A 57,671-nucleotide genomic window follows, 5' to 3' on the forward strand; every position below is an offset into this window, starting at 1 on the left:
AGGAATCGAAATTCCGAGATAAAAGACCTCTTCAATTATGATAAAATTTATCCGATCACTATATCTCAACAGTCTGTTTTACTATTGTATTACAGGGTTAGTCGTATTGTATATAGTGGCGTTTTTCTTTCCTCCTTTACTCTATTTTGTTCATCTACTTTTAGGGATTTTAGGGATGCTTATTCTCATCGATGGTAGTTTGCTTTATTTCAAAAAAGGTATCAAAACCCAGCGAATTTTACCCGAAAAATTATCCAACGGTGATGAAAACAATATTCAAATTTTCATTAAAAATGACTATCCGTTTCTCATCAAAGCCCAACTGATTGATGAAATTCCTTTTCAGTTTCAATTAAGAGATTTTGAAATCAATCAAACATTGAAAAAAGGGGAAGATAAGTCCTTTTCCTACCCGCTCATCCCTAAAGAACGAGGAGAATACACCTTTGGCAGTTTAAATATATTCGTCTCCTCTCCTATCGGTTTGGTTGCCCGTAGATACAAGAATCATACAGACAAGATGTTGCCAACCTATCCCTCTTTTTTGAGATTGCCTGAGTACGAATTGGCGGCTCTTAAAAACGAATTTCTATTAGGTGGTGTCAAGAAAATACGACGACTGGGGCAAACGATGGAATTCGAACAAATCAAAGAATATGTAATGGGCGATGATATCCGAAATATCAACTGGAAAGCCACGAGTAAGAGAAATCAACTCATGGTCAATCAGTATGAGGAAGAACGCTCGCAGCGTATTTATATGCTCATAGACAAAGGGCGTACCATGCAAATGCCTTTCAACGGATTGTCTTTATTGGATTATGCCATCAATGCTACCATGGCATTATCACATATTGTACTGAAGAAAAAAGATCACCCTGGCATACTCACTTTTAGTAGAAAAGTAGAAAATATGGTAAAGGCAGACGCCAAGGGACATCAATTGAGAAGAATTGCCGAAACCCTCTATAATATAGAAACCGATTTTGCTGAAACCGATTTCGGAAGATTGTACGCAGATTTGAGAAAACAAATCACCAGACGCAGCCTTTTACTTTTGTTTTCTAATTTCGAAACTTTAGATGCACTCAAAAGACAACTTTCCTATCTAAGAGCCATTGCTAAAAATCATGTGTTGATTATCGTTTTTTTCAAAAATTCAGAAGTGCATCAACTTATCACTGATAGTAAAAAAACAACGACTCAACAGGTGTATGACCAAATTATTGCCGAGAAATTTGAATACGAGAAAAAACTCATTCGCTACGAACTCATGAAATACGGTATCCAATCCATGTATAGCGAACCCGAAAACCTCAGCATCAATGTCATTAACAAATACATTGAAGTAAAAGTAAGAGGGTTGATATAGGTTTTATTTTTAATTATTTAGAGGTTATTTATGTTTCCTGATACAACAAAAATTACTCTTTCTCATTTTTAAGGGTGCTGAGCAAAAACTGTATACCAATTTGTATTTTTTGATTAAAAATATTTAAATTTATAAGTAGGTTTTTCCCAATTATTCTTTTTTGCTAAAAAATAGAATTTTTTAAATTCACTCATAAGGCTATCTTCATTTTCATCAATTTTATCTAAAATTTGTTTTTCAAAGCTTTCTGTACTATCAAATAAATCTTCAATAATTTCATATTTAAGCAGTGTTAGATTTTTATTGGATGTACAATTTTTTTTCATTAAAGCCTCAATATTTTCATTATCTTTAAGCATATTATTAATTATTTTAATTTATTATAAAATTTAAATGGTTCAAAGTCATAATGACTATTGCTGACTCTTTCATAGATATAAAAAATTAAAATCAATATTGAAGCATAAGCAACTTTTTTACTAAATGACTTCAAACTAAAATAATATATCCCACCTGAAACCAATAAGGTTAAAATTACTACTAATATATCTAAGTAGTAAGAACTTTTTAAAGATTCAAAAATAGTTAAACTAACAAATTCATCTATAAACCTTTCGATTAGCGGAATAAATAAAAATAATAGTATAGTGCCTAAAAAATAATAAAATATCTCCTTAATAGTCTTGCTTTTATACATTATGTTTGATAAATTATTAATAATTCCAACTACTTCCCAATACAAAAATTCGCAAAGATATTCCCAAGCAATTCATCATTGGTGATTTCTCCCGTGATTTCTCCGAAATGATAAAGGGCTTCTCGGATATCGATAGCGAGTAAATCGCCCGTAATACCTAAATTGAGTCCTTCTTGGACTTGTTGCATCGCTCGTTGGGCTTTGATAAGGGCATCGTAATGCCGAGCGTTGGTAACAATGGCATCGCTGCTTTTGAGAGCTCCCGTGTTTACGAATTGCAAAAAGTGATTCTGCAAAGCCTCCACACCTTGTTTTTCTTTGGCGGAAAGCAATACCAAATCAGGGATTTGCTGCTGCAATTGGGTTCGTTCTTCTTCAGATAACAAATCCATTTTATTGGCAATAACCACCAGAGGTTTATGCGGGAATTGCTGTTTAATTTTCTCAATTTCCGATTGAATTTCGGCGATGGATAATTGCTGATTTTGCACCTTTTTTACATCAAAAAGATAGATAACAATTTGTGCCTGTTGCATCTTTTCAAAGGTTTTTTTGATGCCCAATTCTTCAATCGTATCAGTGGTTTCACGAATCCCTGCGGTATCGATAAATCGGAAGCCAACCCCCCCGATGGCAATTTCATCTTCGATGGTGTCGCGGGTGGTTCCCGCAATATCGCTGACAATGGCGCGTTCTTCGTTGAGCAAGGCATTGAGCAAAGTCGATTTTCCTACATTGGGTTCACCTACAATGGCAACGGGAATTCCGTTTTTCAACACATTCCCAACGGCAAAAGAATCTATCAAACGATTGAGGGCTTTTTGAATACGCGTAACAAGCGTTTGAAACTGCGAACGGTCGGCAAATTCTACATCTTCCTCTGCAAAGTCTAATTCCAATTCGATAAGTGAGGCAAAGTTCAGCAATTCGGTGCGTAGTTCTTGAATTTCATTGGTAAAACCACCTCGCATTTGTTGCATCGCCAACTGATGACTGGCTTCATTATCACTCGCAATCAAATCGGCTACGGCTTCGGCTTGACTCAAATCCATTTTGCCATTGATAAACGCTCGCAAGGTAAATTCGCCCGCTTGTGCCATTCGGCAACCTTGTCGCAACAACAAATTGATGATTTCTTGCTGAATATACGGACTTCCGTGGCACGAAATTTCTACCGTTGGCTCGCCCGTGTAGGAACGATTGCCGTGAAAAACACTCACCAACGCCTCATCTATGATACGATTTTGGTCTTTAATATACCCCAACTGCAAGGAGTGTGTGGGCTGTTGGCTGAGTTTCACTTTGTTTTTAGCCTCAAAAATAGGTTCGGTAAGGGCAATGGCATCCTTCCCCGAAACGCGAATAACGGCAATGGCACCCGCTCCTGGGGCTGTGGCAAGGGCAACAATGGTATCGTGGTTCATCAATGGTAATCAATTTAAAAATAATAAATAAAAATATACTTTAAAATCAGCAACTTAACTCTACGGCTTATTTTGCTACATCTCTCAAAATAATCTTATCATTTTTTTTTGTATATGAGCCATACATGATAACTGAGAAAATACCTAAGACGAAAAGAATGACTAAAAGAAAACTATTCATAATCTATAATTTTATTTAATTGTTGATAAAATAACTTGTTTGTAAAAATACAACTAATTATTTGTTTGTCTTTATTTATTAAAATAATTCAAAATATGACTTTATAAAAAGTTATACATCAATTATCTCCTAAACCAATGATATAGAACAATCATATTAAAGTCATCAATAGTAAATTTTGAATGCAAAAATACAAATTATTAAGATTGACACTTAAAAATTAGAAACTATGAATATGAAATTAAATTATTATTTAATTTAAAAGCTAAAATACAACTACAAACACATTAATATACAATAAATTATATCAATTAAACAAATAAAAAACAAAATAACAAACATAACAAAAGAACTACATGTTTAAATATTAAATAATAAAAATAAATTTAAAACAAAAAAAAAATAACTAAAAAACCATTATATATATTTTTTTTTATTACTTTAGCGGAAATAAAATTTAATGATATGAAAAACAAAGTATTATTACCGTCAGCTGTATTATTTACAGCAGCGTTGTTTTTTGCACAGGAACAACAAAACAACAACATCAAAGAAAGTATGATTAGCAAAACTATCAGTTTTGATAATCTAGCAAATGCACCAGCATTCGTTTTAGGAAAAATGATTTTTGACAAAGATCAAAATCTAACTTCTAAAAATCCAGAACTTAAGTTATTGAGTTCTGAAAAAGATGAAACAGGCATGAGCCATTATCGCTACCAACAAACGCTAAACAGCTATCCTATTGAAGGCGCAACACTGGTTCAGCATGTGAAACAAAATAAAGTTTTATACCAGAATGGTGAAATTGTTACAAAGTTTGGAGAAAAAATATCTTCGAACCAAGCTCCTAAAATCACCGAAAAAGAAGCTCTATCTGCAGCAAAAGAGTTTATTGGTGCAAAAGTTTACAAATGGGAAGATCCTTTGGAAGAAGAGTTTATCAAGAAAGAAACTAATAATCCAAATGCAACATTCAAACCAACTGGTACACTAGTCTATTATTCACCTGGAGCAGAGTTTAATCCCAACAACTTAAGATTAACTTATAAGTTTGACATTTATGCCGCACAACCCCTTTCAAGGAAAATAGTTTATGTTGATGCACTAACGGGTGAAATATTAGGTTCAGAAGATAAAATAAAACATTTTTGCAACAGTCCATTACATAAGGACATACACAGCTCAGAACACAATACACCAAATCATTATGTAAAACCACAATTATCTTCAGCACAGGGTACAGCCGTAACTGCTTATAGTGGATCCAAACAAATTGCTACTGATTACTATAATGGAACCTATAGACTAAGAGACACAACAAGAGGACAAGGCATTGAAACTTATAATTTAAAGAGAGGAACCTCATATTATAGTGCAGTAGATTTTACCGACTCTGATAATTATTGGAATAATACTAATTACAATTTAGACCAATATGCTACAGATGCTCATTGGGGCTCTGAGATGGTATATGATTTCTATAAAAACACTCTTAATAGAAATGGAATTGACAATCAAAATATGAAAATGCTTAGTTATGTACATTATAGTAAAAACTATGTTAATGCGTTTTGGGATGGTAGCAGAATGACTTACGGCGATGGAAATAGTAGCTACAACCCACTAGTATCATTAGATATTGTCGGACACGAAATGACCCATGGAGTAACTGAACGCTCATCTAGTTTAGCCTATAGAGGCGAATCAGGTGCACTAAATGAAGCCTACAGTGATATAATGGGGGCCGCTGTAGATTTCTGGGCGAGACCTAATCAGGCCAACTGGACTATGGGAGAAGAAATAGGAGCGGCATTTAGAAGTATGAGCAATCCTAATGCTTATTATCAACCAGATACCTATAAAGGTTCAAAATGGGTAAATACAGAAAATTGCTATCCTAGCAGGAGCAATGACAATTGTGGCGTTCACACCAATTCAGGTGTACTTAATTATTGGTTTTACCTTCTAGTAAATGGAGGATCAGGAACCAATGATATTGGAAATTATTTTACAGTAAACGGAATTGGAATCTCTAAAGCTACAGCTATTGCTTATAGAACCAATGTGTATTATCTAACTTCATCCTCTAATTATGCCGATGCACGAAACTACTCTATTAGAGCAGCAAAAGACCTTTACGGAGATAATAGCAACGAGGTAAAGCAAGTGAAAAATGCCTTCTATGCAGTAGGAATAGGCAGTGCTGCTGAAGAAGACAGCAACCCTACCCCACAAGAATGCTCAGTACCATCAGAGCTTACTGCAACTAATATTACATCATCCAAAGCTAGTTTGTCTTGGAATCCTATTTCAAATGCTGATAAATATATCTTGGAATATAAACCTTCATCAGACTATTATTATACTTCAAGAAATGTTTACAGCAATACAGTAGATTTAACTGGACTTGAATCTAATACGACATATAAATGGAGGGTAAAAACAAAATGTACTAATAATGAAAGTGATTATGCAAACTCTCAGTTTAAAACACTTTCAAGCTCTAACAATGGATGTAATGGTGCTTTTGAACCAAATAACTCTATATCGTATGCTACTTCAATTACAAACTTAAATACAGACTATAGTGCTTCCATAGAAAACAACTACGATCTTGATTATTATAAGGTGAAATTTTCTTCTAGCGGGTCTTTAACTATTAAGCTTTCAGGATTAACTCACGATGTAGACTTAGCACTTTATAATGATTCAGGATATAGAGTTGCTAGCTCACAAAAATCTGGTACATCTGATGAAAAAATACATTATTACGCATCATCAGGAACTTATTACATCAAAGTATATCCATATTCTGGTTCAAATCCTAATGCTTGTTATCAATTAAGACTTGAAGCTGGTTATACCATTGCAGGTAATAATCTAAATGAAAATAACGATGTAAATTCAGATTATAAAATCTATCCAAACCCTGCTACAGATTTTATTAATATATCAGTTCCTGAGAAGCTAGTAAATAATACTAATGTTCAAATTTATGATATGAATGGAAAAATAGTATCTAGTTTGAAGTTAAGCACAAATGATCAAAAAGTCAGTATTACACATCTACCTCAAGGTCTTTACACGGCAAAAATTGATACCGGTGATGGAGAAACTAGCGTCATTAAGTTTATAAAAAAGTAACCTTTTTGTAATACTACTTTTACAAAAAAGCCGTCTTGATACCCTCAAGGCGGTTTTTTAATATTTATATTACCCAGACACTATTGTTAAACAAACACCAAGCCCAATAATGGCTATTGCCAGTAAAAAAACTATATATATCAATCCCCATTTTAGGAATTGTTTACTTTTTTTCGAGTCCCCTTTAATCAAATAAACAATGGCTAATCCAAAAAGTATAACGACAGGAGAGAAAATATTAAAAACAGGATCGTCTAGCATTTTATCTTTATTTTTTTATCATCTATTACGGCATCGACATTAATGTTATATATCAACTTCCATTTAGAATGTATTTTACTCTATAAAGTGAAATAGTTTGATATTTATTTAACATCTAAAGTCCAGGTCATACAATAGCCATAACCAATAATAGCTAAAACAAATAAAATTAAAAGATTTGCTATCCCTAATCTTAAAAATGTTTTACATTTTTTAGGTTTTTTATTTCTATAATATATTGATAGTCCGAAAAAGATAATTGGCAAAAAGATTAATAGAACCAATATTATAAGTAAGAAGATTAATAACATATTTTTGCTCTAAAAATTAAATAAATTGTATCAAAAATTATTTTTTTTACGATTTTTTATTCCGTAAAAGTAAATCCTAAATTATCATACCGTAGTTTCTTTTAAGCGTTGTAAAATCTCTTTTTTATCATCTCTGTAAAGTAAATTCATTGTTTCAAACGGAATGATTTTATTATCCTTATCCACGATATGGACACAGGATTTCTTAATGGCTCTTACATCAAAATTATAAGCATCTACAAACTGCATAATGATAATTCTAAACAAATTATTATAGGTTAAATGCGGCGCTTCTACAAATGGTAAGCAACACAGCAAACTATGCAATTTATCCGTCGCCTTGTCCGTAGAGGTACCCGTGCTGAAAATCTCAAACATCCGCTGATGCAGTTGCTCATCTTGCTCATACACAATCGTATTTTTACTATTGTCTAGCAAATCACTTGGATTAACATAACGCGTTAATGGAAAGGCTTCACCATTTAATTTTAATACATAGCCCATTGCCAAAGCATCGGGGTTGCAAGGTACAGGAATAATATCGTCTGCGGTAAAAATATCCGTTTGCTCCAAAATACTTCCGCGAACTTCCGTTAGCGTCATTCGGTCGGTTTCGGGATTAAAATGTTCTAATCGTCCTGCTATTTGAGTCGGTTGAAAAGTAACTCCACGCACACATTGCTGTTTTAAAGCGTAGTGAATCACCTTTCCTATTTCGTGGTCGTTCAATCCTTTTTGTAAAGTCACCACTAAGGTTGTAGATAGATTCAGTTGATTTAAATGTTCTAAAGCCTTTTCTCTGATTTTTCTCAAGTGAGCACCTCGCAAAGTATACAACGCCTCATCCTCAAAAGAATCAAATTGTAGATAAATTTCAAAATCTGGGGTGTAAGATTTTAAACGCTGCGCAAACTCAAAGTCTTTTGCAATTTTAATCCCATTGGTATTTAGCATCAAATGTTTTATGGGTAATGATTTGGCATAATCCAAAATCTCAAAAAATTGCGGGTGGATAGTTGGCTCTCCTCCACTGATTTGAACTACATCGGGCTCTTTTTCATTTACGACTACTGCATTTAGCATCGCTTTTACTTCCTCCAAAGTTCTATGCCTTCCATAATTGGGTGAAGAACCCGCATAGCAAGTAGGACAGCTTAAATTGCAACGGTCGGTAATCTCTACAATCGTAAGACAAGAATGCTGCTCATGGTCTGGACACAAACCACAATCGTACGGACAGCCATAATGCGTTTTGGTATTAAACTTATAGGGCATTTCCGAAGGTTTATTATAGTTTCTGATGTTTTTATAATAAGGCACATCATCGGCGATTAGTACTTTGGAATTTCCGTGTTCTGGACAGCGCTTTAGCATATAAACCTTATCATTTTCAAAAACGATCTTTGCATCAATCCGCCTTAAGCACTCCGGACAAAGGCTGAGCGTATAATCATAATAAGTGTATTTTCTTACTGGCATAATTCATTAATTTTTTAAGTGTTTTTGCGTAATATAACCAACATACAATACATGACCACTGGATACTGCTTAACCCTAAAACAAAAAATATATTGGGTTTTAAAAACTCCATAGAAAATCGCCATCCAAAATAGGACAGCATAAAGATTTTAAACTGAAGTCCATTTTCTTTTATCGTAAAAGAGCGGATACTTTTCATCACCACCATCAGCAAAACTAAGAATATAATTTCATATAACGCAGTAGGGTGCCTCAAAATACCATCGCCTAAGTCCATACCGAAAATAGAATCGGTAGGTTTTCCATAAGTAAATTCATTAACGCCCATTAAAAAACAACCCACTCGCCCAATGATAATTCCAACTATTATAGGAAAGGTAAAAAGGTCGCCAGACGACTGTTTTTCACCAATAATTTTTTTTGCTAATTCTACGCCAATCAATCCCCCAAACAAACCACCCATAATAGTTTTGGTATTGAGCAATAAAATGAGCGCTTTCGTATCATGAGGCATAATAGGATTTTCTAAAAACCCCACCAAGCGAGAACCTACCAATGCACCAACTGCTGCACCCAGTACTATAAACAAACGATGGTCACCCGATATAGGGTCGGCACTACGTTTCCTAAGCCATAGATAATACCTAAAGCCTACAAAAAATGCCAAATACTCCATTATCAAATGGATATTGATTTTCGTCCCAAACCAAACGAGCTCAAATGGAATTGTCAAGGTGCTTGAAGTTTAAAAGTTATTATTTTCTATGTCCAAAAGCCCTTTGTAGCAAGCTTTCTACCTTAGGTTCGGCTCCTCTAAATTCTTTATAGAGTACCATTGGGTCTTTAGTTCCGCCACTCGCCAGTAAAGTTTTATACTTCTCTGCCGTTTCTTTATCAAAAATTCCTTTTTCTTTAAAGAACTGAAATGCATCAGCATCTAAGACTTCTGCCCATTTATAGGAATAATAGCCTGCGGCATAGCCCCCTTGGAATATATGAGAAAAACTAGGACTCATGGCTGTTTTTTCATTAGAAGGGTATAATTGTGTTGGTGCTAAAATACGGTCTTCAAAGGCTTTAATATCTAAACTATCGTCATTAAAATCTTCCGTATGGTAGTGCATATCCAACAATCCAAACCCGAGTTGCCTAAGCGTTTGGTAACCTTCCATAAAACTTTTAGACTCAGCGATTTTTTCTATTTTTTCATCAGGTAATAACTCGCCTGTTTTGTAGTGTTTAGCAAAACTTTTTAGAAACTCAGGCTCAAAACAATAGTTTTCCAAAAACTGTGATGGCAATTCTACAAAGTCCCATTTTACCGATGTTCCAGAAAGATTAGGATATTGCGTGTCAGCTAACACACCATGCATAGCATGACCAAATTCATGGAACAATGTGGTTACCTCATTGAAAGTTAATAGACTTGGGGTATCTACCGTAGGCTTTGTGAAATTACAAACTACGGAAATATGGGGACGATAATTTTTATCCTCTTTTTTATATTGATTTTTATAGCTCGTCATCCACGCCCCTGCTCGTTTACCTTTTCTCGGGTGATAATCTACATATAACAATGCTTTATACGCTCCATTTTCAGTAATTTTATAAACCTTTACCTCTGGATGATAAGTGGGCACATCATGTACTTCTTCAAAGTCTAAACCAAAAAGTCGGTTGACTAAGCCAAATACGGCGCCTTGTACTTGCTCTAATGGAAAGTAAGGTTTTAGCTCTTCATCGCTTAAATCAAAGCGTTGTTTTCTTAATTTTTCTGCATAGTAAGCGTGGTCATAGCCTTGCATTGTCTCAATACCATCTTTTTGGGCTAAGGCTTGTAATTCTGCTACATCTTCTTTTGCGTAGTCTGTTGATTTTTCTAATAGTTCATTAAGGAAATCCATCACTTGGCTCGGGTGCTTTGCCATTCGTTCTTCCAATACATAATCGGCATAAGTTTTATAGCCTAACAATTGGGCTTTCTTTTGTCTTAATTTTACAATAACGTCAATGAGTTGTCGGTTATCGTTCTCCGAGCCATCAAAAGCTTTTGTTCCATTAGCTAGCGCCACTTCTTTTCTTAATTCGCGATTGTCTGCATAAGTCATTAATGGTAAATAACTTGGATATTGTAGCGTAATCACATAGCCTTCCAAATCTCGTTCTTTGGCCTCTTCCGCATATTGTGATAGAATGGCATCTGGTACACCTTTTAAATCTTCTTTATCAGTGATATGTTTATAATAAGCATTAGTTGCCGCTAGAGCATTCTGCCCGAATTGCAACGATTTAAGCGCTAACTCACGATTGAGTTCCTCTAAAGTCTTTTTATCTTCCTCATTTAATAAAGCGCCACTTCTTACAAAGCCTTTATAAGTATCCTCAAGCAATGTTTTTTGTTCTTCGTTTAGAGATAAGTTTTCTTTATCATCATAAACGGATTTAATTCTTTTGAACAAAGTTTCGTTTTGAGAAATTTTAGATGAAAATACGGTTAATAAAGGGGATACTTCTTGAGCAATCTGTTGAATTTCGTCGTTGGTTTCTGCAGAGTTTAAATTAAAGAAAATATGGCTTACCACATCCAACTGCTTCCCCGAGTACGCCATGGCTTCTATCGTATTTTCAAATGTTGGGGCTTTTGGATTACTTGCTATCGATTCTATTTCTTTTTCTGATTCTTGGATTAATGCTTTAAATGCAGGCAAAAAATGTTTTTCTTTAATTTGGTCGAACGGTGCCGCTTCATCAAAGTTTTTAAAAGTATGAATTAATGGGTTATTTGTCATTTTAAATTGATTTTATTTTTAACAAAGATACAACATTAGACCTAACGAAAAAAGCCACCTAATCGGTGGCTCAGCTATTTTAAATATTGCTTTAAAAAAGAACTTTATAAGGTGTGTACATCATCGTTCCTTTATAATGTTTAAGTTTTTCTACGGTTTCAAACATTTTATATTGCTCTTCGCTCAACCTTTGTTTCATAAAGTAGGTCGAGATATTGTCCTCATTAATACTTTTAAAGAATTCCTCCAAAGGACTAATCTCTCCAGGATAGCCTACTGCTTGGTAATCTTTTAGTTTGGCTTTTTTAGCCGCATAGCGAACAGCATCGTCTAGACTTCCTAATTCATCTACCAAGCCAATTTCCTTAGCACGCTTACCAGACCATACTCTTCCCCCTCCAATAGCATCGATTTCCTCAAAAGTTTTATGTCTATTTTGGGTCACAAAATATACAAATCGCTTATAAGTTTGCTCTACACTTTTTTGAAGCATGGCTAAAGTGCCATCAGAAACACCATTAATAGGAGAAAACATTTGAGAATTAGCATTGGTTTCTACGATATCGGAATTAATTCCATTTTTATGAGCTAATTTTTTGAAATCCGTTACCATACCAAATACTCCAATAGAACCCGTAATAGTAGTAGGTTCAGCAAAAATTTTCTCACCTGCCATAGAAATATAGTAACCGCCAGACGCCGCATAGTCCCCAAAAGATACCACTAAAGGTTTTTTAAGTTTTAACTGTTGAAGTTCATATAAAATTTGGTCAGATGCATTGGCACTTCCTCCTGGGGAATTCACTCTAAGAACAACCGCTTTTACATTTTCATCATCCTTTAAATCTTGAATATATTCTATGTATTTTTTGCTAGAAATCCCTGTGACATCATCGCCATCCATAATGCTTCCCGAAGCATATAATATCGCCACTTCATCTTTTCCGCTAGTATTTTCCTCTAGTGTAGCAATATATTTGCCGATAGATACTTTATTTAAATCTTCATCTTTTGCTAACCCAAGTTCCGATTTTATCATATTATCATACTCAGGCTTTTGTAGCAACTGGTCTGCCAATTTATTTTTAAGGCTCAATTCTGGAATCATTCCATAAAGACTATCAGTAACAGTCTTAAATTGAGCCACATTTATCTTTCTCGATGCTGAAATTTTTGGTGCAACTTCTGACCATAAATCATTTAGAAGCACGCTCAATTGCTCTTCATTTTCGGGTGAAATGTCATTTCTTAAAAAAGGCTCTACGGCGGCTTTAAACTTACCGTGTCTAATTACATTGAACCCAATCCCGTATTGCTCTGCAAAATCTTTAAAAAACACTACTTCTGAAGCCATACCTTTTAAATCAATTCCGCCCGCTGGACTTAGAATATATTTATTGGCTACCGTTCCCAAAAAGTAAGAAGATTGAGATACAGTATTCCCATAAGCATAAACTTTTTTACCACTAGTTTTAAAATCTTCTAATGCCGCTCTAATGTTTTCTACTTGAGAAAGACCAGCACTCAGCCTATCATTTTCTATACTAATGGCTTGAATATTAAGATCGTTTTTAGCTTTTTTAATGGCTTTTACAAGGTCATAAATTTGAATATCTTTTTTATCCTTAGTTAGTTGAAAGGGATTCAAATCTTTTTCTGTGTCTGTTTCTATCACTCTAAATTTATCATCTAGTGTTAGAACAGATTTTTTTTCTATTTTTACGCTTTCATTCCCTCTCATTGAACCTAAGGCTATGATAAAAATCATAAATCCAAAAAAGCCAATAATTAATAGCATAAATGCTACAAAGTTGGCTAACACATTTTTAATAAAATCTCGCATAAATAATTTTTTTACAATAATACAACATATGTCGCAAAAAGAGGTCATTTTGTTACTAGGAAGTAACCTTGGAGATACCAAAAAAAACATAGAAACGGCCATACAATTGATAAATAACAAGATAGGCATAATAAAAAAAAGAAGTTTTTTTTTAAAAACAGAGCCTGTAGAATTTGTCAGTAATAATATTTTTAGTAATATTGCACTTTCAATTAATACAGATTTGTCACCCATTCAAATCTTAAAACAAATAAAAGATATTGAAATAGTAATGGGAAGGACTCAAGATTCGAGTATTCTTGGAGAATACAAGGATCGAATCATTGATATAGATATTGTGATGATTGGTAAGATTAGATTTAAATCTATTTTATTAACTATACCACATCAAAAACATTTATTCACTAGAGAGTTCTCAAAAATATTAATTGATCAGATAATTTAATTAAAATTATAATATATGAAAAAAAGTTTATTAACACTTTTAGCTTTACCAACAGTAATGTATGCACAAGATTCGTTGTCTATAAAAAACAACAACAATTTACCTAATACATTTTCCTCTGGATCTAGCAAAATTGAAAAATTTGATAATAAAGCTCGTAGATTCAACGATTGGAGTATCTCTACTGGTGGTGGTACAGCATTGATGCAATCTGCTGATTTAACATCATTCTATGACAATAAAGTAAACTGGGGATGGAATGCCTATGTGAGTTTGGATAAACAGATTTCGCATACATTTGGATTAAGTTTACAATATCAACAAGGGCAAACTAATCAAAAAGCAATGCTTAACCCAAGTTATGGTGTGGCAGAAGCTAATACAAAGTATAAACAAATCTCATTACTCGGAGACATCAACTTCTCTAATCTATTTAGAAGATTAGACAATCACTCTCCTTATAGATGGGCTCTACATGGTTATGCAGGTATTGGGTTACAAGGGTATAATACATTTCTAGAAGACAAATCAAAAAGATGGAATAATCCTGAGGCTATTGAACAAAAGTTAGATATAGCATCATTTTTTTACCAAGCAGGTGCTGGTTTAAAATATAAAATTTCTAGACGTGTTGATATAGAAGCTAGACTGATGTATATTATATCTGGGGATGATGAATTTGATGGAGGTGGATGGAATAATACCTCACCAGATTATCCTTATAACAACATCAAAAAATCTAATTCTGATAATTTTTTTACAGCTAATTTAGGGTTATCATTTAAACTTGGAAAACATATTTCTCATCTGACTTGGCATGATCCACTAGAAGAAAGTTTTTACAGAATATATAATTTGGAACATATTGAACCCAATATGCTTATTTGTAAAAAAGGTGATCAAGATAATGATGGTGTTTGTGACGATTGGGACAGACAATTAGATACGCCTAATGGAGCCAGAGTAGATGGTGCTGGAGTTGCTCTAGACATTGATTTAGATGGAACTATTGATTTATATGATAAATGTGTAACGGTTCCAGGTCCTGTTGAAAATAATGGTTGTCCAATTAAAGAAAATGTTAGAAGTACTCCTGAGGTTACCTCGTCTATTACCGAAATCAACCAAAATTTTGAAGGCATAGAATTTGCATTAAATAGTGATGTCATTAGACCAAAATCTTTTGATAAATTAGATAAAGCCGCTGATCTTATCAAGACTCTAGATAACACAAAGCAATATTTAGTTATTGGAGCAACTGATACTAGAGGATCTGATGTTTATAATTTAAGATTATCACAAAAAAGAGCGAACGCTGTGGTTAAGTATCTAAATGATAAGGGAGTTTCTCTAAATTTATTAATCCCTGAAGGGAGAGGAGAAAAAGATTTAAAGTATCCTGAATGTGAACCAGCAACGGCTTGTCCTGAATGGAAAAACGAGGCTAATAGAAGAGTATATTTCTCAGAAAAATAAATAAATTATTGATATAAAATTAAATTATTATGAAATTAAATTTCGCAAGTGTTGCTTTAGCTTTAGCGTTGCCAGCGGGCTTAATGGCGCAAGATGTAAAGACATCTGAAACTTATCCTAACACTTTTTCATCAGGTTCTGCTAATGTAGCACCTTTTACTCAAGATGCAAAAAGGTTCAACGATTGGTCTATCTCTGTAGGTGCTGGTGTTCCACTAGTTCAATCTTCAGATTTAACTTCTATTAAGAATGGTAACGGAAAAAATCTTTTTGGTTATTCTGCTTACTTTAGTATTGACAAAGCTATTACTCACGCATTTGGTTTAAATCTTCAATATGATAGAGGTGAAACCAGACAAGGATGGTATAATACTAAAGATAAAGGTGGTAAAGGCTATGGTGCTAGAACACAATACGATGCTATCTCTTTATTAGGTGACATCAACTTCTCAAACTTGTTAAGAAGAGTTGACAACAAATCTAATTATAGATGGGCGTTACATGGGTATGCTGGTATTGGTACTTTAGCATATAGAGCTTATTTAGAAAAAGATGGTAAAAATCAAAGGTTAATGACTGAAGTTAAGCCTTTCTCATATACCTCTCTTTTTGGACAAGCTGGTGCAGGTCTTAAGTACAAAGTATCTAAAAGATTAGATCTTGAAGGTAGATTAATGTATGTGGTAACTGGTGACGATCAATTTGATGGTGGAGGTGATCAGTACAGTGCAATTAACAGCCGTGAAGACCAAACGTCTGACAACTTCTTCAATGCTACATTGGGTATGACTTTCAAACTTGGAAAACATGATTCACATGTAATGTGGCACGACCCGATGCAAGAACTATATTACAGAATTGATGCTTTAGCAGCGAAAAATCAAGATGTAGAAGTTTGTAAGAGTGGTGATGCTGATAATGATGGGGTTTGTGATGATTGGGATAGACAATTGGATACTCCTGCTGGTGCAAGAGTTGATGGTGCTGGTGTAGCTTTAGATACAGATTTAGATACGGTAATTGACCTATACGATCAGTGTGTAACTGTTCCTGGTCCTGTAGAAAACAATGGTTGTCCTTACAACAATAATGTTACTAGCAATACAACTGAAGTTAAAGAACAAACTCAAACTTTAGAAGGTATTGAATTTGATTTTAATTCATCTAAAATTCTTTCTTCTAACACAAGCATCTTGAATAATGCAGTTAATTATATTAACTCTTCAAATAACTCTTATAGAGTAGTGGGGGGAACTGACACAAAAGGTTCTGATGCTTATAACCAAAAATTATCAGAAAGAAGAGCTAATAGTGTTAAATCTTATTTAATTCAAAACGGTGTTAGTTCTTCTAAATTAGAAGCAGTAGGTAGAGGTGAAAAAGATCTTAAATACCCTGAATGTAATCCAGCTTCTAAATGTCCAGAATGGAAAAATAGAGCAAACAGAAGAGTATATTTCGAAGCTAAATAAATTTAACTCCTTATCTATAAAGCCATCTCTTAACTGAGATGGCTTTTTTATTTACAATATTTAATTTCTATCTACAGTGCAAAATAAGATTAATAGACTAAAAAATATATATTCTAAAACATAATTTAGTAAATAATAAAGTTTGTCTCAATGTTTTCCTAAATAATTAAGATAGAAGGAAACAACTGATTATACTTTAATTTGTGTCTTTTTTAAAAATCAATTCTCCTTTTTTAGACTTATATGCTGTCCTAAATAAAAATAAAATACATCAATGCTAATTTTATTTGTTTTAAGGTATATCTTTAAGAGTTTAAAACTTTTATACATTTTTGTTGCCCTAAATAGTTTTCATTTTTTATATTTAGGATGCTATTTAGTTTATAAAAAAAGCTTTTCAAAATAAATTGAAAAGCCTTTATTTAAAAATTTAATTCTTAATTATTTTCTGGGTAATGACAATACCTGCTGAAGTTGTAATTTGTACTATATATACTCCTGGACTATAGCCCTGCATCGGTATAGGTTGATTCAAACCTTCTTTAATAGTAGATAATAACTTACCAGAAACATCGTATATAAATAAGCCTGTAACATCCTTATTATTCTGAACTCTAAAATTGTCTTTAACTAATGTAGGATAAATAGTTATCAAACTTTTATTGGATTCTGCCACAGACATATTTTTTGAGGTTCCAGAAATAATAATGCTATAATCTTGGCTAGATGTATTGCCTACATTATTTAGTAAATTTTCTTTATGGGAAACTTCAACTTTATAATTTCCTTTAGGTAATGAATTCACTTCTATTTGCTCTACATTATCCACTAAATTATCCCCTTGAGTAGCAGGATTCATAGGATGGTTAGCATCTAATTTCCATGGTTGATATACATGTTTGGTTTCTACATTAACCAGCCTAATGTCTAGGTCGTTAATCAACTTTGAAGTTCTATTGTTGTGCGCATCTTGATATGTAGTTGGAATATTTTTATACGATGGATCTGTCCAAACCATAGTCACTTTAAGTGGTTGACTGCCATCTGTATAAATATCAAACGATTGGCGCTCTCTATTTTTAAGAGTTTTATTCTCAAAAATTACTTTTTTATTAGCTGCATCCACTAGAAGTTCTGCGCCTTTTTTAGCATCAGCAAACCCCCAGCCATACCAAACATCTGGACCTACATTACCCGCATCTTGAGCCGAATGGATAAGCAATGCTTTCGCAGAAGCTGCATTTAATTCTGAACCTTGAAACAAATCTTTATAAATTTGAGACCAAAGCCCTATAATACCCGTAACTTGTGGTGCTGAAAAAGAAGTTCCATCACCCATTCCCCAATCGCTGCTTCCCGTACTCGTTGTAGAAGCATAGAAAATATCACTACCCACACCTGCAATATCTGGTTTTATAGCACCATCATCTCTAGGTCCGGCACTACTATAACTTGCTTTTTCTACATCCGTAGATTTCTGATAGCGATTATCGGAGTTTTTCAATTTTTGTGTCGCCCCAACAACGATAATATTTTTAGCTAAAGAACCTGCTCCAATACAATCATAACCTTGAGAACAATTATCAGATGGTAAAACATCCTCAGAGATGAATTTTTTGTAATCGCCATTTTCATCCTCATAGTAACTATCTAATTTATAGCCCGCTGGTCCATCTCCATAAGAATTACCTGCTGATTTTACTATAATCATATTTGGGTTGTCATACACTATATCATCGTAGTTTTTATCGTTATTAAGATAACTTCCCGCTAAGTCGTACGAAACTTTATTTTTAGCATCATAATACCCATTCCAATACCACCCAGCAGTATTTTCGTCATCATATTCCCATTGAGCATTGATTCCGTAAGAATGGTTAGAAAGTGGAGCTTTAGAGCCTAATATTTTTTGAAATACGGACTTATCCTTTTGCTCCCCTTCAAGGGTCGTTGTTCTAAAACTATAACTCTTAAAAGTCGCTTTGGGCATAAATCCTTTGGTATTACCTGAAACCTTACCATTACTTATATCATGACCTATACCGCCAATAATGTCTGTCACTGATGTGGCATGGCTACTATAATCCACAGTAGACTTCTCTTTATTACTGATTCTATTATGCCCCGAAGTTCCAAAATCAATATGTTCACCATACACTCTACCACCATCGAATACAGATACTTCTATACCTTTACCATTATAAGCCTTAGATAGCCCATTGATGATGTTTCCTTTTTGTATAGCATCAGCATTAGAGTTTAGAATTTGGTCTTTATCGTTTATGGTTAGAAAATAAGGCTTTCCTTGAAACATAAAAGATAATTTATCTCTTTTTTCATTAAGCCTATGGACGAGGGTTTCAGTTATTCTCTTAGAGTCCTTACTTAAAGTTTGATTTTTAGATTTACTATGTAAATAAAATTCAAATGCAGATTGATTATTAAGTTTTTGCCGTTCTAAACTTTCATACAATTGATTGTGCTTTTGCTGTGCCACTATGCTCCCACTAAGAGCAATGATAGCCAAAATTAATGTTTTTTTCATGTTTTTATTTTTAACTTATATTTTAATTCAAATAAATTTCATATTTATGATGGGCGTGTATCGTCTTGATCAAATCCCCATCAATCTTAACTTTAGCTCGCATAGAATCAAGTTCTAATTCTGTATTATTCATAGGGTCTTTAAGGTAAAAACTCAATTGATGTTCGCCTTCATGAGAGATTAAATCATCTTTAAAAAATACCAAATCCTCTTTTCTTAAGTCAGTAATATCCGCCACAATGGACAAAGACTTCGCGTATTTCTCAAAGGCATCTTTTAAATCAATCACCTCATTTACATTCACAAACATTCTACCGTCTTTAACCAAAGCAAATTTCACTTTAAAAATCACAAAACGATGCAACGCAATTTTTTCTCTCAACCTCATATAATCTCGGTCCCCCAATCTAAAACTATAAGACCCGCTATAATCTTCTAGCGTAATAAAGGCTATTTTTTCGCCACTATTATAGCCATCTCGAATGGTATATTCCGTAATCAGTCCCGCAACGGTATATTCTTTGGAATTGGTATTGAATTTTTTCAACTCTTTATAGCCTTCTTTACCACTAAATAAATTCAAGTTAATTGAACTGGTAATTTGATCTTTGTAAGCATCTAAATCCTCTAAACAAAGAAAACTAAAGCCTCCTTTCGGCTCTACCACTTTGTTTTCTTCTTCTACTATTTCGCCATCTTCATCGGTTAATAATTCTACATCCAAATCCAAAGTATCCTCTACATCATCATCTAAAAGTTCTGGTTGCTGTAAATCTTTGGTTTCTAAGACTTCCAAAAGACCATCATTAGAATTTAGCACTTCCTTTTTGCTCAATTGACCTTGGATAAAATCAAACTGAAATTTATATTCATCTAAAGGATGTGCCGAAAGGTAGAAGCCGATAATATCTTTTTCTTTATTGAGTTTATGCATATTCTGCCATTCCATAGCAGGTGCAATTTTAGGTTGTTCTATTTGAACTTCTTCTGCAAAATCGGCGAACAAAGAATTTTCCACCTCGCTTTTACTTTCTTGGAAACTCTGACCGTATTTTAGCAAAATTTCAAGATTCGTTTTACCCGAATGATCAACGCTAAAATATTGAGCCCTGTGGTAACTATCAATCTCATCAAACGCCCCAGCCACAACTAAACTCTCGACTACCCTTTTATTAATTTGAGACGCAGGAACGCGCTCGAAAAAATCATAAATACTTTTAAATTTACCTTCTTCTCGCACTTGGTTAATCGCCTCACTTGGCCCTTCGCCTATTCCCTTTATCGCACCTAAACCAAACCTGATTTGACCTTTATCATTTACAGAAAATTTATACTGACTTTCGTTCACATTTGGACCCAGAACATCTACCCCCATCGCACGGCAGTCCTCCATAAACATTGTGATTTGAGCTGTGTTGTTAATGTTATTACTCATCACACTTGCCATATATTCGGCAGGATAATTGGCTTTAAGATAAGCCGTTTGATAAGCAATCAACGCATAACAAGTCGAGTGGGATTTATTAAATGCATATTCTGCAAATGCCTTCCAGTCGTTCCAAATTTTATTGAGTTTTTCCTCGTCTAGATTGTTCTTTTTACCCCCTTCTATAAATTTCGGGTACATCTTATCTAGTACTGCGATTTGCTTTTTACCCATTGCCTTTCTTAGCGTATCCGCCTCACCTTTGGTAAAGTTGGCCAACTTTTGAGATAATAACATTACCTGCTCCTGGTAAACGGTAATGCCGTAAGTTTCTTTTAGATATTCCTCTGTTTCTGGCAGGTCGTAAACAATTTCTTCAATTCCATGCTTACGATTAATAAAGTTAGGAATATACTTAATCGGTCCAGGACGATACAGGGCGTTCATCGCGATAAGGTCAGCAAAAACAGTAGGTTTTAGTTCTCGCATATATTTCTGCATCCCTGGACTTTCATATTGGAAAATACCAATGGTGCGCCCCTCTTTAAATAATTGATAAGTTTTAGCGTCGTCCAGCGGTATTTCATCTGGATTAATTTCTACACCATGTCTTTGTTTTACGAGTTTAATGGCATCTTTAATGATGGTTAAAGTTCTTAACCCAAGAAAGTCCATCTTGAGTAATCCCGCACTTTCCGCCACCGAGTTGTCAAACTGAGAGACTAAAATATCCGCATCTTTAGCGGCAATGGAAATTGGGACAAGGTTGGAAATATCCTCTGGGGTAATAATCACACCACACGCATGGATTCCTGTGTTACGGATACAGCCTTCCATTTTCTTTGCGGAATCCAGCACCGCATATCGTTCATCTTGTGGATTGTTGAGTACAGCTTTCATTTCATCTACCAGCGCCTTATCTTCATCTTTAAGTTTATCGTATTTTGATAGGGCTTTAGCGATGTTCATTCCCGGAACTGAGGGTACCAATTTAGCAATATTATTCGTTTCTGGAATCGGTACTTCTAGCACACGCCCCGCATCTTTTATCGCCGATTTTCCACCAAGAATAGAATAAGTGATAATTTGGGCCACATTGGACTTTCCATATTTTTCAATTACCCATTTGATGATTCTATCCCGACCTTCATCATCAAAGTCAATATCAATATCGGGCATGGAAATCCTTTCAGGATTAAGGAAACGCTCAAATAGCAAATCGTAAGCAATAGGGTCTACATTGGTAATCCCAATACAATAAGCCACCGCAGAACCTGCCGCAGAACCACGCCCAGGTCCTACCCAAACGCCCATATTTCTTGCCTCATTACAAAAATCTTGTACAATTAAGAAATACCCTGGATACCCCGTGTTGGCAATAATTTCCAACTCAAAATCTAAACGCTCCCGAATTTCATCGGTAATGGTTTCATAGCGTACCTTGGCCCCTTCGTAGGTAAGGTGTCTTAGATAGGCGTTCTCTCCTCGTTTGCCACCATCTTTTAAATCTTCCTCGGATTGAAATTCTTCTGGAATATCAAATTTTGGAAGTAATACATCTCGTTTTAGAGGGTAGTTTTCAAATTTATTCAGTAGTTCGGTGTAGGCGTCAAAGGCATCAGGATATTGCCTAAAGGCTTGTTTAAGTTCTTCTTTATCCTTAATGTAAAACTCTTTAGACCCTAATGATTTACGCTTTCCAAAACCTTTCCCAACTGGTGTAGACAGTTTTTCACCATCTTTAATGCAACTTACAATTTCTTGAATGTTAGCATCGGATTTTTCGGTGTAGAAGGTTTCATTTTGAGCCAAAATTTTAACATTGTATTTATCTGCTAGTGAAAGTAACACATCGTTTAAGTGCTGTTCTTCTTGCAGTTGATGGTTTTGTAGTTGTACATAGAAATCCTCTCCAAAAGTTTGATGCCACCATTGGAAACGCTCCTCCCCTTTTTGCTCTCCAAAATTTAATATAGCATCTGGAATATCCCCATGAATCCCTGAAGTTACAGCAATTAAACCTTCTTTGTACTCGGCAACCATTTGTCTGGAAATCCTTGGTACTCCAAAATAGAATCCATTAACATATCCTAAACTAGAAAGTTTGGCTAAATTTTTATAGCCTGCAAAATTCTTTGCCAAAAGCACCATATGGGTTCTACGGTCGGGGTCGTCTTTGGTAAATTGTTTTTGCTCAGGTCGGTCAGAAATATAAAACTCGCAACCGAGTATGGCAGTCAATTCTTTATTTTCAGGTTCTGGCTCAGAAAAGGCTTCACCTTTTTCTTCCGCCTCTTGTTTTTTGTTAAGGTAATCTTGTTGTGATTTTTTAGCTTCGGCATTATGTTTTTCAACTTCAGACACAAACTTGAAAGCACCCATCATATTGCCTAAATCTACCATCCCCACCGCTGGAAAGCCATTGGTTTTTGCCTTTTTAACCAAATCCGAAATAGAAGTGGTAGATTGCAAAGACGAGAAAATACTATGGTTATGAAAATTAAAATAATCCCCAAGCTCTATCTCGCTGATATCCCCAAAATCGGTTGTTTTTTTACCTTTATTAAAGCCTTCTACCTGTCTTCTAATGACAATGGCAAAAGGTTTTATCGGCTCTGGATGGTTTTGTTGGTAGACTTTAAGATGTTCTTCAGAAATTTTTAGTGTGTCAGCAGGGATAATACCAATACGCATCATTTCAAAAAAGACTTGCGCTGTGGCATTAACATCGGCTGCGGCATTGTGAGCTTCGTCGAACTTTTTACCATAAAGTTTTTCGTAGAGCTCCTCCAATTTAGGCGATTTATACTTTCCGTTTTTACCTCCACCTAACTGACAATAGTCCGTTCCTAAAATCATGGTATCCGCCGAAGGCACTTCTTCCAAAGCATTTGCCATGGATTTTCGTAAAAATTCTGCCCCTACAATATTATAATCAAACTCAATATTGTGTCCTGCCGCAACGGTTGTTTTTTTCAGCACTTCGGCAAATTCTTCCAATACTTCCTTTAAATCACGCCCTTGCTCGTGCGCCATCTTCGTCGTAATCCCGTGAATCCTCGCTGCATTAAATGGAATATCGTAACCTTCAGGCTTAATGATATAATCTTGATTTTCAACCAAATTACCTTCATTATCATGCAATTGCCAAGCAATCTGAACCATTCTCGGCCAGTTGTCCGAATCGGTAAGTGGTGCATTAAAATTCTTAGGTAAACCCGTAGTTTCGGTGTCAAAAATAAGATACATATCGTAGAATTTGGAACCCCAAAATTAGGGATTTTTTGTCAATAATGGATGAGGGTTGAGTTAAAAGTTTTGAGTGATGAGGGGTGAATGAATTATAAATGCTAAATTATAAATGAGGGTTGAGTTAAAAGTTTTGAGTTGAATGGTGCACACGGCAAGTGATAAGTTTTGAGTGATGAGTAGCATATAGCCTCTTGCTTACTGCCTAAAGAAAATCTTATGCACGTGTCACCCTGAACTTGATTCAGGGTCTTTTGAGCATGTTAATAGAACATCCAATAGCAAGATGCTGAACTAAGTTACCATTGACATAAATCAGTAAATTACTGATAAATATAAACTTAATTTTTGTCGTCCTGAGCGTAGTTGAAGGGCGTTCCTCATAAACTTGCAAATATAAGACCTCGACTACGCTCGGTCTGACAGCCTTTATTGTCATCTTCAATTTTTTGGAGTTGAAAAATTTCCAAAGGCTCAGCATGACAACGATTAAAGCCTTTCTAGATTTTGAAAGTACGCTTGTAATGCCCTTTTGTTTAAGGCTTGCTAAAGCACAATGGCGATACTATATTAATATTTTTTCCTTATCTCTTGCACAATAAAAAAAATATTGTACCTTTGTTGCCATTATGTTACAAGAAACCAGCATATTAAAAATTTCTCAAAAAAACTACCCCAATAATTTGGTGGTTTCAGAAAATTGTGTAAACACACACACACACACACACACACACACACACACACACACACACACACACACACACACACACACACACACACACACACACACACAGTTAATTCCCGCGTAGCGCGCGTATTATACAACCTTTTTTCTAAAAAAACAAACAGAAGNCAAGGTTTACCTTTAGCCATTTCTAATCCTGTAGCGGGCAATCATAACGACCTTTATGAGATTGAGGTTCAATTTGAAACGATTACGGACATCCTTGAACAAACTAATATTGCGGTTGATGGACTTTTTCTCAATGCTGACGCAGGTTTTGACTCTAAAGAGTTTCGTTGTTCTTGTAACAAGAAAGATATACAAGGTAATATTTGCTTTAATAAAAGAAACAACGATACTTCTGATAGGGATGAATATTTTGACCCTCTTCTCTACGAAGAAAGGTACAAAATATAATCGTGCAAATAAAAAGTAAATAAAAAAAGCAAATATTTTTGATTTTCAGACACTTTTATAATTCCAATCATCGGACAAGTTTTTGGAGAGATAAAACTATTTTTTTTATTTTTGGAGTATGATTACAGAAAGAGCCAGAGGTAAAAAAATAAATCAATTATTAAGGTATAAAAGCATAATGGAAGAATTTGACAAACATTATAGTCAAAATATCCCTATCACTGTTATACATAGGAAGTATATTTATCCTAAGTTCTTCATCAGCCGAGATACTTTATATAGAATATTTAACACTCCAATAAATGAGCAACTCGCAGAATTAGGTTATTTAAATTAGATAAGTGATAATTTCAATTTTATTATAAAGCCCCATTAAAGAATATTTAATGGGGCTTTAATCTTGTTTTAAATCATTTTAAACCTTTGCAGATACTATTGCTCCGATACCTTTATTTCGGATTGGTAAGGCAATAAATCGTTTATCAAATCCTATTACTGTGCCTCGTAGTTCTGGGTCGTTCATTCTTTCATACATTTTAAAACTTCCGTCCGCTTTCATTACTTCATCACCAGAAAAAGCAAAGGAGCAGAAAGTATCTGTATTTGCTTTTGCCTTACCGAATTTCTCTTTTTGTAAAGTAGTGGCGTTATAGGTTGGGTTTTTAGTAAATTCTAAAATATTGAACCCTGCAAATCGTCTCGGTTCTCCATTCACAAAGTCGGTAATATCTTTGAAACTTCGTAAGTCTGCTAAAATTAAATCTTCCGTGTGGCGTGGGTCTAATACTAAAAATCGCTTATCTACTGGAATATCCAATATATCAAATCTTCGTTTAAGTTTCAATATATCTTCTACTTTTAGTCTTTTATGCCCCTCTCCGTTGTCTTCGCCTGTGGTTGCAATAACTGGGGTAAAATCGGAGTTTCCATCAGGAGCAAAGGCGTGGGCGGCTTTGGTTGCAGTTCTTGTCTGTAATGCCATTTTATGTCCATAAATCACACTTTCCATTTTATCGTAAGAAAGTTCTATTGCTTCGGGGTTTCTTACGAGTGTGTTCTCCGTCTCAAATAAATCCAGTTCAAAAGATAGTGGCGTGTCTTCTCTTTCGTTTATCGCAATAGGATAAGTTTTGTTATTTATCAATACTTTGGGGTCAAAGCCTGTTTCTGCCATATTGATAATATCATACTCCACGAATTGCGAAAAATCCCTTGCATAGCTCAAAAAAGAAACTGCTGGATAAAAATTCTTTTGAATTTGGTCTGTCCAAATTTGCTTGTTTAATGTACTCATTTTCTTGAAATTATTTATATTAAAAATTAAATTATTGTGTGTTTTTCCTTATAGGCTTCATCTACAAGTCTTTGATATAATTCTTTGTCTTTTTCTAATTCATCAGGGGCAAATTTTCGGTATTCCTCTAATCCCCAGTCTATTTTACTTTTTCCGCTCTTATTGGCTAATGCCCTGCGTGTTTTTTCTATTTCTTGAATAGGGCTAAAAGTCTTTAACGGATAAGTTCCAAAAATAGCGGTAATAAGGTTCTTTTTGGCTTGATAAAAATCTTTTTCAAAATCCTTTTTTTGGAGTTCTTTCAAATGTTCTGGTATAACTTTTCGCCCTACTGCTATATCTAATAAAGCCTCTATTTCTATTGCTCTATCTTCATCTACTTCTTTTTTAAAGTCCAAAAGATACTTAAATTCACTTCTTAAAAGTCCTATTTGCTCCGCTATGCCCGTAAAACTTCTATCTTCTGAAACTAATGCGTGGGCTACGATATTTTGAGCCGTCATATTTTCAAAATAAAGAGATATGATTTCTGTATTATCATAGAGTTTTAGGGCGTTGGGGTTGCTTCCTATATCCACGATGGAAATTTCATAAAGTTGGCATTTTTCTAAAACGCTATTTTTTAAATCTTCTTTTTGGTAGGTAATCCCAAGACTTGCTCCCCTTAAAAACTCCTGTTCTACTTGCCTTGCTACTTCTTTACCTTTTTCGCTTTCCGTGTCAAAAATAGCATCTGCATAAAGTTTATTATCTTCTTTTCTGAGGTTCTCCCAACGCCCTATAATCGTGGGGCGTTCGTGCATATAAAGCATTATAGGATTTTTCTCAAACTGTGTGGTATCTATGCCCTCTGTAAGGACTTTGAACCCGTGAGAGTTCTCGCTCTCATCACTGACTAAAAATGTTTGTTTTTTACTCATTTTATTTCTTTTAAATATTGTCCCAATAGTCTTAATGTTCTTTTAGCTTCTTTAATTTCAAATGCTTCATTACACGATATTAAAATATCACGTTCTTTATGTAAGCATTCTTGGATATAGTAATAAAATAGATTATCAATAGCGTCTATTTGTTCCTGAAAATAATTACCAGCAAATTCTTCTATTTCAATGATTTCTTTCAATGTATCACTTTTTATGGTGGATTTCATTTTCTTTTATTTTATGATAGTTCCAATGTTAATAATTCTCTTTGTATAATTCTTTTTAGTCTGCGTAAATCATCTATAAATTCCGCTGTTCCTCCTGCTGTGATTTCCTCTTTGGGTTTGAGTTCTTTAAAAATACTCTTAATCAAACCCTTGTCGGTTATTCCGTTGGCTTGGCAAATCATCTCTACATCTACCAGTCTTGCACCGACAATATCATTTATAAACTTCCTCCCAAAACGGCTGTCTATCTCATCAAAGCCCAAAAGGTTATATTTTACGCCTCTTTTTATGGTTTTTTCGAGGTTCTCCGTTCCTGCTATGATTACCCCTATCTCGTCCTCCAATTCGTTGTATAAGGTAATAAACCAGCGGAGAGCGGAGGGTTTGAGCTTATCGGCTTCGTCTATGATTAAAAGCGGATTTTTGCCCTTTCTATTGGAAAGAAAATCAATTGCTTTCATTCCTAATTTATCTACGCTTGTATATCCTTTGCCTGTATCTACACCTAAAATCCTGCATAATTCCATTAAAAAATCCCTCTTGCTCCATTCTCTGGCTTGGATAAAAAACACGCTTTGTCCTTTGTTCTGCTCTGCAAAAGTTTTTAAAGTGGCTGTTTTTCCACTTCCTGCCTTGCAACTAATCGCCATAAACAAACTCCTTTCTTTGGAAACCCTTATATACTTGCTTATCTGCTGAAAGGCTAATGTTTCTGCAATGTTCCAACGCTGAACATTCATACCTAATTGATTGGCTACCTTTTGCCACATCGTTTCCGCTATACTTTCCCAGTTATTATTTACCATTTGGGAAATAGTTGCTTCCGACACGCCTACTTTGGTTGCTACTCTCATATAGCTTCCCAATCGTTTTTTTTCTTCTTGGATTGCTTGTACAATCTCTTTTTTTTGTAATTTTGCCATCGTAAGTATTTATTTTAATTATTCTTTAAAAAAGATTTAAAGAGTGGTTAAATATTCAAAGAGTTTAAAAGCTCTTCTGCATTAAATTCATCGGGGGAATATTCGCCAAAATCGTCCCCTGATGCTTTTCTTAAAGGAATAATTTTTCCCAATCCATTGTACTCATCTTCATACTGGTTAGCTTCAATTTTATTGGTATGTATGCCCATCAATAAAGCTTCTTCCCCAACTCCTGAAACAATTTTATTATATTGTTCTTCTTTCAGCTCTTTAATACGCCTTTGTCGTGCTTTTTCTTGGGATATTCTTCCCAGTTCTGCATTAGGTCCGTATTTTACAATCTTTTTAAATTCCTGTACTCTACAAAGAGAGATTAAAAAATGCTCGTGCTTTCTCCATACATATACCTCACTCAAATCCTCCATATCATACGAAACTACCACTCTTTGATTTTGATAATTTGAAATAACATCATAGTGTTTTTCGCTTATCATATAATGGAATTTTACCCCCATTACTTCTATATGAAACTGACCATTATTCCGTATTGTAGTCTCTATTTTCCTATCAAATAACATAGACTTTTGTAGTCTGTTTATTTCTATGATATGAGGTTTTTCGCTTTCTTGGTGCAGTTCTTTTGGTGTTTTATGAAACCCCTTATGCTTACGGCTATACTCTGAATATTTTAACCCTCTCCATTGCTCTATAAGGCTCTCACATTCTTCTACGGCTTGGATAAGGTCAAACCCTGCTTTTTTGCTCTCTTTTCTTAGTTTTTCCAAATATTCAGGACTTCGGTGGGCGTTCTCTCTGGTGGAGGTTATCCCCTCACCGTAATAGTATTTTGAGCCCATTAAAACCACACTTTGAAAAGTTCCAAACCAACGCTCTACACTGGCTTTATCACTCGCTAAATGCGTAAATCTCACCTTAACGCCTAAGCTTTCCAATTGCTTAATTAAAACCTTATTTTCTTCCGTATTGTGTCCTGGAAACTTATCCGTTACGATTTCATAAGGTAAATACCCCGCTTGTTTTACTGCCATTTGTAAAGCCTTTGCAAAACTGGTTTTATTCTCTGAATAAGTTAGATTATATCCCAATATATCCCCACTCATTACATCACGAACCACAACCGCCATTAGGTGCTTTTGTATCTTATTTCCCTCATTGTCTTTGGTCTCGTGGGCTATCATATTAACCCTTGTAGCGTCTATTTGCCAACAATCCCCAGCATATAAAGCATCTTCAAAAGGAATGTAAGATTTATAAATATTACTCTTTTTACTGCTCCCAAATCGTTTTTCAGCAGTTAGAAAATCGGTAAGAGGTTTATTCAAAAATCTTTTACACCATCTTTCAGACGGCTTTTTCCTCCCTGTTCTATCACAAGCCTTCCAAAACTCTCGTATGATATGTATTTGGCTAAAATTAGCTCCATTAGCTCTTAAATGGAGCAACCAACCAAATAAAACGGGGTCGTCGTATTTTAATGCTCCTTTGTGCCCTAATCTCGGTTGATAGATAATATCCGTTATAGCGTGGTCAGTAGTCTCTAATATATCCACTTTCTCCTTTAATTTCAAAGGGTTACAAGGTAAATACTGCATTTTATTTTCTTTGAGAATAACGCTTAAATCCTTATACAACTTCATTTTTGTACCTGGATAAGTATTCTTGTTCTCCATCATAAAAGCTACTGCACTACACGATTTGGCTAACGACTGGCGTTTGACTTCTTCCGTCCCATTATAATAACTCAAATAGTCCTTATAATGCTCTTCTATGTAGTCAAAAAACGCTTTTTTTAGATTAGTGAGGGTTCTTTCGTTATTTGGTTTTTCCATTCTTTTTTGAGTGTTTCCGTGTCTCCAAACAACGAACGGTAATGAGTAGGAGCTCGGTCGGGTATATTATCTATACAATAGTAAAAACTATTCTTTACCTTTGCCCAACGCCACGCCTTGCCTGTATTGGGCAAATAGGTCGCTGTTAGATAGGTGCCCCGTACGCTGTCTTTGTATTTGGAACGAACTTTCCACAAATATTCTTCTGAAACCTCACAAACCTCCATTATCAGCCGTTGAGAAAGCCAAACGCTCTCAATGGCGTTCTTTTTCCTTACGATAATATCGTCTGCTAATAGGTTCATTTGTCTTTGTTTTCGTTCTCTACTTCTTTTTTAATCTTTTCTACAAGTTCCTCCCTGCCTGTTACGATTTTATACATTATCTTAACCGCAGCTGTATTACCTCGCTTATAACGAGACCAAGCCGTAGCCTGGGGAACGCCTAAAATATCAGACAATAAAAGTGAGTCCGAAGACATCTTTTTCTTCTCGCATATCTGAAACATCTCAGATAAATTTTCTACCTTTGTCATACTTTTAAATATTATTTATTAAAATCTTTTTGCAAATATATAGAATATTTTACGAACAAAACAAATTAAAAATGGAAAATTTTACGAATTTATCCGATAGAATAAGACAAATAATTAATTATAAAGGTATTAGCATAAATAAATTTTCTCTACAAATAGGCGTTTCAAATAGCTATTTTAACAAAATATTGAGAGATAACAATAGTGTAGGGTCTGATAAAATTGAGAAAATTTTACGAGAATACCCCGAAATTAATCCTGAATGGCTAATATTAGGAAATGGCGAAATGCTTAAAAATATTGACACTATTACCCAAACCACAACAGGAAATAATAATATTTCCATAGGAAAAGGAAATAATAACAGTGTAAGTTCCAGTACAAGAGACAATACCATAAAACAACTACAAAAAGAATTGGAGGACTGCAAGAACCAACTGGAAGACTATAAAAAAATGATAGCTGAAAAAGATAATCAACTGAATAAACTTTTGAATATATTAGCAAAATAATACTATGGACAATATAGAGCAAAACATTACAGGAAACAATAATTTACAAGTAGGAGTAAATAACGGAGACATCATCAGAACCGAGAAAATAATAAGAAAAGTAGAAGTAATACACGATAAAAATGATTGTATTACTCCTGCACAAGCATTAGAAATTAGCCAAAAAATAAAAGAGATTGGCTCTGTTTTGGCATTGGATAAAGAAAAATCCGAAAAAGGAAAAGTTTTTGCAAGTGAGCAAATCGCATTCAAAAAGCAGTTTAAAATACATAAGTATGATGTACTCCCAAAAGACAAATTTGACGAAGCAATAAAATGGCTACAAAAGAGATATGTATATAAAGCTCAACCAAAATTAAGAAAAGAGGACATAGATTCTTGGAGAAAAGATAAATATGCGACTATATATGCAAGAGCAAATCAATTAGGTATATCAAAAGAGGAATTATATATTTTTGTTAATGATATACTAAAACATAAAAAATACTATAATTCTTTATCTGATTTAAGCCCTTCAAGTCTCAATAAGGTTTATAATAAAATTTTAGCAAAAACCAAAAAATAAATTTAGCCCTTGTAAAAATATTTAAACATCTTTACAGGGGCTAAAAATTTATTTTTCATTCAAGAAAGGGTAAGAAAAAGGGTAAGTTTTTTTTTAGATATTAAAAGTAAAGAAAAAAAGCAGATGTTTTTAGGTATGTATTTTGTCTCATTTTTTCCTAAAACTCCCTAAAAATAAGGGTTTAGATGATACTCTTTTGTGTTTTCGGTCTATTTTTCCACAAAAAAATTAACCTCAAATGGTAGTAAATGGTAATTCGCAAAACCTCAATTTTTCGGCTTTTTTGTGTTTATATTGTTATTTTTCAGTAAGTTAATCCATTTTCTCCATTTCTTTACTTTTTATTCTGCCCTTTAATAAAATAGAAAGAACCAATGGTTGGTTGGATAGTTATAGGTCTTTACTCAATAGATTTGACACAACAGTGGCTAGTTGGCTAGGATTTAATTATTTAGCATTTATAGTCATAGCCCTTAAAAAGTTTAAATGACTTCAATTATAAAAATGTCCAATCTTATCTTAAGACTGGGCACTTTTTTGATATTTATCAATTGTTAAATCACTTGTTCGCCGTTAATATATAAAGCATTAGGCTTTAACTGACCTTGTTTGTAAAGGATATTTCTAAAATCATCTGTTGGGTAAGTTACAAAGTCTGCTTTTTTACCTTTGGCTAAAACGCCTCTATCATCTAAGCCTAAAGCATGGGCAGAACGGAAGGTCATACCCGCAAGCACTTCGGCAGTGGATAGTTTTTGGAAAGTGGCTAATACAGAGGCTTGGGTAATCAGGTCGCCCATGGGTGCAGAACCAGGATTCCAGTCGCTGGCAATGGCTACACACGCTCCAGCATCTAATAATTTTCTTGCAGGTGTAAAAGGCTCGCCTAAACCTAAACTTGCACCGGGTAATACCGTTGCTACGGTGTTGGATTGAGCAAGGTATTTTACATCGTCATCGGTGGTGGCTTCTAGGTGGTCGGCAGATAGCGCATCTACATCTACAGCTACCCTAGAGCTTCCTGGTGTAAATTGATCTGCGTGAACTGTGATTTGAAAGCCCATCGCTTTAGCCTTCATTAAAAATTCCTGACTTTCTTTAGGTTGAAATGCGGATTGCTCAATAAAAATATCAACTCTTTCGGCTAATTTTTCCGCTTTAACTTTTGGAAGAATTTCTTCTAAAATATAGTTGAGGTAATCCTCATGACTACCATCAAAGTCTTTTGGTTTGGTATGGGCAGAAAGGCAAGTAGGGATCAGCTGTGCTTTAGTTTGTTGCTGGGCTTGTTTTATCACACGGAGCATTTTCAATTCTGAATCTAAATCCAATCCATAGCCACTTTTAACCTCGATGGTAGAAATGCCTAAGTGGAGTAAAGTGTTAATTCTTACTAATAACCCTTCAAGTAATTCTTGTTCAGAAGCTTCACGCGTATGCTTTACAGAACTCCAGATACCCCCGCCATTTTCAGCAATTTCTAGATAGGATTTCCCTGCATTTCGCATCGCAAAGTCGGCTGCTCTATTACCACCAAAACAGATGTGGGTGTGGCTATCCGTATAAGCGGGAAGCACTACCTGTGGTGTATCAATTTTGGTAATTTGAGCATCAGGATTTTGAGCCTTAAGGGTTTCAAAATCTCCTATATTTTGGATGGTTCCATTGTCGTAAAGAATGCCTGCATTTGAGATAATTTCTAAATCGTCATCTTTAAGAGCGCCTTTTAATGGTAACTGATTAAGAGTAATGGCTTGTGTAAATGGTCCAATTAAGTTCATGAAATATAAGTGTAAATTTTAAATTTAATATTGCGAAAATACAAAAAAGAAATTTAGTCCTTAGCATTTAATGAAGTTAAGTGGATGCTATTAAAGTAATAGAAACAAGAGACTTTTAGCCTAATAGCTCAGTAACTAGATAGAAAAATAAAATAAGCAGAAAAATATTATACTTTATATGTATTTTTCGGTCTTGTACCTCTTTTTTATGAGTAATAATTATAAATAAATCATAAGCCGTAATTAAAATACCAATCGAAAAAAGAATAATTTTAAAAGTATTCATACCGTGACTATAATTATAATGAATTGCAAAAATAAAAATTTTTCTTAACTTTATCAAAGGTTAAATTTATTGTAAGTCAAAACTTTAAACAGGTGAAACAATCTCTGTCATTTCTTTATTTTATCGCGTTTGCAGTAGGTGTTGTATTGCAGGATAGATTGGGCTGGACTATTGAAGAGGTTTCTGTGGTGGTAAGTTTGGGATTGGTTGTTTTGGGGGGTGCTATTCTGGTGAAACATTACTTTATTTCAAAATATAGAATTTACATTTTAGCTCTATTTTTTGTTTCTATTGGGGTATGCAGTCAGTTTTTAGCTTCGTCCTCACAGTGTGATAAGGTTTTGTCCAAGCAAGGCGAATTTGTTTTTAAACTAGATGAAAAACTTAATGCCAATACAAGATACCAGCGGTATATTGTTGTCATTTTAAACCAAAAAACACCTCAAAAAGTTTTGTTCAATGTGCCTAAGTCCTCGCATCCATTAGATTATCGCCATTACTATCGGGTAGAAGGTTTTATGCCGCCATTAAAATCGCCATTGTATTCGTTCCAATTTGACTATGCAAAGTATCAAGCGAGGAATGGTGTGTTTTATCAATGTTATTATAAAGGTCTTGTACAGAAAGGCGAAAATCAAAATCTATCTTTTAAAGACAAAATGAAACAACATCGGTTGGATTTAATCGAAAAGATTAATCATAGCCGTTTGTCAAATGTGGCAAAACAATTTTTGAAAGGCATCATTCTAGCGGATAAAACGGATATGGATGTAGAGCTGATTTCAAATTTTAGAAAAAGTGGACTGGCACATATATTAGCTATTTCTGGAACGCATATTGGGATTATTTTTGGATTTATCTTCTTTGTGCTGAGGTGGCTATTACCTTACCAAATGAGAGTGGGGAGCATCATTTTGAGTATATTGCTGATTTGGCTATTTGCGTGGTTTATCGGGGGTGGCAATTCGGTGATTCGGGCTTGTGCCATGCTGAGTGCTTATTTTATATTCACTTTACTTCAGCGGAAACCAAATACTTTGGATGCGTTAGGCTTAGCGGGATTAGGGCTTTTAGTGGTAGATCTTCAGCAGTTATTTAATGTTGGATTTCAATTAAGTTTCTCGGCGGTGTTGGGCATTTACTGGCTGTATCAGCCGTTTTTACAATTATTTCCAAAAACTAAAATATCGTTGGTGAGATTGGTGTATCAAACTTTATCGCTGACATTGGCAGCACAATTGGGGACTTTGCCTCTGGTGTTGTATTATTTCCATCAATATTCAGGGGTGTCTTTACTCGCCAATTTGTTGATTATTCCTTTGGTCGGAGTGGTAATTGTAGCCTCTTTTATCATGACGGGATTCATTTATTTCGGATGGGATAATCAGTGGTTAAGCACCATTTATAATGTTGTGATAGAATATCTGCTCCAATTGGTAGAGGGCTTTGCTAAGGTAGATATTTTATCTAATGATACGATAGCGTTTAATATATTTGAAGCAATTTTAGTGATGATGATGGTCTATTTATTAAACCGATGGTTATTGAAAAAATCTTGGCGCTATGGAATACACTTATTGGTGCTAGGGTTTATATTTTTAATTGTACGATTGGGATTCAATTATTATGAACACCAAACCTCTGAGGCATTATGGCATTCGCAAGGTCGGGAGCATATTCTTTCGGTTAAAGAACAAGGGCAAGTGAGTTTTTGGATTCCTAAAACTTTAGACCAAAATAAGGTTATGCAATATATCATCAAACCTTACATTATTTCTTGTAGAGTATCAAAATATCAAGTTTATAGGCTACCAAACGATGCGAAAGCGATTCAATATAAAGATAACATTTATCATAAGCCTTAAATGATGTTTATTGAATTGATTTCAATTAAATTTTTGAAAATCAGTGTTTTAATATGATTTTGGTGGTGTTTGTATTGATTGGATGAAGATTATATTTATTTAGAAACATTACAAACTAAGTATTTCTGATGTTTCTCATTTTCAAATGGGTAATCATTTTTTTAACTTTGTGCAAATTAAAAATTAAAACTTACTATGGCAGGTTTAACGAGTTCTACAATTGGTAGAAAATATGCGATGGCACTATCGGCAATGTTTTTGTTGATATTCTTGGTGATGCACCTATCTGTAAATATGCTTTCTGTATTTAGCGAAGACGCTTTTAATGAGGCATCTTATTTTATGGGGTATAATCCATTTGTTCAAGGTTTAATGCAACCGATACTGATTTTTGCAGTATTTTTTCACTTCATCATGGGGTTTGTTTTAGAGGCTAAAAACAATAAAGCAAGACCAGTAAAATATGCGGTGAATGGGGCAAATGCTAATTCCACTTGGATGTCTAGAAATATGATTATCTCTGGATTGGTAATTTTAGCGTTTCTAGGGATGCATATGTATGACTTCTGGGTGCACGAAATGATGTATAAGTATGTGCCAGGAGAGGGAGATCCTTCTGATGTTACTCGTTTTTGGGGAGAATTGCACGAAAAATTTGCAGACCCTATTAGAGTGGCGTTTTATGTAGTGGCGTTCGTATTATTAGGATTGCACTTAGCGCATGGATTCCAATCGTCGTTCCAGTCTGTTGGGGCTAGACACCCTAAATACACGCCAATGATCAAGGCGTTTGGAAAATGGTATTCTATCCTTATTCCACTAGGATTTATTGTAGTGGCAGTATTTCACTTTGTAACTCAATCGCACTAAATTTTAAATTTCTTAATGTCATTTAAAGTTTAAAGTCATTTTATAAAATAACATAACATGAGTAAATTAGATTCTAAAATTCCAGCAGGTCCACTTAAGGATAAATGGAAAAATCATAAAGACCATATGAATTTGGTAGCCCCAAACAACCGTGATAAAATTGATATCATTGTTGTAGGGACAGGCTTAGCAGGAGGTTCAGCAGCGGCAACTTTGGCAGAGCAAGGGTATAATGTAAAAGCATTTTGTTACCAAGACTCACCAAGAAGAGCCCACTCTATTGCAGCGCAAGGGGGAATCAACGCGGCTAAAAACTATCAAGGTGATGGCGACTCAATCTATAGACTATTCTACGATACCATTAAAGGAGGTGACTACCGTGCGAGAGAGGCTAATGTATATCGTTTAGCAGAAGTTTCTGCCAATATTATTGACCAGTGTGTGTCTCAAGGGGTGCCTTTCGGTCGTGACTATGGTGGTCAGTTAGACAACCGTTCATTTGGTGGGGTTCAGGTAAAAAGAACTTTCTATGCTAAAGGACAGACTGGTCAGCAATTGCTATTAGGTGCTTATTCTGCTATGAGCCGACAAATCGGTAAAGGTAGAATTAAAATGTATAACCGTCACGAAATGATGGATTTAGTAATCGTGGATGGTAAAGCGCGAGGTATTATCGCAAGAAATCTAGTAACTGGAGAGATAGAAAGACATTCAGCACACGCTGTGGTTATTGCTTCTGGAGGATATGGAAATGTATATTTCCTTTCAACTAACGCCATGGGGTCTAACTGTTCCGCTGCTTGGAAAATTCATAAAAAAGGTGCTTATTTTGCAAATCCTTGCTATGTGCAAATTCACCCGACTTGTATTCCAGTTCACGGTACACAACAATCTAAACTGACTTTGATGTCAGAATCACTTAGAAACTCTGGTAGAATTTGGGTGCCTAAAAAACTTGAAGATGCGGTAGCTATCCGAGAAGGTAAACTTAAGCCTAGAGATATTAAAGAAGAAGATAGAGATTACTACTTAGAAAGAAGATATCCTGCGTTTGGTAACTTGGTGCCTCGAGATGTAGCATCTCGTGCCGCTAAAGAACGATGCGATGCAGGCTTCGGAATTGAAAATAATGAAACTAAAGAAGGTGTATTCTTAGATTTCTCTACAGAAATCATGAAGAAAGGTAAAGAAGCCGTTCTAGAAAGAAATATTCACAACCCTACCGAACAACAAATCTATGATTTAGGGAAAGCTTGGGTAGAAGAAAAGTATGGTAACTTATTCCAAATGTATGAAAAAATTACAGCGGACAACCCATACGAAACGCCGATGAAGATTTACCCTGCGGTTCACTATTCTATGGGGGGCGTTTGGGTAGATTACAATTTAATGTCTACCATTCCAGGATGTTTTGTTATTGGAGAGGCGAACTTCTCAGACCACGGAGCGAATAGACTTGGTGCTTCTGCACTGATGCAAGGTCTTGCAGATGGTTACTTCGTATTGCCTTATACTATTGCAGACTATCTTTCTGCGGATATTAGAACAGGACAAATCCCTACCAATACACCAGCCTTTGACGAGGCAGAAAAATCTGTAAACGAAAGAATTAATTTCTTTGTTAATAATAATGGTTCCCACTCTGTAGACTACTTCCATAAGAGATTAGGACACATCATGTGGAATAAAGTAGGTATGGGTAGAACGCCTGAAGGTTTAAGAGAAGCCATTCAAGAAATTGAAGAAGTAAGAAAAGACTTCTGGCAAAATGTAAAAGTTCCAGGAGAAGCCAATAGTATGAACCCAGAGCTTGAAAAAGCTTGTAGAGTTGCCGATTTCTTAGAATTAGGACAATTGATGGCAATGGATGCACTGAATAGAGAAGAATCTTGTGGTGGACACTTCCGTTGGGATCACGCTACTGAAGATGGCGAGGCAAAGAGAGATGATGTTAATTTCAAATATGTAGCCGCTTGGGAATACAAAGGAGATAATATCAATGCTGAGGTAATGCACAAGGAAGACCTAGTGTACGAGAATATCGAAGTTAAAACAAGAAGTTATAAATAATCTCCAATAAAAAAGAATAAATCATGAGTGCAAAAAAAGGACTAAACCTGACTCTAAAAATTTGGAGACAGAAAAATAATAAATCAAAAGGACAATTTGAGACCTATAAAATCTCAGGTGTATCTACCGATTCATCATTCCTTGAAATGTTGGATATGCTCAATGAGAAATTGGTGAACGAAGGTAAAGAGCCTGTCGCATTCGACCACGACTGCCGCGAAGGGATTTGTGGGATGTGTTCACTCTATATCAATGGTAGAGCGCATGGTCCAGATACGGGCGTTACCACTTGTCAGCTTCACATGAGAATGTTCGAAGATGGCGAAACCATTACCATAGAACCGTGGAGAAGTGCCGCGTTCCCAGTGATTAAAGACTTAGTAGTAGACAGAAGCGCGTTCGATAGAGTAATGGCTGCGGGAGGTTTTATTTCGGTAAATACTTCGGGAAATACAACGGATGCCAATAGTATTTTAATTCCTAAAGAAGATGCTGATAAAGCGATGGATGCTGCGGCGTGTATTGGCTGCGGGGCTTGTGTAGCGACTTGTAAAAATGGTTCTGCTATGCTATTTGTAGGGGCTAAGGTGTCTCAGTATGCTTTATTACCACAAGGTAGAGTAGAGGCTAAAAGAAGAGTGCTGAAAATGGTAGCGGCAATGGACGACGAAGGTTTCGGAAACTGCTCGAACACTGGCGCTTGCGAAGTAGAATGTCCTAAGGGAATTTCTCTAGAAAATATTGCGAGAATGAACCGCGAATTTATGGCAGCAACGCTTGATAAAGGATAGTATAAAACCTTTGTAGATATATTCAAGAGTCGTTCTTTATAATGTTTAAAGAACGACTCTTGTGTTAAATATTTCATAAATATAGAAATTATGAGCGTTTAATTAATTATTTTTGTACAATAGAAAAAATGAAAAATTATATGAAAAAATATTTGTTTTTGATGCTGTCTGCTTTGCTGATAGTTTCATGTTCAAAAAAAGACCAAGTGATTGTTTCTGGGGTCATTAAAAATGTTTCACCATTGGATAGGATAGAGCTTATCAACGCGTCTAGCCCTACCACTTTGCCCGTAGCCAATATTGGTGTGGATGCAAATGGAAAATTTTCCGATACTATTGCCATTGCAGAAGACGGATTGTATGCCATTACCGTGGGTAGAAATATGAATTTTGTATATCTTAAAAAAGGTGAACATCTAAACATTACTGCGGATGGCGCAGACTTCTCATCAAGTATGAAGGTGGAAGGCGATGGTGAAAAAAACAATGCTTTCTTAGCAGCGTTACAAAAATATATGACGGAATATTTGGGTAAAGTAGATGTGCAGTTTATGTCCAAAGATGAAAAACCATTCTTAGACGAAGTTCAAAAAATGGATAAGGATATGGAAAAAAAAATAGACGAATTAAAATCTAAATTCAGTCCAGATTCCGACTTGGTAAAACTTAAAAAAGACGAAGCTAAAGTCAATTTATTAATGCTAATGGAGCAGTATGCCAACATTCACGGACAAGCGACGGGTAACCCTAACTACAAACCTTCGTTATCTTTCAATAATATTAGAGAAAGTTTGGTGAAAAATGAGGTGCAATTGGTTAAGGAAATTCCAACTTACAGAAGTTACCTTTTGATGAAGTATAAAGATAGATTCGACCAGTTTGTAGATAATTTAAAAAATAAAGACTTATCAGCAACGGAAGCATTTGCTCAATTCATCAACAAAGAAAAAGGCGTAGACCAAGAAGTAAAAGACCAATTATTAGCCTTTGTAGCGATGCAATACGATATGTCGCCTCAAAATCCTAGATTCGACCAAATGATGGCAACCTTGGATAAAGAAGTGAAAAATCCACAAATCAAAAAAGATTTAAAAGAAATTAAATTGGTGATGCAGGGGCTACCGAAAGGCACAAAAGCACCAGACGAAGGCCTCGTAACCGCTGATGGCAAAGCATTCCAATTTTCTATGATTAAGGATAATCGTCCTACTGTTCTAATATTCTATACCTCGTGGACACCTTATGTTAATGAGGCTTTAAAATCTATTAATGCTGAACTTAATGAAACTTATGCTAATCATATTAATACAGTTATCGTTAATTTAGATGATACACAAGACCAGTTTAAAAAGACTTCTGACGCGGTATTAAAAGATTTAAAAAATGTACAAAGTGTCTATGCAAAAGGTGGTTTAAAATCTAAAGTGGCTAAGGCATATGGCATCTATGGATTTAAGTTACCTTGTATTGTAGTGGTGGATAAAGACGGAAAAATAGTTTCGGCATCTTATGTGGAAACGCGAGGCGATGGGCTAGAAAAAGTCTTAACGACACTCACAGGTATTCAGCCAAAACCTAAAGAAACCAAAGAAGAATCTCAACCTTCAAAATAAGAATAAACTAAAAAAGAGATTGCACCCAGCAGTCTCTTTTTATTACCAATACTTTCAGGAAATAAAAGTCATTATAAAACCTTATTTTTGCGGAGTATTTCAATCATTTAGTTGTTGAAACCTATGTCTAGAAAAAAGAAAAAGAATATCATATTGGATAACCTTAGGCTGATTACAGCTGGGGCTAAAGGTGTAGCCATTGGAAAAACTGAAGAAGGAAAAACTGTTTTGGTTTCTGGGGCTGTACCTGGTGATTTGGTAAAAGCCAGAGTAAGAAAATCTAAAAAACAATACTACGAAGCCGAAGCGATAGAAGTTTTAGAGCCATCGGAAGATAGAGTAGCACCAGAGTGTCGCCATTTTGGAGTCTGTGGTGGTTGCAAATGGCAAAACCTGTCGTATGATAAACAGTTGGATTTTAAGCAGAATGAAGTGCTTAATAACCTAAAACGCATTGGGGGGATAGACGATTTTAAAGCCTTGCCGATATTAGGCTCGGAAGAGGTTTACTTCTATCGTAATAAAATGGAGTTTTCTTTTTCTAATGCTCGCTGGCTAACCGCAGAGGAGATTAGTGATAATGAGGCTATTCAAAATAAAAATGCGCTAGGGTTTCATATCCCTGGGATGTGGAGCAAGATTTTAGACTTAAAGGAGTGCTACCTTCAGCAAGACCCGTCTAATGCCATCAGATTAGCAGTGAAAGCCTATGCCGATGAGCATCAGTTGGATTTCTTTGATGTAAAATCTCAAGAAGGTTTTTTAAGAACGCTAATGCTAAGGCAAAATGCCAAAGGCGAATGGATGGTGCTATTCCAACTATATAGAGAAGAAGCGGAGCATAGAGTGGCGTTGTTTGATTACCTTTTAAGTCAATTCCCACAGATTAAAACTTTGGTGTACGCCATTAACCCAAAACCAAATGATTCCATCTACGATTTGGAAGTTATTCCTTACTATGGGGATGGATTTTTGGTGGAAGAAATGGACGGTTTAGAGTTTAAAATTGGACCTAAATCTTTTTTTCAAACCAACTACAAGCAAGCCCTAAATCTATACAGAAAAACTTTAGAATTTGCTGATTTAAAAGGCGATGAAGTAGTATACGACCTGTATACTGGAACGGGAACGATAGCCCAGTTTGTAGCAAGAAATGCGAAGCAAGTCATCGGGATAGAATCTGTGCCAGAGGCGATAGCTGCCGCTAAAGAACACGCTAAGCATAATGGACTGGATAACTGCACCTTTTACTGTGGCGATATGAAAGACATCTTTACGGAAGAGTTTTTAGCCAACCACCCAAAAGCCGATGTGCTGATTACCGACCCACCAAGAGATGGTATGCACGCCAAAGTAGTGGAGCAGATTTTGAAACTAGCCCCAGAAAAAATAGTGTATGTAAGTTGCAATTCGGCGACCCAAGCGAGGGATTTAGCCTTAATGAAAGAAGATTATAAGGTAGAGAAAATCTTACCCGTAGATATGTTTCCACAAACGCATCATATAGAAAATATTGCATTATTAACTAAAATTAAATAGTTTATGAAGTCGCTTTTTAGCATACTATGGATAGGGCTGCTGGGTATTGTACTATGCTCTTGTGGTAATGATGATGATATTTGTGATAAAGGCTTAGGCACACCCAGAATGAAAGTGAAGTTTAAAACCGAAAATAATAAATTGTATCAACCAGATACTTTAGTCATCGGGGTTAAATTAACCAATAGTGAGGATATTAAAACCGTAGTCTCTGCCATAAAACCAGATTCTGTTTTAGTACCACTTAGGGTGGACGACCAAACTTATACCGACCTCTATATCCGTACACAACCGAATAATAAAGCGGAGCAGTTCTCGGTAGTTAGAGTAAATTACACTCCACGCTCAGAATATGTATCGCCCGCTTGTGGTATCCGTAGGCTTTATAATGATTTAAAAAGTTCGGTTACCCAGTCGGCATCGGTAAAAAAAGTAGAAACTAATACCTCTAAAATTGATAATGAAAATCCAACGCATATTTATTTTATTTTTTAGCTTATGTACACTAGGGGTACTGGCACAGGCGCAGCAGGACTCTATAAAACCTAAATGGCAATATCAACCGAATTTTTTAATTGGGGTAGATGTTTTGGGGGCTGGGGTTTCGGCGTTTTCTAAGCAAAAGAAATTTCAGTTTTTTGTAGCCTCACAGATTAAAGGACGCTACAACGGAATAGTGGAAGGTGGTTTTGCAAAGAATGTTTATGATAAAAATGCATACAACGCTACTGCCGAAGGCTATTACGCAAAATTAGGCGCATTCTATATGATGGTAACAGATACCAAAAATCCTAAAAATGGCTTCTATACTGGTGTAAAGCTAGCGGCAAGTATCTACGCACAAGAATATCAATCTGTACCCACTAAAGGCAGTAATGGGCAGATTTTTAAGACTGCTTTTCCTAAAACCAACCAATCTTCATATTGGGCAGAAGCTACGATTGGAGGTAGGGTTCAGTTGTTTAGTTCTTCATTTTTTATTGATGTTAATGCCCAGCCAAGATATTTAGTATATACCACTAAGCAAGACGATATTATGCCTATGATTATCCCAGGCTTTGGTAAAAGTTCTACCAAGTTTAATATGGGGGTGGCATGGAGTATTGCCTACTATTTTTAATGCAGAAAGCACTCTTTCATTAGATATGAATAAACCGTTATTGAGTACTTACTACCCCCCTTTGTAACGGGTAGTGATCCCCTTCGGAAGCGGTTGTTTACCCCTTAGTTAATACTTATTGACCCCTTCGTAACGGGTAGTTATCCCCTTCAGAAGGGATTGTTTACCCCTTAATTAATGCCTATTGCCCCCTTCATAACAGGTAGTGATCCCCTTCGGAAAGGGTTGCTTATCCCTTAGTTAATGCTTATTGATCTCTTCGGAAGGGGTTGCTTATCCCTTAATTAATACTTATTGCCCCTTTCAGAGTGGGGTGGTGGATACTTTATAATGAAGGTAGAATGGCGCTAATGAATTCTTGGGTTGCCAGTTTTAGTTCTTCCAAATTACCATTATTATAAATGATAAAATCCGCACGATTGATTTTTTCGGGTTCTGGCATTTGCTGAGCGATGATGGCTTCTACTTCACGATAAGTTTTTTGGTCTCTATCCATCACCCGTTTGATGCGAATACTTTGGTCTGCTGTGACTAAAAGGCTGAGGTCGCAATATTGATCTAAGTTCAACTCAAAGAGTAGTGCTGTTTCTTTAAATACCAAAGCGGTCGTTTGAGTTTGAAGCCAATTTTCGTAATCTTCCTTTACCGCAGGGTGGATTAAGGCATTGAGGTGTTCTAATTTACTAGGTTGATTAAACACTTGCTCTGCCACCCAAGCTCTGTTGTATTGCCCTTGTGTGTCATAAGCCTCTGAGCCTAATAGCTCAATAATTTTAGTTTTCAGTTTGGTATTGGTATGGACTAGCGCTTTGGCTTCAGTATCGGAGTTGTAAACTGGAAATCCCATGCTTGCAATGATTTTGGCAACGGTACTCTTTCCAGAACCAATCCCCCCAGTAATCCCTATGATTTTTTTTCGTTTCATAATATATAAAGCTTTAGGCGGTAGGCTTTAAGCAGTGAGCAACTCAAAACTCAAAACTCAAAACTTTTATAAAGTAGCGGTAGGCTTTAAGCAGTAAGCAACTCAACCCTCATCACTCAAAACTTTTAACTTCCTTTATAATCAGTACCCAAACACCTCATTAAAACTAAAAGTCTCATCTAAGCGTACACCTTTTTCCGTCATTTTTAAAGTGGCTAACTCGTTGTAGGCATCATGTTCAAAAAATAAAATGTACTCGTTATCCACACATTGTTTTAAGAATTTATCTTTTTCTTCCATTGTGAGGAGAGGGCGTGTATCGTAGCCCATTACATAGACCAGTGGAATATGCCCTACTGTAGGAATAAGGTCGGCAGCGAAAACAATGGTTTTGCCCTGATATTTCAGTACGGGAAGCATTTGTTTTTCAGTATGTCCATCTACGAAGATGATGTCCATTTTAAGGTCTGGAGCAAAACCATAATTGCCCGTTTGGGGTAATGGAAGAAACTCTAGCTGACCGCTTTCTTGGATGGGTAAAATATTTTCCTTTAGAAACGAGGCTTTTTCCCTTGGGTTAGGATGTACTGCCCAGTCCCAATGGTTTTCATTAGTCCAGAACTTTGCATTTTTAAAGGCGGGACGATAGCCCGTGCGGTCGTCATTCCATTCAATAGCACCGCCGCAATGGTCAAAATGAAGGTGGGTTAAGAAGACATCGGTAATATCTTCTCGTACAAAGCCATATTTCTTTAAGTTTTTATCCAAAGAATCATCGCCCCAAAGGGAATAATGACCAAAGAATTTCTCGTCTTGCTTGTCGCCCAAGCCACAGTCTACAAGGATTAATTTTTTGCCATCTTCAATGAGTAAGGAGCGCATCCCGAGTTCGATAAGGTTTTTTTCATCGGCAGGGTTGGTCTTTTGCCATAGCGATTTTGGGACTACGCCAAACATGGCACCGCCATCAAGTTTAAATTTTCCGCATTGGATAGGATATAGTTTCATAAATTTTCCGATTTTAAGGATTAAAATAATTCGCCTAAGTTATTAGGGCGCTGAATATTGAGGTGTCGGTAGGCTTTATCAGTTACCTCTCTGCCTCTAGGAGTTCGGATGATAAAACCTTCTTGGATAAGGAATGGTTCATAAACTTCCTCTAAGGTCTCTGGGTTTTCACCGATGGAAGTCGCCAAAGCAGAAATCCCCACAGGCTTGCCTTTAAAGTTTTCTATCATCACCTGCATGATTTTATTATCCATATCATCTAAGCCATGCTCATCCACATTTAAGGAATTGAGGGCAAATTTTGCAATATCAATATTAATTTCGCCATTGCCTTTTATTTCTGCAAAATCTCGTACTCTACGGAGTAGGGCATTGGCAATTCTTGGGGTGCCTCTACTTCTTCGGGCAATTTCTAGGGCGGCATCTTCATAAATAGGAACACCTAAAACCCTAGCACTACGCTCGATAATCATTCCTAATAATTCCACCGTATAATATTCTAGCCTAGACTGAATCCCGAATCTTGCCAACATCGGTTTGGTCAGCATACCACTTCTGGTTGTTGCCCCAACTAAAGTAAAAGGGTTAAGGTGGATTTGTACCGAGCGCGCATTAGGACCAGTTTCCAGCATAATATCAATTTTATAATCTTCCATCGCAGAGTAGAGATATTCCTCTACAATAGGCGATAAACGATGGATTTCATCAATGAATAAAACATCATTTTCCTCTAAATTGGTCAGCAACCCTGCCAAACTTCCTGGCTTATCCAATACGGGTCCAGAAGTTACTTTAAAACCTACGCCCAATTCATTAGCAATGATATGGGCTAAAGTGGTTTTCCCCAGCCCTGGTGGACCGTGGAGTAGGGTGTGGTCTAGTGCAGTCCCTCTGTTTTTAGCAGCAGCTACAAAGACTTCTAAATTGTCCAAAGTACGCCTTTGCCCTGCAAAATCATTAAAACTTTGGGGGCGTATCTGGTCTTCCTGCAAGAGTTCTTCTTGGGAATAATTATCTTTATCTGGATGTAAAAAATCTGGCATTTTTATTTAAAACTTGGTTCAAATATAGCAAAAAACTATTGATTTTTAGCTATGTTTACAATAATGTCAGCAGCATTTTGGCTTGCACCACTACCGCCTAATTTTTGCTTTAATATTTTATAATCTGATAATATTTGATTCTTATTCTTTTTTAATATTAATTTTAATTCTTGGACTAAATTTTTGGTGCTAAGGTCATCTTGAATTAATTCCTTAACCACTGGCTTTTCCATAATTAAATTAACCAAAGAAATATATTGAATATGCTTGATGAGGCGTTTGGCAATAAGGTAAGAAATCTTGCTTCCACGATAGCAAACCACTTCTGGAACTTCTAAAAGTGCCGTTTCTAAAGTGGCAGTCCCAGAGGTAACGAGTGCCGCTTCTGAACAACGCAGCAAATCGTAAGTGCGGTTGGAAACAAAGTGAACATCTGAATCCACAAAATTTTCATAAAAAGAAGGTGGTAAACTGGGCGCTCCAGCAATTACGAATTGGTATGCTTTAAAATAAGGTCTTACCGATAGCATTAAATCCAGCATTTTTTTTACCTCTTGGGCCCTAGACCCAGGGAGTAAGACGATAATGGGTTTATCATTTAAATGAAACTCGGCTTTAAAATCTTCTTTTTTGATAGGGGGTAAATCTTGGAGCGCGTCTAACAAAGGATGTCCTACAAAATGGGCGTTCACCTGATGTTTTTTGTAGAAGTCTTTTTCAAAAGGTAAAATTACCAGCATTTCGTCCACATAGTTTTGAATGGTTTTAACCCGATTTTCCTTCCATGCCCATAGCTGCGGGGAAATATAATACACAACTTTGATGCCTAGTTGCTTAGCAAACTTGGCAATTCTTAGGTTAAACCCAGGATAATCAATCAGTACGAGTACATCGGGCTGGTAGGATTTGATGTCGTTTTTGCATAGTTTAATATTTCTAAGAATGGTTCTAAGATTTTGAACCACTTCTATAAAGCCCATAAAGGCTAAATCTCGGTAATGTTTTACCATAGTTCCGCCTTGCTCTGCCATTAAATCGCCACCCCAGAATCTGAATTCGGCTTGTGGGTCTTTTTGTTTAATGGCTTTCATAAGGTTGCTCCCATGGAGGTCGCCAGAGGCTTCCCCAGAGATAAGATAATATTTCATATTATTGTACAATCTAATTGTAAGGACAAACATAAACTTAAAATTTAACTTATAAAAGTTTTATGGGTAGATATTTTTGTTATATTTGTCTAAAACTTGTAGTTATGAAAAAAATATTATTACTAACGCTATTAATGAGTTTTACTTTGAGTATTAATGCTCAAGAAACCAGCGATACATCAGAAGTATCATCACAAAGAATGAATGATATAATGATTAGTCCATTTCCAACCATTGCGGGGACGCATGTTAATGTATCGTACGAACGCTTGTTGAATGCAGAATCTGGAATAGGTTTAGATGCGTTTGTATCTATTGAAAATGGAGGAGGTTCCTCACAATTTTCTCCATATTACAGAATGTATTTTGGTAAAAAATATGCTGCAGGATTTTTTGTGGAAGGTTTTTTACCAATTACTTCAAGCAAATATATTGTTCATCATTATTATTTTGATCATAGTGGAGCATCAATGGCTTATCCTGAGGAAAAGAGGTTAACTACTTTTGGACTGGGAATAGGTCTTGGTGGTAAATGGTATACCAAAAAGAATATTATATTTGAAGCTAGTTTTGGTATTGCAAGAAGGTTCGGAAATAATGAGGAAAGTTATGATTACTCTCCAATTACAGGAAAAGGAATGCTTGGTATAGGCTATAGATTTTAAAAATATATGAGCGAAGAATTAGAAATTAAAAATAAAGTCGCCTCTAGTGGGTTAGTTAATTTTGATTTAGCAACATTGTTGCCTAAAGGCAGGCGTATAGGTATAGATTTAAAAGATTTTCTTTTTCAAGAATTAGTATTGAAAGAAAAAGATTTTCGGGAAAAGGTAAAGGCATTAAATACCGAAGATTATAGAGACTGTTTTGTATATATCTACAATTCAGCAGATGCAATAGTTCCGCTATGGGCGTATTTTTTGATCACAGCTCGGCTCTCAGGCATTGCAAAAAAAGTAGTGTATGGCTCTGCCGAAGAATTAGAAATTATTTTAATGCACGATGCACTGGTACAATATGATTTTTCAGAACTTCAGGATAAGCGTGTTTTAGTCAAAGGCTGTACAGACCAATCTATTCCAGAGAATGCCTATGTGGAACTGGTAGAAAAATTAAAGCCTATTGTAAAATCTCTAATGTTTGGGGAAGCTTGTAGTAATGTTCCGATATTAAAAAATTAGGCTTTCAGTTAAAGATTAGGAATGGTTTTTGATATGATAAACTCAATAAATAAAATTTTAAATAAAAAATAAAAAAACATGAGTTTATTAGATTTAATTACTGGGAGTACTGGCTCTCAAGTGGCAGAAAAAGCAGAATCCAAGTTTGGAATTAGCAAAAATCAAATGATGGCACTTTTGGCTGTGGCAACTCCCGTTATCATCAGTTATCTTAGAAATAAAACCAAAGATGCTAAAGAAGCAGAATCCCTAAACCACGCCCTAGATAAAGACCATGATGGAAGTATCTTGGACGATGTTTCTCAAATTGATTCTAGACAAGAAGAAGGGAATAGTATTTTGAGCCATATTTTTGGAAATAAAAAATCTGAAGTTGAAAACGAAATTTCTCAAAATACAGGAATTTCTATGGACAAGATTGGTCCAGTTTTAGCGATGTTAGCACCTGTAATTATGGGCTATATCGGTAAACAAAAAAGAAGCAACCAAGTGAATTCTGGGGGTGGATTATCCGATTTGTTAGGTGGACTTCTAGGTGGAGGTTCTTCTCAAGGAGGTAATCCAATTAACGATTTACTAGGAAGTGTAATGGGAGGGGGTTCTAACCAATCTTCTGGTGGCGGCTTAGGAGATATTCTAGGTAATGTGCTAGGGGGTAGTTCTAAACAATCTAAAGATAATCAAGGTGGTTTAGGTGGTTTTTTAGGAAGCATTTTAGGAGGTAAATAATTCTTAATCATAATATAACAAATTTGCTCAGTCAATATTTTGATTGAGCAATTTTTATTTGAAACGATCCTAAATTATGCGCGGTAAGTAACATTTAGCATTTATCAGCAACTTATAAATTATAAAGCTTATGAATCGAGGCAACCATTTGGAATGTTTTGCGTCTTTAATATAAAACCTTTGTCAATGAAAAAACTTATGATTCCTATAATCTGCCTACTGGTGGGCTATGGTTATGGGCAAGAAAACAAAAAACCAACTAAAGAAAGGGAAATAGAGTCGGTTACGATTACTAAACGAAAAAAAGCCGTAGAACAAAAGGCCGACCGTACCATTTTTGATTTTTCTGAACAGCCACAACTCAATTCTGGAACAGCGCTAGAGGGAATTAAGAAACTTCCAGGTTTAGTGGCTTCCGATGTGGCAGGTATGCTCTATCAAGGGAAAATGATAGAGGTCTATATGGATGGGCGTCCACTTAATATTTCTAGTAATGAGCTGAATGCTTTTTTAGAAGGAATGCCTGCGAACAGTATTGAGCGAATAGAAATCATTACCCAACCAGGTGCCGAATTTCCTGCAACTTCTGGCGGGGCGATACTGAATATTATTACTTCTAAATCGGCAAGAAATTACCTTACAGCAACTTATTCGGGGAATTATTCTTTTACCAATGAGGAAAAAGTGCGTTCTAGAACCAATAATTCTATTTTACTTAATGCTAAAAATCAGTGGTTTGGCTGGCAACTCAATGCGGGACAAAATTATAGAGAAAGCATGCTGAATGGCAACACCGATAATATTTCCCAAGTATTTACCGACCGTATAGGGCGAGGCTATTTTGTAAAAGGTGCCTTGACTTTTAATATCGGTGAAGACCGTCTATTGCTGAATTACGATTATTATAAAAATAATAATGATGGAGACACGAATAGCTCTGGTAAGGTTTCGGGGTTCCAATATGTAAGAACCGACCATACCGATGCCATTACAGACCGCTCAGATGTTACGGCAACTTATCAAAAAAGATTTAGTGATAGAAGCAAAAAGCTAGAACTAAAATTTAATTTTAATGATAACAAAAGCCAATTCATTCAGCAAAATATATCATTAAACCATATGCTGACCAATGGATTAGCATTAGATAATTTATCTCACTCTAAAATTGCTAATTTTAAAGTAGACTTTTCTCAGCCCATTGCCCTATTAGACGAAGGGAAAATTAGTTTTGGTGGTTTATACGAAAAGTTAAATTTTGACACCGAAAGCAAAGGGATAACCAATTTAGATTACCAAAGACAAACGGCTTCATCTTATGTAGAACTCCAAGCCAAGAAAGGAAAGTTTGATTTTATTTTAGGAACGCGGGCTGAGGATTACGATATCTCAGGGATTACTTACAATACATCAACTAAAAATAATGATGATTTAATTCCATTTAAACAGTTTAAATTTTTTCCCAATGCTAGCGTGCAGTACAATATTGCCCCACAGCTTTATTTTGTGTTAAACTATAATAAGAAAATTAAACTTCCGAGTGTTTCTGCCCTTAACCCCAATAATAATACTTTGGCTACGGGTAATATTTGGACTTCGGGAAATCCTAATTTGCAACCTACGATTTTTGATAATTACGAGGCGAAACTCTCTGCTTTTGACTATGCGTTTATTGGGTATAATGTAGGTGTAGCGAAAAATCAGTTGATACAAAAAGTGACTAGAAAAGGGGATATTATTATTAATAGTCAGGAAAACTTACCAGAGTTTAGATTGCATAATTTTAATGCAGGTGTTCCATTGCCGTTTATGCTTTTAAACAAACCTCTTAGCGAGGTGATGAAAATGAATTTTAATCCTGATAAAATCAACTTTATGTATTTCTACACTGCTTATCAATACCATCAAATTCCAGAGGTAAAGACTAAAGGCTGGTGGATGTTTAATGTGATGACCCAATTGATTTTACCTAAGGACATCAAACTTGTTGCTAATTTAGGCTACCTTACAACCAAAGGAAATTATTATTATTTTGTTCCAGATAAACCATTTTTAAATTCGTTAGATATTACGGTATCCAAGAAATTTATGAATGACCGTTTGAGTGTTTCCCTATTTGCCAATGATGTTTTAAATGGACAAAGAATGCAACTGCGTTCGGTAGCGGATACGCCTAATGTAACGCTCTATAACAAATGGGATAGCCGAAGCTTTGGTATTTCTGTCAATTATAAAATTCCAACGAAAAATAGGTTGGCAAAAGAAACTCCAATTCTCATTAAAGAAGAAAAATCAGACGATAAAGAAATCTTAAAAGGATTGTAAAAATTAAAGGGGTTGTTCAAAAATATGAACAACCCCTTCTTATAAAGCATTGAAAAAATTATTTATTTTCTATTGTAGGTTGTTTTACCTGAGGTAAATATTGGTCAAATTCGCTTTTCTTGATAGGTACCAATTTAGCCCTCCCTACGGCAAACCCCATTGTGTAGTCTAGTCTAATAAAATTTTTACTTGCGGGGAACAAATTGAGTTCCAATATATCTTTATTTTCCGTTGTGGCAATAACCTTAGTGGATTGTGGTTGTGTTTCCCAGCACAGATAACTTGCGTACCCTAGATTACCAATTAGTTTATCATCTTGATATATTTTTGACTTAAGTGCAGCCCCAAAAGCTGATTTTGGTCTTATTACGCAAATCATTGATGAATTTTCACTAATTGAATCACTAGGTGGAGTAAATTTTACATATTGTGATGTGCTAGAGCAAGAAAGACAAAAGCCTAACACGCTAAATAAACTTATGTTTTTTAAATATTTGTTCATTACGATAACAATTAGAATTTATACCCTAATCCAAATTGAAACCCTCTATTATTTGCTGGGACTAGGTTAATATCTGAGATATTGGCTAAGCCTAAATTATATCTTGCATCAACAAATAAACCTTGTGGGAAATTATATTCGGTACCGAAGATTAGTCCAGCGTCTACTGTTTTATACCCATCATCTTTGCTCCAATTAATATCGTCATCATCTCTTGTTTCAGCACTTAATATAAATCCTAAATATCCTCCTGCATTTAATCTTAATCCTTGTACAATTTCGTATTTTAATACTATGGGCATATTAATTTGTTGAATTCTAGATTCCATATCAAAAGTTTTATATGAAGTTATATCACCGTAACTATCATAGCGTGGATACACGATACTTAATTTTCCGCCATTTTGAATATATAATGCTTCTATTTGACCAAATAATTTATCTGAAGCTGCGGACAATGGAAACTCAGATGAAAAACCTACATAAAATCCTGTTCTGCTTGTTGAATTTAAAGTGGCTTTCCCAAAATTCAAATTGGTTTTTACATTTAGGCTAGAGAGATTAACCCCACCCTTAATTCCATAATTTACCTTTTGACCGAAAACGGCTAATGTAGACACTAATGCCAAACTAGTAAGAATTTTTTTCATTTCTTTATTTTTTTAAATTATTTTTTGGCAAAATTAGGATGTATTGGAGCTAATTCTATGGATAATTATTTCTAACAGAAGAAAAAAATTACTAAAACCAAAAAAAAGTTTTAATTTTGAAAAAAAATAAAATATGTTATTAGGCGAAAAGTTAAAACAAGCAAGGTTAAATAAGAATTATTCTCAAGAGTATATGGCTGAGGTTTTGGAAGTTTCTCAAAAAACTTATTCTAATTTTGAGAATAATAAGACCACTCCTAACTTTAGTCAAATTGAGAAAATAGCACAAATACTAGAAGTGAGTGTATTGGATTTTTTATCGCAAGAAAAATTTTCTTTAAACTATCATAAGCCTTCAGGCGGTAATAATGGATATATTATCAATCAGTTACCTGAAAAACTTATAGAGCAATACGAACTTCGTATAAAGAAATTAGAAGAGGAAAATATTTACCTTAAATCCCTTTTAGATAGATTTACAAAATAGAAGTTTATTTTTCACAAGCTTTCCAAATAGCGTCGCGTTGTGGAATGGGCGCTACAATATCCAATGGTTCTTTGCTTACGGGATGGATGAATTGTAGGCGTCTGGCGTGTAGGGAAATGCCTCCATCTGGATTAGAACGCGGTGCACCATACTTTAAATCCCCTTTGATGGGAATACCAATTTTAGACAATTGGGCTCTTATTTGGTGGTGTCTACCCGTTTCCAAATCAATTTCTAATAACTGATAATGGTCTAAAGTTTTGATGACTTGATAGGTTAAAATCGCTTGTTTAGCCCCTTCGGTAACTCTGGGAAATACAATGGCTTTGTTGTTTTTCTCATTTTTTTTAAGGTAATGCACCAAGCGTTGCGATGGGGAAACCATTTCCTTTGGAACTACTGCCCAATAGGTTTTTTGAATTTCCCTATTTTTAATCATTTGTGTTAGCCTAGATAGCGCTTTGGAAGTCTTAGCGTAAATTACCAATCCCGAAGTCGGGCGGTCAATACGATGGACTAAACCTAAATACACATTACCAGGTTTTTGGTCACGAACTTTTATAAAATCTTTTATCAAGTCTAATAATGAAGCATCCCCAGTTTTATCACCTTGCACCAGTTGCCCTGCCTTTTTATTAATGATAAAAAGGTGGTTATCTTCATAAATAATTTGTTCGGTGATATCCATTATGATGAGTTCTTATCGTCTTGGTCTAGCCATGAAAGAAAGTACTACGCCTCCAAGTAATCCTACTGTTTTTATAACGGCAAATGGACTTGCCAAAGGCAGTAAAGCACCTATGATACACAATGCAGAGGATAAAAACATCAGTTTGCGTTTTGTAGGGTCTGGTAAAACCGTTGCCATTAGTATAAAGCTAGCACCAATTAATATATAAAATAGCCTATTAGATAAGAAACTATTAATTTCTGGTGAAAATAGATTAAACCAACCTACGACAATGCAGAATAGTGCAGCGATGGAAATAATACCTTGTAATGTTCTTTTGTCCATATTTTAATAACTTTCGTTTTGATTGGGGAAATTTTGTGTTTTTACATCCTGTACATATTGGGATACCGCCCCAGTAATTTCGGTATATAAATCCAGATAGCGTCTTAGGAATTTCGGGGAAAAATCTTGGTTCATCCCTGTCATATCTTGGTAAACTAATACTTGTCCATCACAATCTACCCCAGCGCCAATCCCAATAGTGGGGATAGAAATACTTTCTGTTACTTTTTTGGCTAATGCCGCAGGGATTTTTTCTAATACCAAGGCGAAGCATCCTAATTCTTCTAAAAGTTTAGCATCTCGGATGAGTTTTTCGGCTTCGGCGTCTTCTTTGGCTCTCACTTTATAAGTGCCGAACTGATATATTGATTGTGGAGTAAGTCCTAGATGTCCCATTACGGGGATACCCGCGTTTACAATTTTTTTTATCGATTTTGCGACTTCTTCGCCTCCTTCTAGTTTTATGGCGTGGGCTTCTGCCTCTTTCATGATTCTAATCGCAGATTCTAAGGCTTTATCGGCATTACTTTGGTAGGTTCCGAAGGGCAAATCTACTACCACCAAGGCACGCTCTACCCCGCGAATTACGGATTGGGCATGGTAAATCATTTGGTCTAGCGTAATGGGGAGTGTGGTTTCAAATCCCGCCATTACATTCGCTGCGGAATCGCCTACCAAAATGGCATCTACGCCACCTGCATCTACCATTTTTGCCGTAGTAAAATCGTATGCCGTTAGCATAGTGATTTTCTCTCTCTGAAACTTCATCAAGCGTAGCGTTTCAGTTGTAATTTTTTTAATTTCGGAATGTTTAGACATGGTAAAAATTAGAGGGTTTTTAATTCAGTAGGGAATTATAAAGATACATGACCGAGTCTTTTCAATTTTTCGTGGTCTAAGATTTTGATATTTCTGCCTTCCACTTCTATAAGGTCATCGTTTTTGAATTCAGAAATCAGCCTTATTGCACTTTCAGTAGCAGTACCGATGAGGTTGGCAATTTCTTCTCTCGTTAATGAAATCCCGATAAAACCTTCTGGGTCTGTACCAATTTTCAGCTCTAGTAACAATAAAATTTCTGCTAAACGCTCCCTAACGGTTTTTTGCGCTAAAATGGTAATGGTATTGGAAGATTCCCCAAGTTCAAATGCAATTTTTTGAAGCATAACAAAGGATAGTTTGGGGTCGGCTTCTAAAATTTGTAGAAAAATATCACAAGGAATGAGTGTTGTTTCAAGTTCGGTCATCGCTTCGGCTCTGGCTTGGAAATTTTCGTCGCAGAATAGAGAACGGTAGCCGATGATATCCCCTTCTTTAATAATTCTAAGGATTTGGTCTTTACCATAGACCCCAGATTTCGATAGTTTGGCAGTTCCTTTGTTGATAAAATAAACGCCTTTCACAGATTCACCATCATCAAAAATCACTTCCCCTTTGCTAAAGGTTAACGATTGTTTAGCCGAGGTATATTTCTCAAAATCTTGCTTGCTGAGGTTCTCAGCAAAATAATGGTCGTTAAAAACTTCTTGAAACTTTTTTTTTATTTCTACTTGTTTCTCAAAAGACATAAAGTGATATTTATCAGCAAAAATACTACTTTTTAATATGTACAACCAAGTTTTTTATCATATTTTTGTAGACTAAACCCAATTCTTGATGCCTGAAACTTGCTTTCACTGTGGACAAAATATAGAGAAAGAGCGTATCGCCTTTGACGATAAAGTGTTTTGCTGTAATGGGTGTAAGTCTGTGTATGAGATTCTTAACCTCAATAATCTCGGTAATTTTTATGAACTAAATAAAAATGCTGGGGTTCGCCCCAATACAGATGGTGCTACCCAATTTGAATATCTAGATACCCCTGAAATTTTTGACAAAGTGGTAGACTTTTCGGAGGGTAACTCTACTTTGGTGACTTTTAAAATCCCAGTGATTCATTGTTCGTCGTGTATTTGGCTGCTTGAAAGTTTAAAGGATATTAATCCTAAAATCCGATATTCTCAGGCTAATTTTACTAAGAAAACTTTACAAATATCTTTTAATCATAAGGAATTAAGGTTAAGTGAGCTGGCACATTTTTTAACCAATTTAGGTTATAAACCCGTTATCAATCTAGAAACAACAGAGAAAAAAGTAGAAGTTACAGATCGGGATTTAATCATAAAGATTTCTATTGCAGGTTTTGCATTTGGAAATGCGATGATGTTCGCGTTGCCAGAGTATTTTTCTTGGATTACTAAGGAAAATGATTATTGGATCAATCAGTTTGCACCGTTTTTTAGGTTTTTAACGCTATTGCTGTCTATTCCTGTGGTGTTTTATTCGGCATCGGATTATTATAAATCGGCGTGGTTTGGTTTAAAACATAAAATCGTCAATATAGATGTCCCGATTGTTTTAGGAATATTAGTATTGTTTGGAAGAAGTGTCTATGAGATTACCATAGATTATGGCCCAGGTTATTTTGATACTTTGTGTGGATTGGTGTTTTTTATGTTATTAGGCAGGTATTTTCAAAAGAGAACCTATACGGCTTTATCTTACGATAGGGATTATAAATCGTTTTATCCCATAGCGGTTACGAAAGTAGATTTTGATGGTGGACAGAGCAATATTTTACTGTCTGAAATTAAAGTAGG

Annotated in this window: 49 protein-coding genes and 1 pseudogene (2 of these 50 running past the window's edge); 23 read left to right on the plus strand and 27 right to left on the minus strand. The window is 35.3% G+C overall.

Annotated elements, in window-relative coordinates:
- On the plus strand, positions 1-22 hold the end of the coding sequence (locus C237_RS0101005) for an AAA family ATPase (protein WP_018674622.1). Its footprint begins 959 nt before the window's first position; 22 of the gene's 981 nt are visible here — the last part of the coding sequence; its start codon lies beyond the left edge, outside the window; it ends in the stop codon at positions 20-22.
- 27 nt (positions 23-49) lie between these two features.
- Positions 50-1,372 carry a DUF58 domain-containing protein gene (locus tag C237_RS0101010; RefSeq protein ID WP_026315409.1) on the plus strand — a complete coding sequence of 441 codons (1,323 nt, stop codon included), beginning with the start codon at positions 50-52 and terminating at the stop codon, positions 1,370-1,372.
- 113 nt (positions 1,373-1,485) lie between these two features.
- On the opposite strand, the gene C237_RS0101015 is transcribed toward C237_RS0101010, so the two are convergent.
- Together C237_RS0101015 and mnmE are read right to left on the minus strand one after the other, a co-directional pair.
- On the minus strand, positions 1,486-1,731 hold the full coding sequence (locus C237_RS0101015) for a hypothetical protein (protein ID WP_018674624.1): 246 nt from the start codon (positions 1,729-1,731) through the stop codon (positions 1,486-1,488).
- A 367-nt stretch (positions 1,732-2,098) separates the two neighbouring features.
- Positions 2,099-3,496, minus strand: a complete 1,398-nt coding sequence (gene mnmE, locus C237_RS0101025; RefSeq protein ID WP_026315410.1) for a tRNA uridine-5-carboxymethylaminomethyl(34) synthesis GTPase MnmE — start codon at positions 3,494-3,496, stop codon at positions 2,099-2,101.
- 643 nt (positions 3,497-4,139) lie between these two features.
- Here mnmE and C237_RS0101030 point away from each other — a divergent pair.
- Entirely contained in the window at positions 4,140-6,821 is a 2,682-nt protein-coding gene (locus C237_RS0101030; RefSeq protein ID WP_018674627.1) for a M4 family metallopeptidase, read from the plus strand.
- A 69-nt stretch (positions 6,822-6,890) separates the two neighbouring features.
- Here C237_RS0101030 and C237_RS14425 read toward each other — a convergent pair whose 3' ends face one another.
- The 5 genes from C237_RS14425 to sppA form a co-directional block, all read right to left on the minus strand.
- Positions 6,891-7,082 carry a hypothetical protein gene (locus C237_RS14425; RefSeq protein ID WP_156809685.1) on the minus strand — a complete coding sequence of 64 codons (192 nt, stop codon included), beginning with the start codon at positions 7,080-7,082 and terminating at the stop codon, positions 6,891-6,893.
- Positions 7,083-7,477: 395 nt separating this feature from the next.
- Positions 7,478-8,872: a radical SAM protein gene (locus C237_RS0101035; protein WP_026315411.1), complete on the minus strand. Its 1,395-nt coding sequence runs from the start codon at positions 8,870-8,872 to the stop codon at positions 7,478-7,480.
- Entirely contained in the window at positions 8,844-9,605 is a 762-nt protein-coding gene (locus C237_RS0101040; RefSeq protein ID WP_026315412.1) for a prolipoprotein diacylglyceryl transferase, read from the minus strand. Before C237_RS0101040 ends, C237_RS0101035 begins: the two co-directional genes overlap by 29 nt.
- Before the next feature lie 22 nt (positions 9,606-9,627).
- Complete coding sequence (locus C237_RS0101045; protein ID WP_018674630.1) at positions 9,628-11,661, minus strand: M3 family metallopeptidase; 2,034 nt, start codon at positions 11,659-11,661, stop codon at positions 9,628-9,630.
- A gap of 91 nt (positions 11,662-11,752) precedes the next feature.
- Positions 11,753-13,504 (minus strand): signal peptide peptidase SppA, encoded by a 1,752-nt coding sequence (sppA, locus tag C237_RS0101050; protein ID WP_018674631.1) that lies wholly within the window; start codon positions 13,502-13,504, stop codon positions 11,753-11,755.
- A 28-nt stretch (positions 13,505-13,532) separates the two neighbouring features.
- On the opposite strand from sppA, the gene folK reads away from it, so the two are divergent.
- Genes folK through C237_RS0101065 form a run of 3 tightly spaced genes read left to right on the plus strand, consistent with a single transcriptional unit; the run spans position 13,533 to position 16,897 of the window.
- Positions 13,533-13,949 carry a 2-amino-4-hydroxy-6-hydroxymethyldihydropteridine diphosphokinase gene (gene folK / locus C237_RS0101055; protein ID WP_018674632.1) on the plus strand — a complete coding sequence of 139 codons (417 nt, stop codon included), beginning with the start codon at positions 13,533-13,535 and terminating at the stop codon, positions 13,947-13,949.
- 15 nt (positions 13,950-13,964) lie between these two features.
- Entirely contained in the window at positions 13,965-15,425 is a 1,461-nt protein-coding gene (locus C237_RS0101060; RefSeq protein WP_018674633.1) for an OmpA family protein, read from the plus strand.
- A 29-nt stretch (positions 15,426-15,454) separates the two neighbouring features.
- Positions 15,455-16,897: an OmpA family protein gene (locus tag C237_RS0101065; protein WP_018674634.1), complete on the plus strand. Its 1,443-nt coding sequence runs from the start codon at positions 15,455-15,457 to the stop codon at positions 16,895-16,897.
- Between the two features lie 430 nt (positions 16,898-17,327).
- Here C237_RS0101065 and C237_RS0101070 read toward each other — a convergent pair whose 3' ends face one another.
- From C237_RS0101070 to C237_RS0101120, 9 genes are all read right to left on the minus strand, one after another.
- Positions 17,328-19,442, minus strand: a complete 2,115-nt coding sequence (locus tag C237_RS0101070) for a S8 family peptidase (protein WP_018674635.1) — start codon at positions 19,440-19,442, stop codon at positions 17,328-17,330.
- A gap of 22 nt (positions 19,443-19,464) precedes the next feature.
- A complete protein-coding gene (gene dnaE / locus C237_RS0101075; RefSeq protein ID WP_018674636.1) occupies positions 19,465-24,117 on the minus strand; it encodes a DNA polymerase III subunit alpha in 4,653 nt (1,550 codons plus the stop codon).
- Positions 24,118-25,673: 1,556 nt separating this feature from the next.
- The gene (locus C237_RS0101090) at positions 25,674-26,552 is read right to left on the minus strand and encodes a hypothetical protein (protein ID WP_018674639.1); all 879 of its coding nucleotides are present in this window, start codon (positions 26,550-26,552) and stop codon (positions 25,674-25,676) included.
- 26 nt (positions 26,553-26,578) lie between these two features.
- Positions 26,579-27,472, minus strand: a complete 894-nt coding sequence (locus C237_RS0101095; RefSeq protein ID WP_018674640.1) for an HK97 family phage prohead protease — start codon at positions 27,470-27,472, stop codon at positions 26,579-26,581.
- Positions 27,469-27,702 carry a hypothetical protein gene (locus C237_RS0101100; RefSeq protein WP_018674641.1) on the minus strand — a complete coding sequence of 78 codons (234 nt, stop codon included), beginning with the start codon at positions 27,700-27,702 and terminating at the stop codon, positions 27,469-27,471. The genes C237_RS0101095 and C237_RS0101100 overlap by 4 nt, the downstream gene beginning before the upstream one ends.
- 11 nt (positions 27,703-27,713) lie before the next feature.
- Positions 27,714-28,625, minus strand: coding sequence for an AAA family ATPase (locus C237_RS0101105; RefSeq protein WP_018674642.1), 912 nt, complete (start codon positions 28,623-28,625; stop codon positions 27,714-27,716).
- Between the two features lie 47 nt (positions 28,626-28,672).
- Positions 28,673-30,475, minus strand: coding sequence for a Mu transposase C-terminal domain-containing protein (locus C237_RS0101110; RefSeq protein ID WP_018674643.1), 1,803 nt, complete (start codon positions 30,473-30,475; stop codon positions 28,673-28,675).
- Positions 30,436-30,780 (minus strand): hypothetical protein, encoded by a 345-nt coding sequence (locus tag C237_RS0101115; RefSeq protein WP_018674644.1) that lies wholly within the window; start codon positions 30,778-30,780, stop codon positions 30,436-30,438. Before C237_RS0101115 ends, C237_RS0101110 begins: the two co-directional genes overlap by 40 nt.
- Entirely contained in the window at positions 30,777-31,010 is a 234-nt protein-coding gene (locus C237_RS0101120) for a hypothetical protein (protein WP_018674645.1), read from the minus strand. The genes C237_RS0101115 and C237_RS0101120 overlap by 4 nt, the downstream gene beginning before the upstream one ends.
- A gap of 71 nt (positions 31,011-31,081) precedes the next feature.
- Here C237_RS0101120 and C237_RS0101125 point away from each other — a divergent pair, with 71 nt between their 5' ends.
- The 3 genes and pseudogenes from C237_RS0101125 to C237_RS14115 form a co-directional block, all read left to right on the plus strand.
- Positions 31,082-31,522 (plus strand): helix-turn-helix domain-containing protein, encoded by a 441-nt coding sequence (locus C237_RS0101125; protein WP_018674646.1) that lies wholly within the window; start codon positions 31,082-31,084, stop codon positions 31,520-31,522.
- A 4-nt stretch (positions 31,523-31,526) separates the two neighbouring features.
- On the plus strand, positions 31,527-32,087 hold the full coding sequence (locus tag C237_RS0101130) for an ORF6C domain-containing protein (protein WP_018674647.1): 561 nt from the start codon (positions 31,527-31,529) through the stop codon (positions 32,085-32,087).
- Positions 32,088-32,448: 361 nt separating this feature from the next.
- Positions 32,449-32,577, plus strand: a pseudogene (locus tag C237_RS14115) (IS5 family transposase); the annotation flags it as partial.
- 64 nt (positions 32,578-32,641) lie between these two features.
- Here the strand turns inward: C237_RS14115 and hutI are convergent.
- Positions 32,642-33,868 carry an imidazolonepropionase gene (hutI, locus tag C237_RS0101135; RefSeq protein WP_018674648.1) on the minus strand — a complete coding sequence of 409 codons (1,227 nt, stop codon included), beginning with the start codon at positions 33,866-33,868 and terminating at the stop codon, positions 32,642-32,644.
- A 378-nt stretch (positions 33,869-34,246) separates the two neighbouring features.
- Between hutI and C237_RS12600 the strand changes: the two genes are divergently transcribed.
- The 8 genes from C237_RS12600 to C237_RS0101180 all read left to right on the plus strand — a co-directional run bounded on the left by C237_RS12600 (position 34,247) and on the right by C237_RS0101180 (position 44,022).
- Positions 34,247-36,019, plus strand: a complete 1,773-nt coding sequence (locus C237_RS12600; protein WP_018674650.1) for a ComEC/Rec2 family competence protein — start codon at positions 34,247-34,249, stop codon at positions 36,017-36,019.
- 195 nt (positions 36,020-36,214) lie between these two features.
- Positions 36,215-36,889, plus strand: coding sequence for a succinate dehydrogenase cytochrome b subunit (locus tag C237_RS0101150; RefSeq protein WP_018674651.1), 675 nt, complete (start codon positions 36,215-36,217; stop codon positions 36,887-36,889).
- A 57-nt stretch (positions 36,890-36,946) separates the two neighbouring features.
- Positions 36,947-38,959 (plus strand): fumarate reductase/succinate dehydrogenase flavoprotein subunit, encoded by a 2,013-nt coding sequence (locus C237_RS0101155; protein WP_018674652.1) that lies wholly within the window; start codon positions 36,947-36,949, stop codon positions 38,957-38,959.
- A gap of 23 nt (positions 38,960-38,982) precedes the next feature.
- Entirely contained in the window at positions 38,983-39,750 is a 768-nt protein-coding gene (locus tag C237_RS0101160) for a succinate dehydrogenase/fumarate reductase iron-sulfur subunit (RefSeq protein WP_018674653.1), read from the plus strand.
- Positions 39,751-39,890: 140 nt separating this feature from the next.
- Positions 39,891-41,363 carry a TlpA family protein disulfide reductase gene (locus tag C237_RS12605; RefSeq protein ID WP_033398512.1) on the plus strand — a complete coding sequence of 491 codons (1,473 nt, stop codon included), beginning with the start codon at positions 39,891-39,893 and terminating at the stop codon, positions 41,361-41,363.
- A gap of 123 nt (positions 41,364-41,486) precedes the next feature.
- Positions 41,487-42,902 carry a 23S rRNA (uracil(1939)-C(5))-methyltransferase RlmD gene (rlmD, locus tag C237_RS0101170; RefSeq protein ID WP_018674655.1) on the plus strand — a complete coding sequence of 472 codons (1,416 nt, stop codon included), beginning with the start codon at positions 41,487-41,489 and terminating at the stop codon, positions 42,900-42,902.
- Positions 42,903-42,905: 3 nt separating this feature from the next.
- Positions 42,906-43,397, plus strand: a complete 492-nt coding sequence (locus tag C237_RS0101175) for a DUF6452 family protein (RefSeq protein ID WP_026315415.1) — start codon at positions 42,906-42,908, stop codon at positions 43,395-43,397.
- On the plus strand, positions 43,363-44,022 hold the full coding sequence (locus C237_RS0101180) for a DUF6048 family protein (protein WP_018674657.1): 660 nt from the start codon (positions 43,363-43,365) through the stop codon (positions 44,020-44,022). The genes C237_RS0101175 and C237_RS0101180 overlap by 35 nt, the downstream gene beginning before the upstream one ends.
- A 325-nt stretch (positions 44,023-44,347) precedes the next feature.
- Here the strand turns inward: C237_RS0101180 and coaE are convergent, their stop codons facing one another.
- The 4 genes from coaE to lpxB all read right to left on the minus strand — a co-directional run bounded on the left by coaE (position 44,348) and on the right by lpxB (position 48,146).
- Positions 44,348-44,947: a dephospho-CoA kinase gene (gene coaE / locus C237_RS0101185; RefSeq protein WP_018674658.1), complete on the minus strand. Its 600-nt coding sequence runs from the start codon at positions 44,945-44,947 to the stop codon at positions 44,348-44,350.
- Between the two features lie 141 nt (positions 44,948-45,088).
- Complete coding sequence (locus C237_RS0101190) at positions 45,089-45,955, minus strand: MBL fold metallo-hydrolase (protein ID WP_018674659.1); 867 nt, start codon at positions 45,953-45,955, stop codon at positions 45,089-45,091.
- A 20-nt stretch (positions 45,956-45,975) separates the two neighbouring features.
- Entirely contained in the window at positions 45,976-46,998 is a 1,023-nt protein-coding gene (ruvB, locus tag C237_RS0101195; RefSeq protein WP_018674660.1) for a Holliday junction branch migration DNA helicase RuvB, read from the minus strand.
- A gap of 35 nt (positions 46,999-47,033) precedes the next feature.
- A complete protein-coding gene (lpxB, locus tag C237_RS0101200; RefSeq protein ID WP_026315416.1) occupies positions 47,034-48,146 on the minus strand; it encodes a lipid-A-disaccharide synthase in 1,113 nt (370 codons plus the stop codon).
- A 104-nt stretch (positions 48,147-48,250) separates the two neighbouring features.
- Between lpxB and C237_RS0101205 the strand changes: the two genes are divergently transcribed.
- The 4 genes from C237_RS0101205 to C237_RS0101220 all read left to right on the plus strand — a co-directional run bounded on the left by C237_RS0101205 (position 48,251) and on the right by C237_RS0101220 (position 52,378).
- On the plus strand, positions 48,251-48,811 hold the full coding sequence (locus tag C237_RS0101205; RefSeq protein WP_018674662.1) for a hypothetical protein: 561 nt from the start codon (positions 48,251-48,253) through the stop codon (positions 48,809-48,811).
- A gap of 6 nt (positions 48,812-48,817) precedes the next feature.
- Positions 48,818-49,327 (plus strand): DUF2480 family protein, encoded by a 510-nt coding sequence (locus C237_RS0101210; RefSeq protein WP_018674663.1) that lies wholly within the window; start codon positions 48,818-48,820, stop codon positions 49,325-49,327.
- Between the two features lie 78 nt (positions 49,328-49,405).
- On the plus strand, positions 49,406-50,056 hold the full coding sequence (locus C237_RS0101215) for a DUF937 domain-containing protein (protein WP_018674664.1): 651 nt from the start codon (positions 49,406-49,408) through the stop codon (positions 50,054-50,056).
- A 186-nt stretch (positions 50,057-50,242) separates the two neighbouring features.
- Positions 50,243-52,378, plus strand: a complete 2,136-nt coding sequence (locus C237_RS0101220) for a TonB-dependent receptor domain-containing protein (RefSeq protein WP_018674665.1) — start codon at positions 50,243-50,245, stop codon at positions 52,376-52,378.
- A gap of 58 nt (positions 52,379-52,436) precedes the next feature.
- On the opposite strand, the gene C237_RS12610 is transcribed toward C237_RS0101220, so the two are convergent.
- On the minus strand, positions 52,437-52,880 hold the full coding sequence (locus C237_RS12610) for a DUF2846 domain-containing protein (protein ID WP_026315417.1): 444 nt from the start codon (positions 52,878-52,880) through the stop codon (positions 52,437-52,439).
- 11 nt (positions 52,881-52,891) lie between these two features.
- A complete protein-coding gene (locus C237_RS13785) occupies positions 52,892-53,530 on the minus strand; it encodes a porin family protein (RefSeq protein WP_018674667.1) in 639 nt (212 codons plus the stop codon).
- A 133-nt stretch (positions 53,531-53,663) separates the two neighbouring features.
- Here C237_RS13785 and C237_RS0101235 point away from each other — a divergent pair, with 133 nt between their 5' ends.
- On the plus strand, positions 53,664-54,017 hold the full coding sequence (locus C237_RS0101235) for a helix-turn-helix domain-containing protein (RefSeq protein WP_018674668.1): 354 nt from the start codon (positions 53,664-53,666) through the stop codon (positions 54,015-54,017).
- A 4-nt stretch (positions 54,018-54,021) separates the two neighbouring features.
- Here C237_RS0101235 and C237_RS0101240 read toward each other — a convergent pair whose 3' ends face one another.
- Genes C237_RS0101240 through C237_RS0101255 form a run of 4 tightly spaced genes read right to left on the minus strand, consistent with a single transcriptional unit; the run spans position 54,022 to position 56,600 of the window.
- On the minus strand, positions 54,022-54,705 hold the full coding sequence (locus tag C237_RS0101240; RefSeq protein ID WP_018674669.1) for an RluA family pseudouridine synthase: 684 nt from the start codon (positions 54,703-54,705) through the stop codon (positions 54,022-54,024).
- Between the two features lie 12 nt (positions 54,706-54,717).
- Entirely contained in the window at positions 54,718-55,032 is a 315-nt protein-coding gene (locus C237_RS14120; protein ID WP_083917612.1) for a hypothetical protein, read from the minus strand.
- A 3-nt stretch (positions 55,033-55,035) separates the two neighbouring features.
- Complete coding sequence (gene panB / locus C237_RS0101250) at positions 55,036-55,851, minus strand: 3-methyl-2-oxobutanoate hydroxymethyltransferase (RefSeq protein ID WP_018674671.1); 816 nt, start codon at positions 55,849-55,851, stop codon at positions 55,036-55,038.
- Between the two features lie 35 nt (positions 55,852-55,886).
- Positions 55,887-56,600, minus strand: coding sequence for a Crp/Fnr family transcriptional regulator (locus C237_RS0101255; protein WP_018674672.1), 714 nt, complete (start codon positions 56,598-56,600; stop codon positions 55,887-55,889).
- 88 nt (positions 56,601-56,688) lie between these two features.
- On the opposite strand from C237_RS0101255, the gene C237_RS0101260 reads away from it, so the two are divergent.
- On the plus strand, positions 56,689-57,671 hold the beginning of the coding sequence (locus C237_RS0101260) for a heavy metal translocating P-type ATPase (RefSeq protein WP_018674673.1). The gene runs 1,405 nt beyond the window's last position; only the first 983 of its 2,388 coding nucleotides appear in the window; the start codon lies at positions 56,689-56,691; its stop codon lies beyond the right edge, outside the window.

The organism is Riemerella columbina DSM 16469 (genome assembly GCF_000374405.1).
Lineage (GTDB): Bacteria > Bacteroidota > Bacteroidia > Flavobacteriales > Weeksellaceae > Riemerella > Riemerella columbina.

Excerpts from the sequence above, each read along its gene's own strand:
- C237_RS0101015 (WP_018674624.1), bottom strand. The coding sequence starts at position 1,731 with ATGCTTAAAGATAATGAAAATATTGAGGCTTTAATGAAAAAAAATTGT.
- C237_RS0101030 (WP_018674627.1), top strand. The coding sequence starts at position 4,140 with ATGAAAAACAAAGTATTATTACCGTCAGCTGTATTATTTACAGCAGCG.
- C237_RS14425 (WP_156809685.1), bottom strand. The coding sequence starts at position 7,082 with ATGCTAGACGATCCTGTTTTTAATATTTTCTCTCCTGTCGTTATACTT.
- C237_RS0101035 (WP_026315411.1), bottom strand. The coding sequence starts at position 8,872 with ATGCCAGTAAGAAAATACACTTATTATGATTATACGCTCAGCCTTTGT.
- C237_RS0101045 (WP_018674630.1), bottom strand. The coding sequence starts at position 11,661 with ATGACAAATAACCCATTAATTCATACTTTTAAAAACTTTGATGAAGCG.
- sppA (WP_018674631.1), bottom strand. The coding sequence starts at position 13,504 with ATGCGAGATTTTATTAAAAATGTGTTAGCCAACTTTGTAGCATTTATG.
- folK (WP_018674632.1), top strand. The coding sequence starts at position 13,533 with ATGTCGCAAAAAGAGGTCATTTTGTTACTAGGAAGTAACCTTGGAGAT.
- C237_RS0101060 (WP_018674633.1), top strand. The coding sequence starts at position 13,965 with ATGAAAAAAAGTTTATTAACACTTTTAGCTTTACCAACAGTAATGTAT.
- C237_RS0101065 (WP_018674634.1), top strand. The coding sequence starts at position 15,455 with ATGAAATTAAATTTCGCAAGTGTTGCTTTAGCTTTAGCGTTGCCAGCG.
- C237_RS0101070 (WP_018674635.1), bottom strand. The coding sequence starts at position 19,442 with ATGAAAAAAACATTAATTTTGGCTATCATTGCTCTTAGTGGGAGCATA.
- dnaE (WP_018674636.1), bottom strand. The coding sequence starts at position 24,117 with ATGTATCTTATTTTTGACACCGAAACTACGGGTTTACCTAAGAATTTT.
- C237_RS0101090 (WP_018674639.1), bottom strand. The coding sequence starts at position 26,552 with ATGAGTACATTAAACAAGCAAATTTGGACAGACCAAATTCAAAAGAAT.
- C237_RS0101095 (WP_018674640.1), bottom strand. The coding sequence starts at position 27,472 with ATGAGTAAAAAACAAACATTTTTAGTCAGTGATGAGAGCGAGAACTCT.
- C237_RS0101100 (WP_018674641.1), bottom strand. The coding sequence starts at position 27,702 with ATGAAATCCACCATAAAAAGTGATACATTGAAAGAAATCATTGAAATA.
- C237_RS0101105 (WP_018674642.1), bottom strand. The coding sequence starts at position 28,625 with ATGGCAAAATTACAAAAAAAAGAGATTGTACAAGCAATCCAAGAAGAA.
- C237_RS0101110 (WP_018674643.1), bottom strand. The coding sequence starts at position 30,475 with ATGGAAAAACCAAATAACGAAAGAACCCTCACTAATCTAAAAAAAGCG.
- C237_RS0101115 (WP_018674644.1), bottom strand. The coding sequence starts at position 30,780 with ATGAACCTATTAGCAGACGATATTATCGTAAGGAAAAAGAACGCCATT.
- C237_RS0101120 (WP_018674645.1), bottom strand. The coding sequence starts at position 31,010 with ATGACAAAGGTAGAAAATTTATCTGAGATGTTTCAGATATGCGAGAAG.
- C237_RS0101125 (WP_018674646.1), top strand. The coding sequence starts at position 31,082 with ATGGAAAATTTTACGAATTTATCCGATAGAATAAGACAAATAATTAAT.
- C237_RS0101130 (WP_018674647.1), top strand. The coding sequence starts at position 31,527 with ATGGACAATATAGAGCAAAACATTACAGGAAACAATAATTTACAAGTA.
- hutI (WP_018674648.1), bottom strand. The coding sequence starts at position 33,868 with ATGAACTTAATTGGACCATTTACACAAGCCATTACTCTTAATCAGTTA.
- C237_RS0101150 (WP_018674651.1), top strand. The coding sequence starts at position 36,215 with ATGGCAGGTTTAACGAGTTCTACAATTGGTAGAAAATATGCGATGGCA.
- C237_RS0101155 (WP_018674652.1), top strand. The coding sequence starts at position 36,947 with ATGAGTAAATTAGATTCTAAAATTCCAGCAGGTCCACTTAAGGATAAA.
- C237_RS0101160 (WP_018674653.1), top strand. The coding sequence starts at position 38,983 with ATGAGTGCAAAAAAAGGACTAAACCTGACTCTAAAAATTTGGAGACAG.
- C237_RS12605 (WP_033398512.1), top strand. The coding sequence starts at position 39,891 with ATGAAAAAATATTTGTTTTTGATGCTGTCTGCTTTGCTGATAGTTTCA.
- rlmD (WP_018674655.1), top strand. The coding sequence starts at position 41,487 with ATGTCTAGAAAAAAGAAAAAGAATATCATATTGGATAACCTTAGGCTG.
- C237_RS0101175 (WP_026315415.1), top strand. The coding sequence starts at position 42,906 with ATGAAGTCGCTTTTTAGCATACTATGGATAGGGCTGCTGGGTATTGTA.
- C237_RS0101180 (WP_018674657.1), top strand. The coding sequence starts at position 43,363 with ATGAAAATCCAACGCATATTTATTTTATTTTTTAGCTTATGTACACTA.
- coaE (WP_018674658.1), bottom strand. The coding sequence starts at position 44,947 with ATGAAACGAAAAAAAATCATAGGGATTACTGGGGGGATTGGTTCTGGA.
- C237_RS0101190 (WP_018674659.1), bottom strand. The coding sequence starts at position 45,955 with ATGAAACTATATCCTATCCAATGCGGAAAATTTAAACTTGATGGCGGT.
- ruvB (WP_018674660.1), bottom strand. The coding sequence starts at position 46,998 with ATGCCAGATTTTTTACATCCAGATAAAGATAATTATTCCCAAGAAGAA.
- lpxB (WP_026315416.1), bottom strand. The coding sequence starts at position 48,146 with ATGAAATATTATCTTATCTCTGGGGAAGCCTCTGGCGACCTCCATGGG.
- C237_RS0101205 (WP_018674662.1), top strand. The coding sequence starts at position 48,251 with ATGAAAAAAATATTATTACTAACGCTATTAATGAGTTTTACTTTGAGT.
- C237_RS0101210 (WP_018674663.1), top strand. The coding sequence starts at position 48,818 with ATGAGCGAAGAATTAGAAATTAAAAATAAAGTCGCCTCTAGTGGGTTA.
- C237_RS0101215 (WP_018674664.1), top strand. The coding sequence starts at position 49,406 with ATGAGTTTATTAGATTTAATTACTGGGAGTACTGGCTCTCAAGTGGCA.
- C237_RS0101220 (WP_018674665.1), top strand. The coding sequence starts at position 50,243 with ATGAAAAAACTTATGATTCCTATAATCTGCCTACTGGTGGGCTATGGT.
- C237_RS12610 (WP_026315417.1), bottom strand. The coding sequence starts at position 52,880 with ATGAACAAATATTTAAAAAACATAAGTTTATTTAGCGTGTTAGGCTTT.
- C237_RS13785 (WP_018674667.1), bottom strand. The coding sequence starts at position 53,530 with ATGAAAAAAATTCTTACTAGTTTGGCATTAGTGTCTACATTAGCCGTT.
- C237_RS0101235 (WP_018674668.1), top strand. The coding sequence starts at position 53,664 with ATGTTATTAGGCGAAAAGTTAAAACAAGCAAGGTTAAATAAGAATTAT.
- C237_RS0101240 (WP_018674669.1), bottom strand. The coding sequence starts at position 54,705 with ATGGATATCACCGAACAAATTATTTATGAAGATAACCACCTTTTTATC.
- C237_RS14120 (WP_083917612.1), bottom strand. The coding sequence starts at position 55,032 with ATGGACAAAAGAACATTACAAGGTATTATTTCCATCGCTGCACTATTC.
- panB (WP_018674671.1), bottom strand. The coding sequence starts at position 55,851 with ATGTCTAAACATTCCGAAATTAAAAAAATTACAACTGAAACGCTACGC.
- C237_RS0101255 (WP_018674672.1), bottom strand. The coding sequence starts at position 56,600 with ATGTCTTTTGAGAAACAAGTAGAAATAAAAAAAAAGTTTCAAGAAGTT.